Raw genomic sequence first — 56,676 nt, 5'->3', positions numbered from 1 at the left:
CTACCAGGAGTACGACGCGGCCGCCGCCGTGCACCGGCTGACCGGCGCGCAGGCCCGGGTGCTCGCCCTGCTGGCGCCGGGGCCGATGCCGATGCGGCAGATCGCCCAGCGGCTCAAGTGCGAGCCGTCGAACGTCACCGGGATCGTGGACCGGCTGGAGGCTCACGGCCTCGCCGAGCGCCGCGCCGACCCCGCCGACCGCCGGGTGAAGCTCGCCGCGGCCACCGACGCCGGGCGGGACACCGCCGCCAGGCTCCGCGAGTCCCTGGACTTCGCCCGCGAGCCGCTGGCCGCGCTCTCGGAGGCCGAGCGCACCTCGCTGCGCGACCTGCTCAAGCGGATGCTGGGCGACGACCCGGCCCTGTGAGCCCGTGCGGCCGCACCCCGCGCCGCCCCGGTCCGGCGTCGCCTGCGCCAGGCCCTCGCCGTGCGCCAGGCCCTAGCCGCACCACCACAGCACCGGCTTGCAGGTGGTCTGGGTGGGCGTCGGCTGCTGGGTGGGCGGCCTGGTGTGGGTCGGGGTGGGCGTGGCCGTCGTCGGCGGCGCGGAGGTCGTCGGGCGGGTGGTCGCGACCGGGTGCGTGGTGGGCGGCGGCGTGGTCGGCCTGGCCGTCGACGCGGACGGCGACACCGAGCCCGGCGCCGAGGGCGTGCCCGACGTGCGGTGACCGCCGGGCCTGGACGGGAAGAGGCCGGCGTCGTCCGGCGACGCCGGACCCGAGGTGGCGCCCGGCACCGGAAGCGTGGCGCCCGGCCCCGGGCTGCCGGCTCCGCCGCCGGAACCGCCGATCAGCGCCGCCATGGAGAACATCGTGAGCGCGCCCGCCACGGCGACGGCGCCGACCCCGTAGACCGCGGCGCGCTGGCGTCCGCGGCGCGCCCGCCGGGCGCCGCTGCGGCGGCTCTCGGCGCGGCGGGCGGCGCGGCCGCCGCCGAGCGCGTCGCCGCCCCCGCGGTCGGGCCCGTCCTCGCCGGTGACCAGCGGCAGCCCCGCGGTCTCGCCGACGCCGGGCAGCACGAGCCGGTCCGCGGGGGTGCCACATCCGGGGCAGGAGTACGCGCCGTTGAGGTGGCGCCGGCACGCGTAGCAGTAATCCATGGCGGGATGGACCTTAGGGGAAGGCTCGCCCCCTGCGTAACCCTCGCCTTCCGCTTGTCACGGCTTTGCCGGGAAACTCCCGCGGCTCGGGCGCGCCGGACCCGCCGGCCGGTCGCGGCGATCACGCAAGCCAGGTAAAGGGAGAGTCAAATCACACGCCCTCAACGCGGCACTCCATCACCTTCGTCCCCTTTGCGCCCCCGCGCGGCTTGACGTACCCCCGAAGCCGTCCCTTCTAATAAGGGTTACCTAACCAAGGTGAGGCTCAGTTGAGTTCGCCGCCCCGTCGACCGGACACCGAAGGACCCCCATGCTGCCCACGTTCGTGATCGGACTCCGAGAGGGACTGGAAGCCGCGCTCATCGTCGGCATCATCGCCTCCTTCCTCGGCCAGCAGGGTCGCCGGGACGCGCTGCGCAAGGTGTGGCTGGGCGTCGGCATCGCGGTGGCCATCTGCGTCGCGGTCGCCGTGGCCCTGCAGGCCTACTCCAGCGACCTGCCGCAGCGCCAGCAGGAGCAGCTGGAGACGGTCGTCGGCGCCATCGCGGTCCTGATGGTCAGCTACATGGTGGTGTGGATGAAGCGCCACTCCCGCGACCTGCGCAAGGACCTGGAGGGCGCGGCCGGGCAGGCGCTCGCCACCGGCTCCGCCTCGGCGCTCATCACGATGGCCTTCCTCGCGGTGCTCCGCGAGGGCTTCGAGACCTCGGTCTTCCTGCTCGCCACCTTCAACGAGAGCAGCAACCCCTGGTACGGCGGCACCGGCGCCGCGCTGGGCATCCTCGTCGCCGCCGCGATCGGCTACGGCATCTACCGCGGCGGCATCAGGATCAACCTCTCCCGCTTCTTCCGGCTGACCGGCCTGGTGCTGGTGCTGGTCGCCGCCGGCCTGGTCGCCACCGCCCTGATGACCGCGTACGAGGGCGGCTGGCTGGACCAGGGCTCGCAGGCGCTCGACCTGTCCTGGCTGGTCAGGCCCGGCACCCCGGTCTCCTCCGTGGTGACCGGCGTGCTCGGCATCCAGCCCTACCCGAACTGGGCCATGGTGACCGGCTGGCTGGTCTACGCCGTCCCGATGACCGCGATCGTGCTGTGGCCGGCCCGCCGCAAGGCGCCGGCCGCGCAACCGCGGACCGCGCAGGCGGTGCACTGACCCCGCCGGGCCGTCCCGCACCACCGCACCGGGAGCCGCACCGCGTCGGCGCGCCCCCCGACCGCACCACGACGCCGCCTGCCGCAACCCCGCTCACTCCTCGCTGAACGCTGCCCTCCCGCACCGTCCGCACCGATCCCGCCGTGTCCGTACGGCCACAAGGAGCCCGCCGTGAACGCCCCCTCCACCCACCGCCGTGCCGTGGCCTGCGCCGCCACCGCGCTCGCCGCCGGCCTGCTGCTGACCGCCTGCGGCGGCCACAAGGACGGCTCGGGAGGCTCCGGCGGCGCCGGCACCAAGGCCGGCGACGCGTCGGACAGGAAGTCGACGGTCGCGATCTCCATCACCGACAAGGACTGCGCGCCCAGCCCGGCCACCGTGCCGGCCGGCAGCGTGAAGTTCGACGTCACCAACAAGGACTCCGCCAAGGTCACCGAGGCCGAGCTGATGGACGGCGGCAAGATGCTCGGCGAGAAGGAGAACCTGACGCCGGGCCTGTCCGGCGACTTCACGCTCACCCTCGACGCGGGCACGTACGAGGTGTACTGCCCCGGCGCGGACACCAGCAAGACGAAGTTCACCGTCACCGGCGCCGCGAAGAAGACCTGGAAGGACGACCCGCAGCTGGTCGCCGCCACCCGGCAGTACGGCGCCTGGATCACCGGCGAGGTGAAGGAACTGGTCACCACCACCGACGCCTTCACCGCCGCGGTGAAGGCCGGCAAGACCGACGAGGCCAAGACCCTCTACGGCAAGGCGCGCATCCACTACGAGCGCATCGAGCCGACCGCCGAGATCTGGGGCGACCTGGACGGCCGGATCGACGGCCGGGCCGACGACGCGCCCACGCCCGCCGACTTCACCGGCTTCCACCGCATCGAGCAGGCGCTGTGGCAGCAGAAGTCCCTCACCGGCACGGCCCAGCTGGCCGACCGGCTCGACACGGACGTGAAGAGCCTGTACGCCAAGGTCAAGACCGTCGAGTACCAGCCCGCCGAGATCGCCAACGGCGCCACCGACCTGGTCAACGAGATCCAGACCTCGAAGATCACCGGCGAGGAGGAGCGCTACTCGCACATCGACCTGCTGGACTTCGACGGCAACCTCGCCGGCGCCGACGAGGCCGTGCGGGTGCTGCTGCCCGCCCTGAAGGCCAAGGACCCGGCGCTCGCCGCCACCGTCACCGAGCGCTACCGGCAGACCGCGGCCGCGCTGAAGAAGTACGTCGCCACCCCCGGCTACGAGAACACCGGGTACGTGGACTACAGCAAGGTCACCGCGGACCAGCGGCGTACCCTGTCCCAGACCGTGGACGCCTACGCCGAGGCCGTCTCCAAGATCGCCGGAAAGATCGCCTGACCGTGAACGACACCCCTGCCGCCGACTCCGGCCCCACGCCCGCAGAACCCTCCGCCGCCGCGCGGCCCGCCGTGAGCAGGCGGCGGCTGCTGGGCGCGGTCGGCGCCGGAGCGGCGGTGGCGGGTGCCGCCATCGGCGCGGGCGGCGTGCTGGCCGCCCGCGACCACGGCTCCTCGGACGACGCGGGCCACGGCGCGCCGGCCGGCTCCGCCTCGGACACCGCCGCCACGGTGGCCTTCCGCGGCGGCCACCAGGCCGGCATCGCCACCCCCGCCCAGGACCGGCTGTGCTTCGCGACCTTCGACGTGTCGCCGACCGCGAGCCGCGCCGACCTCGCCGAGCTGCTGACCAGCTGGACGGAGGCGGCGGAGGCGATGACCCTCGGCCGCCCGGTGCCCGGCGACGTGGGCGACCTCAACACCCCGCCGGACGACACCGGTGAGGCGGTCGGGCTGACCCCCGGCCGGCTGACCGTGACCGTCGGATACGGCCCCGGGCTCTTCGACGACCGCTTCGGGCTCGCCGCCCGCCGGCCGTCCGCGCTCAAGCCGCTGCCGCAACTGCCGGGCGAGAACCTGGACCCGGCGAACACCGGCGGCGACCTGTGCGTGCAGGCGTGCGCGGACGACCCGCAGGTCGCCTTCCACGCGGTGCGCAACCTGCGCCGGCTCGGCTTCGGCACCGTCGTGCCGCGCTGGATGGAGCTCGGCTTCGGCCGCACCTCCTCCACCTCCCCGCAACAGGCCACCCCCCGCAACCTGATGGGCTTCAAGGACGGCACCCGCAACATCGACGCCACCGACGCGAGCCTGATGGGCGCGCACGTGTGGATCGGCGAGGAGGAGCCGCAGCGCTGGGCGCGCGGCGGGTCCTACCTGGTCAGCCGCAAGATCAGGATGCGGCTCGAACAGTGGGACCGGGACCGGCTCGGCGACCAGCAGGACGTCTTCGGCCGCTTCAAGTCCACCGGCGCCCCGCTGACCGGCAAGGCCGAGACCGACACCCCGGACTTCGCGGCGAAGGACGGCTCCTCGTACGTCATCCCCGCCGACTCGCACATCCGGCTGGCCGCCCACGAGAACAACAACGGCCTGCGCATCCTGCGCCGGGGGTACTCGTACACCGACGGCATCGACCCGCAGACCGGCGACCTGCTCGGCGGCCTGTTCTTCGTCGCCTTCATGAAGAGCCCGGACCGGTTCGTCACCCTCCAGCGGGTGCTGGGCGCGCACGACGCGCTCAACGAGTACATCCAGCACATCGGCAGCGGCGTCTTCGCCGTCCCACCGGGCCTGGCGGCCGGGCAGGACTGGGGCCGGCAGCTCTTCGGCTGATCCAGGCCGCCGGTCCCCGGACCGGGATCGGCCGTCCCAGGACGCGAGGGGCCGGGCGCGGGAGCCCGGCGCGGGACCCCAGGACGCGCGGGGCCAGGACGCGCGGGTCCTTCATCCGCGGGCGCGCAGGCACGAAGCTGGTGCGGCGGGCGGCAGCAGCCGCCCACCGCACCCCGCAGGAGGACCGCGATGGCACGTACCCGGCTCGACACGACCGTCCCCGACCTCGGCGGCCGGCTGGCCGTCGTCACCGGCGGCAGCGACGGCCTGGGCCTCGGGCTCGCCCGCCGGCTCGCCGCGGCCGGCGCGGAGGTGGTGCTGCCGGTGCGGAACGAGGCGAAGGGCGCCGCCGCGCTGGAGCGGATCAGGGCGGCCGTGCCCGCCGCCGAGGTGTCGCTGCGCACCCTCGACCTGGCCTCGCTCGACTCGGTCGCCGCGCTCGCCGGCGGCCTGCTGGCGGAAGGGCGCCCGGTGGACCTGCTGGTCCTCAACGCGGGGGTGATGGCGCCGCCGGTGCGGCACGTCACCTCCGACGGCTTCGAGCTGCAGTTCGGCACCAACCACCTCGGCCACTTCGCCCTGGCGGCGCGGCTGCTGCCGCTGCTCACGGCGGGCGCCGGCCGCGGCGGCGCCCGGGTGGTCAGCCACACCAGCATCGCCGCCCGGCAGGGCGCCCTCGCCTGGGACGACCTCGACCACGAGCGGAACTACACGCCGTGGAAGACGTACAACCAGTCCAAGCTGGCCGTCGCCCTCTTCGGCCTGGAGCTCCAGCGGCGCAGCGCCGCCGCGGGCTGGGGGATCACCAGCGAGATCGCCCACCCCGGCCTGACCTCCACCAACCTGCAGGCGTCCGGGCCCGGCATGGGCCGCTCCCGGCCCGCCAGGATCGACGCCGTCTTCTCCGGGCTCGCCCGGCTCGGCCTGTTCGTGCAGGGCGTCGACGACGGGCTGCGGCCGGCGCTGTACGCGGCGACCGCGCCGGGCGCGCCCGGCGGCGGCTTCTACGGGCCCGGCGGCGTCGGGCAGTTCAGCGGCCGGCCGGTCCCGCTGCGGTACTACCGCTCGATGCGCGACGAGGCGGCCGCCGCCCGGCTCTGGGAGGTCTCCGAGCGGCTGACCGGGGTGGACTTCGGCTGACGCAGGAGGAAGCCCCGGGCGGCGGGGGCGGACCCGGCCGCCCGGGGCGTGGGCGTGGTGGCGCGGGTCAGGCGCCCGGGGCCAGCTGCACCCACTTGGCGACGCTGGGCACGCCCTTGGCGTCGAGCAGGAAGAGCATGTAGAAGCCGGGCGGGGCGGCGTTCGCCGACGGCGGTGTCCTCAGCACCAGGTTGCCGCCCGAGCGGCCGGTGATCCGCAGGTCGAGGTGGCGCTGGCTGGTGTCCACCGCGTGCGTGGAGGTGATCGGCGCGACCAGCACCGCGCGGCTGACCTGCGACGGCGTGCTGGTCCTGACCGTGATGCCGGCGTCGTAGCCGACCGGTCCCGCGGGCACCCGGGTGAGCACCGGACGCGGGCCCTGGTGCAGGTACGGGGGCTCGTAGATCTCGATCGTGCCGTTCAGGCCGGACTTGATGTCCGGGTTGTTGGCGATCTGCTGCAGCTCGTCGCCGGTGACCATGATCCGGCCGTCGGGGAGGATGACGGCGTTGGAGTGGTAGCCGCGCGGCAGCCGCTGGACCGGGCCGAGCCTCCAGTGCCCGTCGGCGTCGCGCAGTTCGGTCTGCCGGTACTTCAGGTCGGCGTTGGGGTTGTACGGGCCGTTGCCGTAGTCCCGGATGTCGTAGGAGCCGTTGACGGTGAAGAGGTTCCCGTTCGGCAGGATGAGCGTGTCGTCCTGGGTGCGGCCGAAGGCGCGCGGCGTGCTGGTCGTCCACTTGCCGCCGGAGAACAGGTACGTGTTGCGGTCGTTGCGGTTGCCGCCGAGCACCAGCACGGAGTCGGGACCGGCCGTGCCGTTCGGCAGCTCCACCGCCGAGCCGTAGTTGCGCAGGCCCCCGTCGGGCCGGTCGGGCAGCTGCTTGCGGGACTCGTCGGCCGGGTCGAAGACCCACTGCTGGTCGGCGTCGCGCCCGAAGCCGTAGATCTTCCCGTCGTTGAGCGAGAACAGGTGCGGGTAGTCCATCCGGTACGGGGCGTCCGTCTTCCACCGGTCGACCGCGACGCCGTCGGGCGCCCGCCGCGGGTCGTACGAGACGGGCGTGCCGGCGGCCGGGAAGCGCTCGACCACCGGGGTGGGGGTGCCCCAGCCCAGCTCGGACTGGCCGGACATGATCACCTGGCGGCCGTCGGCGCCGGTGACCACGGTCGGGTACCACCGGCCGACCGACATGTCCTGCTGCCGGTGCCAGGTCTCGGTCCAGGGGTCGAAGATCAGCGCGAGCTTGGCGCCGGTGCCGCCGTTGCCCCCGAGGTTGCCGCCGAACACCCCGACCATGCCGTTGGGCAGGTAGGAGTGGCCGGCGCAGAAGAACGGCGCGGGTCGCGGCTCGTTCGTCCCGTCGGGCATGTCGACGACCGGCGGCGGGACCGCCTTGAACGCGTCGAGTCCGGTGCCTGCCGCCGGGTCCCACAGATACGCGCGGCCGGCGTTCTGCCGGCCGATGACGTCGGTGGGCGCGGGCTCCTTCTGCGGGTTCTCCTCGACGCTCTCGAAGGAGAACAGCAGCACCTTGCCGGTGGGCAGCAGCGCGATGTGCGCGGCGAAGTCCGGGCTGGAGAAGTAGTCGGTGAACCGGCCGAACTCAGCCGGGTCGAAACCGGCGTTGGCCGTCGCCTGGGACTCCGTCAGCGCCTTGAGCCGCGCGGTGCGGGTGGTCTGCGGGTAGTCGGTCTGGACCGCCCGCAGGCCGATCCGGTCCCTGGCCATGGACTGCGCGGCGGCCGGCCCGAAGGCCCGGACCTCGTCCGGCCGCGTCTCGGACCGCAGCTGGGCCTCGGTGATGCGCAGCCCGTGGCCGCCGGACTGCTCCGCACCGGGCGCGGCGGGGGACGCGGTGGCGGAGACCAGCGGCGCGGTGAGGACGGCGGAGGTGGCCAGGGCGAGCACGGCGGCGCAGGCCGCCAGCTTTCCCGTCGGTCTCCTGCGTGACATGGGACTCCTCGTCTTCGGACGTCTTCGGACCTGGGGAGGTCTTCTCGGTTCTGGGGTTCGCCCGGTCCCGCGGTCCGGCCGGGCGCCCGGCCGGAGAGCCGCCGGCGGACGTCGTGGACGGGACGCGCATGGACACGTACGGTGAGCACTCCATCACGATCGTTATGGTTTCGAGTGCGGACACACCTGCGAATCCCGGACATCGGAAGCATTCGGAACATTCTGCGTGTCACCGGGAGTCACCGATACCCGTCATGCTGCAATGACCGGGCTCTGATGTGACCGGTATCGGAAGGAGATCGCCCAGTGATCAGCAGGACCCGCAACCACATGGCCGTCGCGGCCGGCGTGGCCGTGCTCGCGTTCCTGGCCGGGGGCAGCGCGACAGCCGCTCCGCAGAACACCGTCCAGCCGCAGGCGGTGCCGGGCGGCGTGATCGCCGGGGGCGCCGACGGCGCCCCGCGGACGCTGCTGTGCCCGCCCGAGGAGAACGCGATGGGCGGCGGCTTCGCCGTATCAGCCCCCCATGGCGGCCAGTTGGACGCCACTCCCACCGACGTCCTGGAGAACCACCCGAACGCCGACTCCACCGGCTGGGTCGTCAGCGTCCGCAAGAACGCCACCGTCGGCCAGGGCCACCAGCGGCTCCAGGCCGCCGACCTCACCGTCTACGTGGTCTGCACGCAGGGCGAGAACACCCCCTCGGGCTGAGCGCCCGCTCGCGGCCGGCTCCCGACGCGCGGCCGGCCGGTCAGACCCGGCCGTCCCGCTCGCCCCCCGGGTGCCGCCGCTGCACCGAGCGCGGATCGTAGAAGATCCTCCGGCTGTGCCGGTCGTCCGGCGAGAGAGCGCCGGGGCCGTGCAGCCCGACCTCGTAGACCACCGTGCCGTCGGGCCGGTCCTCGCGCTCGCGCAGCACCGCCTCCCGCCAGGCGCCTTCGGCGTGCACCCACAGCTCGGGCAGGCTCTCGCCGTCGGCCCAGCGCCGCCGCCGCACCTCGCCGCCGCCCTCCCACGGGTGCGCCTCCCGCGCGTCGACCCCGGCCGGCAGCCAGCCCCAGCGCATCGCCGCGTCGTCCCACCAGACGCGGATGGTGTGCCGGTCGGAATCCCGGGTCGCGGCGCGTATCCGGTACGCGACCCGGTCCGGGTACACGTACCGCTCGACGGCGAGCGCGGGCTGCTCCACCCCGCCCAGCCGCACCGTCAGCGCCCGCTCCTCGCGCCCCGGGTACCAGGTCACCGCGGGCAGCGGCTCACGCGGCAGCCGCCCGTGGATCACCTCGGCGTCCCGTGTCAGCGCGCTCATGCGTTCGAGGCTAGGCCGCCGCCGCGCGGCCCGCCAGGCGATGACGGCCCCGGATCACGCGCGGGCGTGGCACTGGCCGGGGAGTGGGCGCGGGGCAGGCCCGGAGTCGACGCTCGGGGTGGGGCGGGTGGGACTCGAACCCACGACCGACGGATTATGAGTCCGCTGCTCTAACCGGCTGAGCTACCGCCCCGTACGGCGCGTCGTGCGCGCCGTCTGCCGCAGCATAGCCGCTCATACGATCTGTCGCCCTCGCGGGTCACAGAGACGTCACCGGGTGGACTCCCGCCCTGCGGCGGGCCGTTCCGCGTGCATGAAAAAGGACCCCGGAGGGGTCCTGATCCTGCGCTCCCCCGACTGGACTCGAACCAGTAACCTGCCGGTTAACAGCCGGCTGCTCTGCCAATTGAGCTACGGAGGACCGAGCTCCCCCGACTGGACTCGAACCAGTAACCTGCCGGTTAACAGCCGGCTGCTCTGCCAATTGAGCTACAGGGGATCGCTCTGTGTGCACCGAATGCACCCGCCGGAATCCTCCCGGAGGGCGCGCTCTCGGTGCGACACATACATTAGCGCAAGTGAGGGGGTGCTCCGCCAACCAGTAGTGCCGGGGTTGCCCTCCGGCCGCGCAGGGTAGGCGCGCAACAGCCCGACACCGCGAAGAAGGGTGGAGCCATGCACCGGCTGACGTTCATCACAGGGGCCCTGATCGGATACGTGCTCGGCGCCCGCGCCGGACGGGAGCGGTACGAGCAGCTGCGGCAGGCCGCGCAGAAGCTCGCGCAGAACCCGGCCGTGCGCAACACCGCGGAGACCGCCGTCCACCAGGGGCGCAGCGCCGCCTCCAAGACCGCGGACAAGGTCTCGGCGAAGGTGGGCGACCGGATGCCCGACAGCCTCGCGCACAAGGTGCGCTCGCTGCGCAACGGCAGCGCGCCCGAGGACGACTGGGGCACCAGCAACACCTGACCGGCGGGGCGGCGGCTCGGCCCCGCGCCGCCGCCCCTCCGCGAAGCCCCGACGGATTGCGGTGCCATCCGGTGTCTTCCGGTGTCGTCCGGCGGACCTGACACCGAGATCGTTCTGTGAGGCGCGCGGCCGTCCCGGTGGGGCATCATCTCGGACATGGGGAAAGTCGCCGGCATAGACAGCTCGACCGCAGGCACCACCATCGTCGTGTGCGACAGCGACACCGGCGCGGTGCTCAGGCAGGGGCACGCCCCGCATCCGCTGGGCGACGGGGAGAAGCCGACCGAGATCGATCCGCAGGCGTGGCTGCTGTCGCTGGGCGAGGCGGCCGGCGGCGGGGTGCTCGAAGGCGTCCAGGCGATCGGCGTCTCCGGCCAGCAGCAGGGGCTGCTGGCGCTGGACGCCGGCGGTGTGACCGTACGGCCGGCGCTGCTGCGCGGCGACAAGCGCGCACAGGTGCAGGCCGCCGACCTGATCGACGAGCTGGGCGGCGACTCCGCATGGGCCGAGGCGGTCGGCACGCTGCCGACCGCGTCGCACCCGGTGGCGAAACTGCGCTGGCTGGCCCGGCACGAACCGGCCACGGTCAAGCGCGTGGCGCAGGTGATGCTGCCGCACGACTGGCTGGTCTGGCAGCTGCTGGGCCGCCCGGCCCGTCGCACCACCGACCGCGGCGACGCCTCGGGCACCGGCTACTGGTCGGCGGCGACCGGCGAGTACCGCACCGACCTGGTGGACCTGGCGCTCGGTCACCAGGTGCAGCTGCCGGAGGTGCTGGCCGCTGCCGAGCCGGCCGGCCAGACCCCGGAGGGGCTGCTGATCTCCGCGGGCACCGGCGACACCATGGCCGCCGCGCTCGGGCTGGGCCTGGGCCAGGGCGACGCGGTGGTCTCGCTGGGCGCCGGCGGCACCGTCTTCGCGGTGCACCACGAGGCGGTGAAGGACCTCACCGGCACGGTCACCGGGTACGCCGACGCGACCGGCCGCCATCTGCCGCTGGTCCAGGTGCGCAACGCGGTGCGCACCCTGCGCGGCACCGCCGACCTGCTCGGCACCGATCTCGCCGGGCTCTCGGAGCTGGCGCTGCGGTCCACGCCCGGGGCGTACGGGCTGGTGCTGCTGCCGTACCTGGAGGGCGAGCGGACGCCGGACCTGCCGCACACCGCCGGCACGCTGACCGGCCTGCGGCGCGAGTCGATGAAGCCGGAGCACCTGGCGCGGGCGGCCTTCGAGGGCATGCTGTGCGCGCTGACCGACGCGCTGGACGTGCTGCGCACCAAGGGCGTGGACGTGCACCGGGTGTTCCTGCTGGGCGCGGCGGCCGAGCTGCCCGCGGTGCAGGCGATCGCGCCGGCCCTGTTCGGCACGCTGGTGGTGGTGCCGCCGGCGGCGGAGTACGCGGCGCTGGGCGCGGCGCGGCAGGCGGCGTGGTCGCTGGGCGCGGTGCTGGGCCAGCAGGCGCAGCACGAGCCGCCGCACTGGCCGCAGCCCGCGGCCCGGCTGCTGGACCCGGGTGACGAGGCGGCGGTGGGCTCCGCGGTCCGCCAGCAGTTCCGCGCGGTGCGCGACAGCGTCCACCCGGGAGCGTTCGACGCCCTCTGACGGACCCCGGCGCCGCGCCGGCCCCTCACGTCACCGGGCCATCGCGCGAGCACGCCACCGCGCCGCCGCGCCATCTGGCCGCCCGCGCCATCCGGCGGTGCGAGACGCTGGCCAACACCACCCATTCCGATATATCGTCGAGCGGTCGCGAACGCTCACGCCTGCGGCTGAATTTCACCTGCGCCCCACCCGCGCCGGGGGATAAGGTTTTCCGCCGGTCCTCGAAGACCGGCGCAGGCCCCGGCACACGGCCGGGCCACCCGGCTCAACCCCGCAGGGGACCCCCGCGTCCCTTCCCGGCGAGGCGTCCACGCCACACCCAGCTTTCCCGCCAGAGCAGACAGAGCAGACCCGAGGAACTCAGTGTGCTGATCCGACTCCTGCGGTCCCATCTGCGACCGTACAAGCGACCCATCGGCCTGCTGGTGCTGCTGCAACTCGTGCAGACCATCGCCGCACTGTTCCTGCCCACCCTCAACGCCGACATCATCGACAACGGTGTGGTCAAGGGCGACACCGGCTACATCATGGGCCTCGGCGGCGCGATGATCGCGGTGACCGTCGTCCAGGTGTGCTGCGCCGTCGGCGCGGTCTACTTCGGCGCGCACACCGCGATGTCCGTCGGCCGCGACCTCCGCGCGTCGGTCTTCGACCGGGTGCAGAGCTTCTCCGCCCGCGAGGTCGGCCAGTTCGGCGCCCCCTCGCTGATCACCCGCACCACCAACGACGTCCAGCAGGTGCAGATGCTGGTGCTGATGACCTTCACGATGATGGTCTCGGCGCCGATCATGTGCGTCGGCGGCATCATCATGGCGCTCGGCCAGGACGTGCCGCTGTCCTCGCTGCTGCTGGCCGTGGTTCCGGTGCTCGGCGTCTCGGTGAGCCTGATCGTGCGCCGGATGCGGCCGCTCTTCCGCACCATGCAGAAGCGGATCGACACGGTGAACCGGGTGCTGCGCGAGCAGATCACCGGCATCCGGGTGATCCGCGCGTTCGTCAAGGACGACTACGAGCAGAAGCGGTTCGGCGTCGCCAACGACGAGGTCACCGCGGTGTCGCTGGCCACCGGCCGGCTGATGGCGCTGATGTTCCCGGTCGTGATGGGCATCGTGAACGCCTCCAGCGTGGCCGTGCTGTGGTTCGGCGCGCACCGCATCGACAGCGGCGGGATGCAGGTCGGCGCGCTGACCGCCTTCCTCAGCTATCTGATGCAGATCCTGATGTCGGTGATGATGGCCACCTTCATGTTCATGATGGTGCCGCGCGCCGAGGTGTCCGCCGAGCGCATCCAGGAGGTGCTGGGCACCGAGTCCAGCGTCGTCCCGCCGTCCGCGCCCGTCACCGTGCTGCCGCGGCACGGCGAACTGGAGCTGTTCGACGTGGACTTCGCCTACCCGGGCGCCGAGGCCGCGGTGCTGCGCGGCGTGGACATGGTGGCGCACCCCGGCGAGACCACCGCGGTGATCGGCTCCACCGGCAGCGGCAAGTCCACCCTGCTCGGCCTGATCCCGCGGCTGTACGACGCCACCGGCGGCCAGGTGCTGGTGGACGGCGAGGACGTGGCCAAGCTCGACCCCGCGCTGCTGGCGCAGACCGTCGGCCTGGTCCCGCAGAAGCCGTACCTCTTCTCCGGCACGGTCGCCTCCAACCTGCGCTACGGCAATCCGGACGCCACCGACGAGGAGCTGTGGCACGCGCTGGAGGTCGCCCAGGCCAAGGAGTTCGTGTCCGCGCTCGACGGCGGGCTCGACGCCCCGATAGCGCAGGGCGGCTCCAACGTCTCCGGCGGGCAGCGCCAGCGGCTGGCGATCGCCAGGGCGCTGGTGCGGCGCCCCGAGATCTACCTGTTCGACGACTCCTTCTCGGCGCTGGACTACGCCACCGACGCCGCGCTGCGCCGCGCGCTGGCGCTGGAGACCTCGCAGGCGACCGTGGTGATCGTCGCCCAGCGGGTGTCCACCATCCGCGACGCCGACCGGATCATCGTGCTGGACGAGGGCCGGGTGGTCGGCACCGGCACGCACGCCGCACTCATGCAGGACAACGAGACCTACCGGGAGATCGTGCTCTCGCAGCTGACCGAGCAGGAGGCCGCCGCGTGAGCAGCGACGACGCGTTCAAGAAAGCCCCCGTCCGGCGCGGCCCCGCGCCGATGGGCGGACCCGCGCGGTTCATGAGCGGCGGTCCGATCGAGCGGTCGATGGACTTCAAGGGCTCGCTGAAGCGGCTCGTCGGACTGATGCGCCCCGACCGCTTCTGGCTCTCCACGGTGCTCGCGCTCGGCACCGCGAGCGTGGCGCTGGCGGTGACGGGACCGCGCATCCTCGGCCACGCCACCGACCTGATCTTCGCCGGGGTGATCGGCCGGCAGATCCACGGCACGTCCAAGGGCCAGGCGCTGGACTACCTGCGCGCGCACGGCAAGGGCGGCGTCGCCGACATGCTCTCGGGCATCGACTTCACCCCCGGTCAGGGCATGGACTTCGGCGCGATCCGCAACGTGCTGCTGCTGGCGCTCGGCGTCTACGTGGTCGCCGCGCTGCTGAGCGTGCTGCAGATGCGCACCGCCACCAAGGTCATCAACCGCTCGGTGTACCGGCTGCGCGAGCAGGTCGAGGCGAAGCTGTCCCGGCTGCCGCTGTCGTACTTCGACCAGCAGCCGCGCGGCGAGGTGCTCAGCCGCGCGACCAACGACATCGACAACATCGGCCAGACCATGCAGCAGACCATGGGCCAGCTGGTGAACTCGGTGCTGACCATCGTCGGCGTGCTCGCCATGATGTTCTGGATCTCCTGGCTGCTGGCGCTGGTGGCGCTGGTCACCGTGCCGGTGACCATGCTGGTGGCGACGAAGGTCGGCAAGCGCGCGCAGCCGCAGTTCGTGCAGCAGTGGAAGACCACCGGCTCGCTCAACGCGCACATCGAGGAGATGTACACCGGGCACTCGCTGGTGAAGGTCTTCGGCCGGGCGCAGGAGTCCGCGCAGACCTTCCAGGAGGAGAACGAGGCGCTGTTCAGGTCCGGTTTCCGGGCCCAGTTCATCTCCGGCACCATCCAGCCGCTGATGATGTTCATCGGCAACCTCAACTACGTGCTGGTCGCGGTCGTCGGCGGCCTGCGGGTCGCCTCCGGCTCGCTGTCCATCGGCGACGTGCAGGCGTTCGTGCAGTACTCGCGGCAGTTCAGCCAGCCGCTGACGCAGGTCGCCAGCATGTCCAACCTGATCCAGTCAGGCGTCGCCTCGGCCGAGCGGGTCTTCGAACTCCTCGACGCCGCCGAGCAGTCCGGCGAGCCGGCCGCGCCGGCCCGCCCGGTGAAACTCACCGGCAAGGTCGCGCTGGAGGACGTCAGCTTCCGCTACGACCCGGAGAAGCCGCTCATTGACGGCCTGTCGCTGAGCGTCGAGCCGGGCAGCACCGTCGCCATCGTCGGCCCGACCGGCGCCGGCAAGACCACGCTGGTGAACCTGCTGATGCGGTTCTACGAGGTCGGCGGCGGCCGGATCACCCTGGACGGCGTGGACGTCGCGTCGATGTCCCGCGAGGAGCTGCGCTCGGCGATCGGCATGGTGCTCCAGGACACCTGGCTGTTCGGCGGCACCATCGCGGACAACATCGGCTACGGCACCGAGGACGCCACCCGCGAGGACATCGAGGCGGCGGCCAGGGCCGCGCACGCGGACCGGTTCATCCGCACCCTGCCCGACGGCTACGACACCGTCATCGACGACGAGGGCAGCGGCGTCAGCGCGGGCGAGAAGCAGCTGATCACCATCGCCAGGGCGTTCCTGTCCGACCCGGTGATCCTGGTGCTCGACGAGGCGACCAGCTCGGTGGACACCCGCACCGAGGTGCTGATCCAGCGCGCCATGGCCCAGCTCAGCCACGGCCGCACCAGCTTCGTCATCGCGCACCGGCTGTCCACCATCAGGGACGCCGACGTGATCCTGGTGATGGAGTCGGGCTCGATCGTCGAGCAGGGCACGCACAGCGAGCTGCTGGCCGCCCAGGGCGCCTACGCCCGGCTGTACGCCGCGCAGTTCGCGCAGGCGGTCGCCGAGGTCGACTGACGCCGGCCCCGGCGCCCGCACCGGCGCGGGGGTTCGCAGGGCCCCCGGGGCACCGGCCGGACGCGGCCGGTGCCCCCTCGTCCGTCCGGGCGGCGACCACCGGAGTCGACTTCCGGCTGATTCCGGCCGCATCCGACCGGTTCTGCGCGGTTGGGCCGGGCCGGGGCGGCAATATCTCTCGTCGGAGGGATGTGGTGGCCATGCGCAGTCGGAGGTCGGTCGGGGCGGGCGCGGCGGGGGCGCTGCTGCTCGGCCTCGCGGTGGGCTGCACCCCCGCCGATGACCACTCCACCACCCCGACCGGCGGGCCGACTTCGGCGTACTCGGTGCTCACCGGAAAACCCGGCGCCGCCGGCCGGGTGCTCGCGGTGAAGATCGACAACGTGGCCGCGGCGCGGCCGCAGACCGGCCTGAACAGCGCGGACCTGGTGTACGCCATCGAGGTCGAGGGCGGCCTCTCCCGGCTGATGGCCGTCTTCGACAGCGGCCACCTGCCGCCGGTCGTCGGCCCGGTGCGCAGCGCCCGGGAGACCGACCTGCAGCTGCTCGCCCAGTACGACCACCCGGCGCTGGCCTTCTCCGGCGCGCAGAGCAAGCTGCTGCCGGTGCTGAGGAAGAGCCGGGAGCTGATCGCCAGGACCGGCACGGCCGCCTTCTTCCGCGACTCCGGGCGGCCCGCCCCGCACAACGAGTACCTGCACCCCGGGGGCCTGGCCGACGGCGCGGGCCGGGCGCAGGACATCGGCCTAAGGTTCGCCGCCGCGCCCCCGGCCGGCGGCGCCCCCGCGACCACCGGCGCCGCCTCGATGCCCGCCGCCCGCTTCTCCTTCGCCTGGAACGGCGCGCAGTACCGGGTCTCGATGGACGGCGCCCGCTCCCCGTGGACCGCGGACAACGTGATCATCCAGCACGTCACCGTCAAGGAGTCGCAGTACCACAGCCGCACCGGGTTCGTGCCGTACAGCCTGACCGTCGGCCACGGCTCCGCGACGCTGCTGCGCGACGGCCGCTCCTACCCGCTGAGCTGGGACCGGCCGGGCGCCACGGACGGCACGGCGTTCACCGCGCACGGCCGCGACGTGCCGCTGCACCCGGGCAGGACCTGGATCGTCCTGGCGCCCGCGCGCTGAGCCGACGTCACTCCAGGTAGCCGCGCAGCTGGTCGGCGAAGGCGTGGTCGCGGAGCTTGCCGAGGGTCTTGGACTCGATCTGGCGGATCCGCTCGCGGGTCACGCCGAAGATCCGGCCGATCTCCTCCAGGGTGCGCGCGCGGCCGTCGACCAGCCCGTAGCGCAACTGCACGACCTTGCGTTCGCGCTCGCCGAGGGTGGAGAGCACCGCGTCGAGGTGCTCGCGCAGCAGCAGGAACGCCGCGGACTCCACCGGGGAGGCCGCGTCGCCGTCCTCGATGAGGTCGCCGAGCGACACGTCGTCCTCCTCGCCGACCGGCGCGTGCAGCGACACCGGCTCCTGGGCCAGCCGCAGCACCTCGCACACCCGCTCCTCGGTCAGCTCCAGATGCGCGGCGACCTCCTCGGTGGTCGGCTCGCAGCCGCGCTCCTGCAGCAGGCTGCGCTGCACCCGCACCACCCGGTTGATCAGCTCGACCACGTGCACCGGCACCCGGATGGTCCTGGCCTGGTCGGCCAGCGCCCGGGACATCGCCTGCCGGATCCACCAGGTCGCGTAGGTGGAGAACTTGTAGCCGCGCGCGTAGTCGAACTTCTCCACCGCGCGGATCAGCCCGAGGTTGCCCTCCTGGACCAGGTCCAGCATGGTCAGGCCGCGCCCGACGTATCGTTTCGCCACCGAGACGACCAGCCGCAGGTTGGCCTCGATCAGCCGGCGCTTGGCCATCCGGCCCCGCACCACCAGGCGGTCCAGGTCGACCGCGAGCTGCGAGTCCAGGTCGGGGAACGCGGCGAGCTTCTCCTCGGCGAACAGCCCGGCCTCGACCCGGCGGGCCAGTTCGACCTCCTCCACGGCGGTCAGCAGCGGAATCCGGCCGATCTCGCGCAGGTACTGCCGGAAGAGGTCGGCGGAGGGGCCCGCCGTCTCCTCGCGCAGCCGGCGGGCGGGCGGCGGCTCGTCAAGAGCGTCGGGCTCCGCCGGCCCCTCGGGCGGCTCCGAAGCGTCCACTGACTCCGCCGTCTCCCGCACACCGGGTGCGCTCTGCGGTCCGTCCCCGCGCTGCTCCGGCACCCGGGGCGGCACGAGCCGCCCGTCCGGGTCGGCCGGCTCCCCCGGCGCCGCCCGCGCGGCGGGCGGGAAGGCCGGGACCCCTGCCGGTACATGACTCTGGGTTGGCGTCTGCACGGAAGCGACCTCCGCGGTGAGCGCGACATGTGGCTCGCAGAGGGCTCGAAGAGGGCTCTGGGCCGTCACCCAGTGTGGCCCACCGACGCCTCAGCCACGAGGGTCGTGCGCCCCTTTTTTCACACCACGTCACCACGCGCGTCCGTCCGGTGACGCCGCCAGCCCTTTCTGCACGGCATTCCGCCGCCGCGCGCCGGCCGCCCCGCGGCCGGACCCGCCAGCTCACAGCGCCGCGGCGCCCTGCACCCGCAACCGCTGCCCGTACTGCTGCAACGCCCACAACTCGCCCTGCACCGCGGTCATCTCCGGCGCGTCCGCGGGCATCCCCTGCGCGGCCAGCCGCGCGTGCGCGGCGTGCACCTGGCCGACCCGGCGCTCCACGGCGTTCATCCGGACCCGGACCAGCACCTCGCCCGCGTAGATCTCCGGGACCTTGTGCATCACCGGCTCCACGGCCAGTTCGGTGACCATCATCCGCACGGTGTCGTCCGGCGCGGCCTCCCGCACCCGCACCAGGTACTCCGCGTCGGCGCGCTCCACCCCGCCCGCCGCCTCGATCACCCGGCGCACCTCGGCGTACGGCGGGCCGGTGAACTCGTCCTCGCCGTAGGCGTCGAAGGCCGGCGAGACCAGCTGCGGATACTGCAGCGCCAGCTTCAGCAGCTCGCGCTCCACCCGGTGCGCGGGACTGCGCAGATCCAGCCGCGGACCCCGCGGTCCCGCCGGGGCCTGCTGCGCGCCGCCCTGGCCCTGCGGCGGCCCGTACGACCCGCCGCGCTGCGGCCGCACCGGGTCGGGGCGGCCGCCGCCGCCGGCCCTGGCCCGGGCCATCGCCCGCACCCGGCGGATCATCGACTGCTCCTCGGCCTGGCTGGCGATGCCGGCCATGCCGACCAGCCGGATCGCGTAACGGTCGCGCAGCGCCTGGTTCTTGATCGCGGCGACCACCGGCACCGCCGCGTCCACCGCCGCGACCCGGCCCTCGTCGGTGTCGAGGTTGTACCGCGAGACGATCGAGCGCAGCGCGAACGCGAACAGCGGGCTGCGCCCGTCGATCAGCCGCTGCACCGCCGCGTCGCCCTCCGCCAGCCGCAGCTCGCACGGGTCCATGCCGCCCGGGGTGATCGCGATGGACGTCTCGGCGGCGAACTTCTGGTCGTCCTCGAACGCGCGCAGCGCCGCCTTCTGCCCCGCCTCGTCGCCGTCGAAGGTGAAGACCACCTCGGCGGTGGCGTCGTCCATCAGCAGCCGGCGCAGGATCTTGATGTGGTCGCCGCCGAAGGACGTGCCGCAGGTCGCGATCGCCGTGGTGACGCCGGCGAGATGGCAGGCCATCACATCGGTGTACCCCTCGACGACGACCGCGCGGCCGGTCCTGGCGATCTCCTTCTTGGCCAGGTCGATCCCGTACAGCACCTGGGACTTGTGGTAGAGCGGGGTCTCCGCCGTGTTCAGGTACTTCGGGCCCTGGTCGTCCTCGCGCAGCTTGCGCGCGCCGAACCCGATCACCTCGCCGGTGATGTCCCGGATCGGCCAGATCAGCCGCCCGCGGAACCGGTCGATCGCGCCGCCTCTGCGGCTCTCCGAGGCCAGCCCCGCGACGATCAGCTCCTTGTCGGTGAAGCCCTTGCCGCGCAGGAACCGCACCAGGTGGTCCCAGCCGGCCGGCGCGTACCCCACCCCGAAGTGCTCGGCGGCCGCCTGGTCGAACCCCCGGGCGGCCAGGAACTGCCGCCCGATCTCGGCCTCCGCCGACCCCAGCTGCTCCTGGTAGAACGCCGCGGCCGCCCGGTGCGCCTCGACCAGCCGGATCCGCTCCCCCTGCTGCCGCCCGGGGACATGGCTGCCCTCCTCGTACCGCAGCGTGATCCCGGCCTGCGCGGCGAGCCGCTCCACCGCCTCGGTGAAGGACAGGTGGTCCAGCTTCATCACGAAGGCGAGGGTGTCGCCGCCCTCGCCGCAGCCGAAGCAGTGGTAGAGGCCCTTGCTCGGGCTGACCTGGAAGGAGGGGGACTTCTCGTCGTGGAAGGGGCAGAGGCCCTTGAGGTTGCCGCCGCCGGCGTTCCTGAGCTGGAGGTACTCGGCGACCACGGCGTCGATCGGGACGGCGTCGCGAACCGCCTTCACGTCTTCGTCCCTGATCCGCCCGGCCACGGGGGAAGTCTACGGCGCGGGACGGACAGCGCCGGACGGAGTCCGGCCGGCGCGGACGCGGGCGGGGGACGCCGGGGGGCGCGGACCCGCACGCGGCGGGCCCGGGCCCGCCGGACCGGTCAGACCGGGTCCCCGCCGGCCGGCTCCCCGGTGACGAGCTTCTCGGTGACGAGCTTCTCGGTGACGAAGACGTAGTGCGGGCCGCTGGGTTCGATCACGAACTCCTCGCCCACGGCGGTGAAGCCATGGTGCTCGTAGAAGCCGGCGGCCGACGTGCGGCCGTTGCACCAGGCGAGTCGCGCGCCGCGCCGCGCGCACTCGGCCAGCCCGGCCTTCAGCGCGGCCGCGCCGAAGCCCTGCCCGCGGACCTCGGGCGCGCTGCCCATGCCGCGGAAGCGGTACGCGGCCGCGGCCTCACCCTGGGAGTACCCCCGGCCGAGGGCCGGCGCGGGGTCCGGGAAGAAGGTCACGCAGCCGCGGACGGCGCCGTGCTCGTCGTACGCGGCTATGTGGAAGACGTCGGGGCGCGCGTCCTCCGGGTAGACCGCGGTGCGCCGCGGCATGCCGGTGCGCAGCACCGCCCACCGCAGGGCGAAGATCTCCTCGACGGGTACGACGGCGCTGCGTGCGGGGCCGGGCATCGGGTGTCCTTCCTGATCAGCGGACCAGGAGGGGGTTCCCGGTCAGTCCAGGAACGAGGCTAGCGGCACCGACGGATCGGACAGCGCCTCGGGGTCGAGGGGCCGCTTGGAGCGGATCAGCTGCTGGATCTGCTCGGTGACGTCCCACACGTTGACGTTCATCCCGGCGAGCACCCGGCCCTCGTGCAGCCAGAAGGCGATGAACTGCCGCTTGCCGACGTCCCCGCGGCACACCACCTGGTCGTAGCTGCCCGGCGCGGCGTGCCCGGAGAACTCCATGCCCAGGTCGTACTGGTCGGAGAAGAAGTACGGGACGCGGTCGTACGTCACCTGCCGGCCGAGCATCGCGCGGGCCGCGGCGGGGCCGCCGTTCAGCGCGTTCGCCCAGTGCTCGACCCGCAGCCGGATGCCGAGCAGCGGGTTCTCGGCGTTGGCGACGTCGCCCGCGGCGAAGATGTCGGGGTCCGAGGTACGCAGCGAGGCGTCCACCGCGATGCCGCCGCCCTGCTCGCGCCCGGCCAGCGTCAGCCCGGCGATCTCGGCGAGCGCGGTGCGCGGCGCGGCGCCGATGGCGGCGAGCACGTCGTGCGCCGGGTGCTCCTCGCCGTCGTCGGTGAGCGCGGCGAGCACCATGCCGTCCTGGCCGGTGATCTCGGTGAGGCTGGCGCCGAAGTGGAAGCGCACCCCGTGCTCGGTGTGCAGGTCGGTGAAGACCGAGCCCAGTTCGGGGCCGAGCACGTTGTGCAGCGGGGTCGGCGCGGGCTCCACGACGGTCACCTCGGCGCCGTAGCCGCGGGCCGCGGCGGCGACCTCCAGGCCGATCCAGCCGGCGCCGGAGATCACCAGCCGGCCGTTCTCCCGGCCGAGGCTGGCGAGCACGTGCTTGAGCCGCTCGGAGTGGGCGAGCCTGCGCAGGTGGTGCACGCCGGCCAGGTCGGTGCCGGGGATGTCGAGCCGGCGCGGCTCGGAGCCGGTGGCCAGCAGCAGCTTGTCGTACTGCAACGCGGTGCCGTCGCCCAGCCGCACGGTCTTGGCGACCCGGTCCAGGTGCACCACCGGCTGGCCGAGGTGGAGTTCGATGTCGTGCTCGGCGTACCAGCCGTTCTGCTGCACGAAGACGGACTCGCGCTCCTCGCTGCCGACGAGGAAGCCCTTGGAGAGCGCCGGGCGTTCGTACGGGTGCTCGCGCTCGTCGCCGATCACTATCACCCGGCCGGTGAACCCCTCGGAGCGCAGCGTCTCCGCGGCCTTCGCCCCGGCGAGCCCTGCTCCGACGATCACGAAGGTCTGGTGCGCGTCCACCACAGTGTGCCTCCTCGGCGGTCGTTCAGTTCCTTGAGCGTCCCGCACCGGAAGCGCCACCGGAAGAGCGCCGCGCCGATTTCGCCACACGCCGCATGCTGGGAGTTCACCCGGCGGCCGCACGTGGCGGCCGCACCCGGCGCCCCCGCGGGCGCGGCGGGCGGGTCAGGTCAGGCGGGCGTGCAGCGCCGTCGCGGCGGCGTCGGTGAGGGAGGCGATCTGGTCGACCACGGCCCGGCGGCGGCCCGCGTCGTCCGCCGCGGCCTCGAAGATCGCCCGGAACTGCGGGTCGAGGCCGAAGGGCGCGCGCGCCAGCAGGGTGTGCGCCAGCTCCTCGATCACCACCCGCTGCTCCGCACGCCGCCTGGCCTGCGCGGCGCGCTGCATGACATAGCGGTCGGCGACCGCCTTGAGCACCGCGCACTCCAGCCGCTGCTCGACCGGCACCACCAGCTCCGCCGCGTACCGGGTGAGCCGCGCGGTCCCGTACCGGGCCCGCGTGGCGCTCTCCGCGGCCAGGCAGAAACGGCCGATGAGCTGCGACGCGGCGTCCTTCAGGCCGGCCTGGGCGCGCGCCGAGCCGTCGTGGTGCCGCGGCCACCACGGCTGGGCGAGCAGCCGGTCGAGCGCCTCGGCCAGCTCGTCGCCGGTGGTGCCCGGCGGGGCGTAGCGGGCGGCCGCGCAGTCGAAGACCTCGGCCCGCTCGGCCGGGGCGCGCAGCGCCCGCGCGTCGATGTGGCCGGCCTGCAGGCCGTCCTCGACGTCGTGCACGGAGTACGCCACGTCGTCGGACCAGTCCATCACCTGCGCCTCGAAGCAGCGGCGGCCCTCGGGCGCGCCCTCGCGCAGCCAGCGGAAGACCGGCAGGTCGTCCTCGTACGCCCCGAACTTGGGGCTGTCCGGTGTGACGGGGTGGCCGCCGCGCGGCCACGGGTACTTGGTGGCCGCGTCCAGGGCGGCCCGGGTGAGGTTGAGCCCGACGCTCACCTCGGAGGCGCTGAAACGCTTCGGCTCGATCCTGGTGAGCAGCCGCAGGCTCTGCGCGTTGCCCTCGAAGCCGCCGCAGTCCGCGGCGAACCCGGCCAGGACCAGCTCGCCGTTGTGGCCGAACGGCGGGTGGCCGAGGTCGTGCGCGAGGCAGGCGGTCTCCACCAGGTCGGGGTCGCAGCCGAGCGCGGCGCCCAGCTCGCGGCCGACCTGCGCGCACTCCAGCGAGTGCGTCAGGCGGGTGCGCGGGCTGGTGTCGCCGGAGGCCGCGCCGGACGTGCCCGGGTCCACCACCTGCGTCTTGCCGGCGAGCCTGCGCAACGCGGCCGAGTGCAGCACGCGCGCCCGGTCGCGCTGGAAGGCGGTACGCCCGGGGCGCTTGTCCGGCTCGGGCACGTAGCGCGCGGTGTCCGCCTCGCCGTACGGCCCGTCGCTCTCGTACAGGCCGGTGCGTACGGCGGCGTCAGTGGCTTCCATGCCCCCGACGGTAACCGGCCCCGCCCACAGGAGTCGCCCGGCGCGGATCGGCGGGCGCGGGTCAGACGGCGACGGTGGCGCGTACCAGCGCAGGCAGCGGGCGGCGGGCGGTGGCGGCGAGCGCCGCCGCGCCGGCGGCGTGCCGGGCCAGCACAAGCCGGGCCATGGCGGGGTGCGCGCCCAGCGGGGCGGACGCGATCCAGGGGGCCGCGGCCGCGCTCTGCGCGGCGAACCGGCCGGGCGCGGTGAAGCAGGACGCCACCGCGATCCGGCGCAGCCCGCGGGAGCGCAGCGCGGCGAGGGCGGCCGGCACCGTGGGCGCGGCGGCGGAGGCGTAGGCGGGGACCACCGGCACCCCGCCGAGCCGGGCGGAGAGCAGCGCCGCCGTCCGCGCGGTGTCCGCGGCCGAGTCCGGGTCGCGCGAGCCCGCGGCGGCCAGCACCACCGCCTCACCGCCGGCTCCTTCGGCCCAGCCGGCCTCGGCCAGCCGTGCGTGCAGCACCTCGGCCAGCAGCGGATCGGCGCCCAGCGGCGCCGCGACCACCGCCCGCAGCCGGGGCTCGGCCGCCAGCGCGGCGGGCAGGTCGACCTTGACGTGGTGGCCGCGCCCGAGCAGCAGCGGCACCAGCACGGCCTCGCGGCCGCCCTGCGCCGCGAGGCGGTCGAGGGTGTCGCCGAGCAGCGGCTCGTTCAGCTCGATATGGCCGAGCTGCACGTCCAGGCCGGGACGCGAGCGCCGGACGCGGTCCAGCAGGGCGCTCACGGTGCGCAGCGCCCGGGGGTCGCGGCTGCCGTGCGCGACGGCGACCAGCGCCGGCCCGCGGGGGGCGGGCGGGCCGCCGGTGGACGGGCGATCGGCGTGCGGGTGGTCGGCGTGCGGGCGTGCCGTCCGGGGTGTCATGGCGACGATCCTGCGCGGTCGGCGTTGCACGGCGGTGTGCCGCACGGTAAAGGCGCGTGTCGCGGCCTTCACACCGGGCGGCGCGCCGCGGTGAGGCCCGGGGGGCGGCGGGGGGCGGCGGGGGGCGGCGGGGTGCGGCGCCACTCATCGACTGGCCGGCCAGTCGCCGCCGTCGATCCGGCGCCCGTGCGCCAGCAGCTGCGCGGCGAGCGGCTCGTTCGCCAGGTACACCCACGCCTCCTGCGCGCCGCGCTCCCCCGTCACCGCGCGCCGCACCCGCTCGTAGAGGTTGCCCGGGGCGCCGGGCACGTACGTCTCCAGCCGGTCGAGATCCGCCAGCACCAGGTCGTACGACTCCTCGGCGATCCCCACCAGCTCGCCGCGGACCCTTCCCCGGCCGGCCGGGTCGGCCACCGCGAACGGGTAGCCGGGGCCGTCGAAGAGCAGCGCGCCCGGCAGCACGGCGGCGGTCCAGGAGCGGACGCGGCCCGCCAGCAGGGCGTGGTTGCGCTGGCCGCGCAGCAGCGTGCCGTAGACGAAGAACGGCAACCGGGGTGCGGTCACGGCGGGCCTTTCCTAGCGGCGGGAGGGGTCGCGTCTGCTTCCCGTCCCGTTCCCGGGGCCCGCGGGCGGCAACCGCCGGGGCGCGCGGCGCGTCGATCACGGTGGCGGCGCGCGCACCGGCGGGCCACCGGGCGGAGGGGGAGGCGGCATGCGGCTGTCGCGGCCAGCAGGGGCGTTGCGGGGAATCCGGCTGCCGCGGAGGGTCCTGCCGCGGACCGTCCGCGGCCGGCGGCGGATGGTGCGCTGGGCGGTCGCGGCGTGCGTGCTGGCGCTGCTGCCCGCCACCTGGCTGCGGCTGGCCGACAGCGGGCGGGTCCGCACCGAGGCGGACGTGCCAGCGGAGCCGGTGGCCGTGGTGTTCGGCGCGGGGCTCTACGACGGGCGGCCCTCGCCGTACCTCGCGCACCGGCTGGACGCGGCGGTCCGGCTCTACCGTGCGGGCAAGGTCAAGGTGGTGCTGGTCTCCGGCGACAACAGCCGCGCCTCCTACGACGAGCCGGACGCCATGCGCGGCTACCTGACGCGGCACGGGGTGCCGCGGGCCAAGGTGGTCGTGGACTACGCCGGCTTCGACACGTGGGACTCCTGCAGCCGTGCGAAGCGGATCTTCGGCGTCGATCGCGCGGTGCTCGTCAGTCAGGGGTTCCACATCCGGCGGGCGCTCGCGCTGTGCGCTGCCGCGGGCATCGACGCGTACGGGGTCGGCGTGGACGAGGTCCACGACGCGACCTGGTACGCCGGGGGCGCGCGCGAGGTCCTCGCGGCCGGCAAGGCCCTCGTCGACGTGGCGGTCCGCCCCGACCCCCGCTTTCTCGGGCGTCGCGAGCCGGGCGTCACCCGAGCCCTGCGCTGAGCGCGCCGCCCCTCCCCCCTCCCTGCGCCCCGCCGGCGCCGGGCGCCGCGCCCTGCCAGGGGCGCGGGGAACTGCGCGAGCAACCCGCCACCGGCCGGTGGTCCGGTCTGCGACCGCAATTGCCCCGTCGGGCCGGTGACGACGTCCAGCCCTCGTCACGGCTGGCCGCGCCCGGAACACGCCGGGCGCTGCGCCCCACCAGGGGCGCGGGGAACGGCGCGAGCAACCCGCCACCGGCCGGTGGTCCCGTCTGCGACCGCAACAGCCCCACCGGGCCGGTGACGACGCACAACTCTCGCGGCGGCTGGCCGCGCCCCCCAAAACCCCGGGCTACGCCCGGCCCGCGCCGGGCGCCGCGCCCCACCAGGGGCGCGGGGAACGGCGCGAACAACCCACCACCGGCCGGTGGTCCGGTCTGCGACCGCAACAGCCCCACCGAGCCGGTGACGACGTCCAGCCCTCGCGGCGGCTGGCCGCGCAGTTCCCCGCGCCCCGCAAAAACCCCGGGCTACGCCCGGCCCGCGCCGGGCGTAGCGCCCCACCAGGGGCGGTGCGCGAGCAACCCACCACCGGCCGGTGGCCCGAAGGCGACAGCAACAGCCCCATCGGGCCGGTGGCGAACCGCGGGCGGGCGCGCGTTGGGCGCGGAGGGGGGACGTAGGGTGAGTGGATGGGGTCAGCGCGAGCGCACACGTATGGGACCGAGGTCGTGTGGACCGGGAACCAGGGGACGGGCACGGACTCGTACCGGGCGTACCGGCGCACGCATGAGGTGAGGGCGGCCGGCGTGCCGGCCATCGCCGGGTCCGCCGACCCGCACTTCCGCGGGGACGCGGACCGCTGGAACCCCGAGCAGTTGCAGCTGGCGGCGCTGTCGCAGTGCCACATGCTCTCCTACCTGCACGTGTGCGCGATGAACGGCGTCGTGGTGACCGCCTACACCGACCGCGCGACCGGCACGATGGAGGAGACGCCGGACGGCGGCGGCCACTTCACCCGGGCGCTGCTGCGGCCCGCGGTCGAGGTGGCCTCGCCGGAGATGGCGCAGCGGGCGCAGTCGCTGCACGCCGACGCGCACCGGCTGTGCTTCATCGCGAACTCGGTCAACTTCCCGGTGGAACACGAGGCGACGGTGTCGGTCGCGGGGAGCTGAGCGGCTGCTCCTCCTCGTCGTGCTCGTCGTCGCCGCCGACGACGAACGTCGAGACGGTGGTCTCCGGGCCGCCGTCGAGGAACTCCTCGTCGGGCCACAGCGGCAGCGCCCCGCCGGGCACGGACTCCGGCATCACGCTGTCGGGCTGGTGCCGGCCGCGCCTGCGCTGCCTGCGCACCTCGGCCGGCGCCGGCGTCTCGAACTCCTCGAAGGATCCCGCCCGGCCAACCTGGCAGCCCGGCCTCCGGGGCACCGGTGCCGAACCGGCCATACCGCACCGCCCGGCGGCCGGCCGCCGATCCGGCCGGGCCTCACACCGCGGACGCGGTCCTCGCGCGCAGCCTGCGCAGCATCCTCGCGTCCTGGAAGCCGACCGCGCGGGCCGCGGACTCCAGCGTGGTGCCGTGGGCGATGAGGTGCTCGGCCCGCTCGACGCGCAGTTCCTGCTGGTAGCGCAGCGGGGTGCGGCCGGTGGACGCGGTGAAACGGCGGGTGAGGGTGCGCTCGCTGAGCCCGGTGGACGCGGCGAGTTCGGCGAGCGCGAGCCGGTCGGAGAAGCGGGCGTCGATCAGGTCCTGGGCGCGGTGCACCGCGTCGCTGAGGTGCCCGCGGTGCCGGAGCATCGCGCTGGCCTGGTGCTCGTCGCCGTTGCGCCGCGCGTACACGACCATCTGCCGGGCGGCGCGCGCCGCGGCGCCCGGACCGTGCCGGACCGCGACCAGGTGCAGCGCCAGGTCGATGCCGCTGGCGATGCCCGCGGAGGTGACGACGCGTCCGTCGACGACGTACAGCACGTCCCGCACCACGGTGGCCCGCGGGTAGCGGCGGGCCAGTTCGTCCTGCACGTCGTGGTGGGTGGTGCAGCGGCGGCCGTCCAGCAGCCCGGCGCGGCCGAGCGCGTCGGCGCCCGCGCACACGCTGGCGACGGTGCCGCCCGCCGCGTGGTGCGCGGCGAGCCGCCGCAGCGTCGCCTCGTGCAGCGCGCCGTTGTCGCGCAGCGCGCCCGAGCGCCAGCCCGGTACGACGATCAGGTCGTCGGCGGTGAGCCGCGGCCACTCGGCCTCGGCGCGCAGCGGCACTCCCTGCGCGGTGGGCACGTCCTGCTGCTCGGCCACGTACGACAGCTCGTAGCCGAGGCTCTGGTCGGCCGCGGTGGAGAAGACCTGCGCGGGCCCCGCCAGGTCCAGCAGATGCAGCTGCGGCACCAGCAGGAAGACCACCCGGGTCACGATCCGGTCAGCTCCTTGAGGGTGGTGACGGTGGCGAAGCGGCCGGCCAGCGCGTAGCGGGTGCGGGCGATGATCTCGGCCGGCATGAGGGTACCGGGGTCGGCCAGCACCTCGGCGAGCGGCCGCCCGGCGGGCGCGTCGGGGTGCGCGATCGGCTCGGTGGCGGTCGCGTCGGTCACGAGGGTGACCTGGTAGCCGAGGTCGGAGGCCAGCCGCGTGGTGGTCTCCACGCACTGCTCGGTGCGGACGCCGCAGGTGATCAGCGCGCGGATGCCGCGTTCGGTGAGGATCTGCTGCAGGTTGGTCGTGGTGAAGGCGTTGTGCGAGGTCTTGGTGAGCTGCGGCTCGCCGTCGGCCGGGGCGAGGCCGTCCATGTACCGCACGTGGCCGAGCGCGGGGTCGAAGACGGTGCCGGAGCCCGGCTCCGCGTGCAGCACCCACACCACGAGGTGCCCGCGGGAGCGGGCGTGCTCGACGAGGCGGGCGACCTTGACGGCCACCTCGGGGTCGGAGGCGGCCTGCCAGCTCTCCCGCTGCCGGAAGGACTCCTGCACGTCGATGACGATCAGGGCGGTGGCCGCGTCCTGCGCGGTGCTGCCCGACTGCGGGGCGTTGTCCGACTGCGGGGCGTCGTCCGACTGCGCGGCGCTGCCCGACTGCTCGGTGTGTGAGGTCATGCTCCGATCCTGGCCCACCCGCGCCACCCCGGGGTAGGCATGATCGTGCCGGGGTGCGGAACGATCCGGTCACGCCCGGACCCCGCGCGCCGCGGCGCGCAGCGCACAGGCTCACACCCGCCGCCGTGCGGCGATGAGCGCACCGTTGCCCTGGGGTAATGGCGGGGTTGCGGCCGGGAAACAGCCGCCGCCCACGCTGTGAGCACGGACGCCGCAGGGCGCTCCCACCGCGACGGCATCACCCGCACCACCCGCCCCCCGCCCCCGGCACCGACGGAGGTCCCGAGCATGGCCGCGACCACGCCCACCACCGCCCCCGGCTCCCTCCCCTCCCGCCCCACGATCGTGCTGGTCGGCCACGGCATGGTCGGCCAGCGCTTCCTTGAGGCGCTGGCCGACCGCGGGGTGACCCGGCGCGCCCGGGTCGTGGTGCTCTGCGAGGAGCCGCGGCCGGCGTACGACCGGGTCCACCTGACCTCGTACTTCTCCCAGGGCGCGAGCCCGGAGGACCTGTCGCTGACCGACCACGCCTTCCTCGCCGAGCACGGCGTGGAGCTGCGCGTCGGCGACCCCGCGGTGGCCGTGGACCGCGACCGCCGTACGGTGACGGCCCGTTCGGGGCTGACGGTCGGCTACGACACGCTGGTGCTGGCCACCGGCTCCTCCCCGTTCGTGCCGCCGGTGCCCGGCCGGGACGCCGAGGGCTGCTTCGTCTACCGCACCATCGAGGACGTGCTCGCCATCGAGGCGTACGCCCGCGGCGCCGCGTCCGGCACGGTGGTCGGCGGCGGGCTGCTCGGCCTGGAGGCGGCCGGCGCGCTGAAGGGGCTCGGACTGTCCACGCACGTCGTGGAGTTCGCGCCGCGGCTGATGCCGGTGCAGGTCGACGAGGGCGGCGGCGAGGCGCTGCGGCGGATCGTCGAGGGCCTCGCGGTCTCCGTGCACACCGGCGTCGGCACCCAGGAGGTGGTCGCCGGCGCCGACGGCAGGGTCAGCGGCGTGATCCTCTCCGACGGTTCCCCGCTGCCCACCGACATGGTGGTGTTCTCCGCCGGCGTGCGGCCGCGCGACCAACTGGCCCGCGACTGCGGGCTGCCGGTCGGCGAGCGCGGCGGCGTCGTGGTCGACGCGGCGTGCCGTACCGCGGACCCCGCGGTCTTCGCGATCGGCGAGTGCGCGCTGGCCGCGGACGGCCGGGTCTACGGGCTGGTGGCGCCCGGCTACGAGATGGCCGAGACGGCCGCCCGCACCATCGCGGGCGACGCCGCGGCCTTCACCGGCGCGGACCTGTCCACCCAGCTGAAGCTGCTCGGCGTGGACGTGGCGTCCTTCGGTGACGCGCACGGCGCCGCCGAGGGCGCCCTCGACGTGGTCTACTCCGACGCGCGCGGCGGCGTCTACCGCAAGCTGGTGGTGGCGGCCGACGGCACGCTGCTCGGCGGAGTGCTGGTCGGCGACTGCACGTCGTACGGGGTGCTGCGGCCGCTGACCGGCTCGGTGCCGCCGATCGCCGCCGCGCACCTGGTGCTGCCGGCCGGCGCCGGCGGCCCGGTAGCGCTCGGTCCGTCGGCGCTGCCCGACGAGGCGGTGATCTGCAGCTGCCACCACGTGACCAAGGGCGTGATCCGCGGCGCGGTGGCCGACCACGGCTGCACGGGCGTCGCCGAGGTGAAGAGGTGCACCAAGGCCGGTACCGGCTGCGGCAGTTGCGTGAAGGTGCTGGGGCAGCTGGTGGACGCCGAGCTGGAGGCGAACGGCGTCGCGGTGGACAAGGGACTGTGCGGCTGCTTCGCGCAGACCCGCGCCGAGCTGTACGAGACGGTGCTCGCGCTGCGCCTGACCTCCTACCGCGAACTGCTGCGCCGGCACGGCCGGGAGGACGCCCGCGACGGCGAGGGCTGCGAGATCTGCAAGCCCGCGGTCGCCTCGATCCTCGCCTCGCTCGCCCCGGCCGTCGGCGCCGGCCCGCACATCCTGGACGGCGAGCAGGCCGCGCTGCAGGACACCAACGACCACTTCCTGGCCAACATGCAGCGCAACGGCTCCTATTCGGTGGTGCCGCGCATCCCCGGCGGCGAGATCACCCCGGAGAAGCTGATCGTGATCGGCGAGGTGGCCAGGGACTTCGGCCTCTACACCAAGATCACCGGTGGCCAGCGGATCGACCTGCTGGGCGCGCGCGTCGAGCAACTGCCCTTGATCTGGGGCCGCTTGGTGGACGCCGGCTTCGAGTCCGGCCATGCCTACGGCAAGTCGCTGCGCACCGTGAAGTCCTGTGTGGGATCGACCTGGTGCCGGTACGGCGTGCAGGACAGCGTGCGGATGGCGATCGCCCTGGAGCTGCGCTACCGCGGGCTGCGCTCGCCGCACAAGCTGAAGTCCGCGGTGTCGGGCTGCGCCCGCGAGTGCGCGGAGGCGCAGTCCAAGGACTTCGGGGTGATCGCCACCGCCAGCGGCTGGAACCTCTACGTCGGCGGCAACGGCGGTGCCACCCCGCGCCACGCCGACCTGCTCGCGCAGGACCTCTCGGACGCCGAACTCGTCCGGCTCATCGACCGGTTCCTGATGTTCTACATCCGCACCGCCGACCGGCTGGAGCGCACCAGCGTGTGGCTGGAGCGCCTGCCCGGCGGCCTGGAGCACGTACGCGACGTGGTCGTGCACGACTCGCTGGGCATCTGCGAGGAGCTGGAGGCCCTGATGGCCGGGCACGTGGCCGGCTACCGCGACGAGTGGGCGGACACCGTGGCGGACCCGGACCGGCTGCGCCGCTTCGTGTCCTTCGTCAACTCCCCCGAAACCCCCGACCCGACGGTCCGCTTCGTGGCGGAGCGCGGCCAGATCAAGCCGGAGCCGGTACTGCTCGCCCTGGCGGAAACGGTGACCGCATGACCCTCACCACGGCATCCCCCGCCCAACCCGCCCAACCCGCCGCGGTGGCCCGCGCGGTGGACCAGGGGACCGTCCAACTGCTGACCGCCGACGGCTGGTTCGAGGTGTGTCCGGCCTCGGCGCTGGAGCCGGGCCGCGGCGTCGCCGCGCTGCTGCCCTGCGGCGGGCAGGCGGCGGTCTTCCGCGACAGCGGGGACCGGCTGCACGCGATCGGCAACGTCGACCCGTTCACCGGCGCGGGCGTCCTCGCGCACGGCCTGCTCGGCGGCCCGGCGGGCCGCCCGTACGTCGCCTCCCCGCTGCTCAAGCAGCGGTTCGACCTCGCCGACGGCCGCTGCCTCGACGACGACACGGTGAGCGTGCCGGCGTACCCGGTCCGGGTGGTCTGACGCCGGCAGCCCGCCGGAGCCCCGGGCAGGGGCTCCGGCGGGCCGGCGGTCAGCCCGGGGGGAGGTCAGCCGATCGTGCAGGCGGCCCCGTTGAGCGTGAAGCCGGTCGGCGCGGGGTTGGAACCCGACCAGTTGGCGTTGAAGCCGAAGCTGGTCGTGCCGCCGGGGGGCAGCGACGCGTTGTAGGACAGGTTCGTGGCGGTGTAGCCGGTGCCGCTCCTGGTCACCGTGGCGCTCCACGCCTGGGTGACGGTCTGGGTGCCGCCGGACTGGCTCCACTTCAGCGTCCAGCCGTTGATCGCGGACGAACCGCCGTTCTTCACCGTGATGTTGGCGGTGAAGCCGGTGTTCCACTGGTTGACGCCGTAGGTCACCGCGCAGGCGCCGCCGCCGGGCGGCGTGGTCGGGGGCGTGGTGGGCGGGGTCGTCGGGGGCGTGGTCGGCGGCGTGGTGGTCGTACCGCCCAGCGCGGTCTGGATCGCGGTGTACGCCGGCTTCGGGTTGAGGTTCTCGTCGTACGGCGTGGCCGCGCCCTGGCCCGGGAAGGTGCTCGGCACCCACGAGGTGGCGTCGTTGAAGCCCCACACGGTGACGCCGACGCAACGGGACACGCCCAGGCAGTCGTTGACCACCGCGGTGTAGTCGTTGGCCTGCTGCTGGAGCTTGCCGGCGTCCGACGGGGTCTGCATCCGCACGTCCAGCTCGGTGACGGCCACGTCCACGCCGAGGTCGGCGAAGCGCTGCATGTTCGCCTTGAAGTCGGACGGCACCTGTCCCAGGATGAAGTGCGCCTGGAAGCCCACGCCGTCGATCGGCACGCCCTGCTGCTTCAGCGACTTCACCAGGTTGTACAGGCCGTTGCTCTTCGCGTTCTGGCCCTCGACGTTGTAGTCGTTGACGTACAGCTTGGCGTTCGGGTCCGCGGCGTGCGCGGCGGTGAACGCGTCGGCGATGTAGGAGACGCCGAGCTGGTTGTACCAGAGGTCCGCGCGGTAGGTGCCGTCCTCGTTGAACGGCTCGTTGACCACGTCCCAGTGCGCGACCTTGCCCTTGAAGTGGGTGACCTCGTCGGTGACGTGCTTGATCATGAGGTCGTGCAGCTGGGTGTTGGTGAAGCTGCCGGAGGTCAGCCAGTTGGGGAGCTGGCTGTGCCAGACCAGGTTGTGGGCGCGCACCCGCATGTCGTTCTGCTGCGCGAAGCTGACGATCTGGTCGGCCGGGCCCCAGTTGTAGGTGCCGCGGGTGGGCTCGACCGACGCCCACTTCATCTCGTTGCCGGGCGTGACGGAGTCGAACTGGGCGCCCGCGATCGAACCCGAGGTGCCGGACAGTTCGTTGGCCTGCAGGGCGGTGCCGATGTAGACGCCCTTGGCCTCGGCCAGGGTGCGCAGCGGGGTGCCCGCGGCGTGCGCGGCGGGCATGGCGACCGCGATGAGCGCGGCCGCGGCGGCCAGGAGGGCGACGCCCGAACCGCCGACGGCGGATCTGGTGGAGCGCTTCGAGAACATCGTGGTGGGACCTCTCTCCAAGTGGGGTTGGATAAGGCGGTTGCGCACGGATCGGGGCGTGGGGGAGCGAAAATTTCGCCACTGATTCCGACTCGCGCGCAGACCCTACGACCGGGCCACTCGGCCGTCAACACCTCGCGGAGTTCTCGCAGGCCACAGCGCGGGAGCGCTCCCATATACGGGACGACGGGCCTCGCGGAGCGCCCGCGCGTACCCGGTGCCGGCCGGCCGTCTGCGTACCGGCTACTCCCCCGCGGGCGGCGCGCTGCTGGCCCGCTCGACCAGGCGGGTCGCCAGGTCGACGCGGAGCGTGCCGGGCTGGTTGCCGCGGCCGAGGTCGAGCACCAGGCGGGCGGCGGCCTCGGCCATCTCGGTCAGCGGCTGCCGCACGGTGGTCAGCGGCGGGCTGATCCAGCGGGCCAGCGGCAGGTCGTCGAAGCCGACCACGCTCAGGTCGTGCGGGATGCGCAGGCCCGACTCGCGCGCCGCCTCGTAGAGTCCGAGCGCCTGGAGGTCGTTGCCGGTGAAGACGGCGGTGGGGCGGTCGGCGGACCGCAGCAGCGCGAGGCCCTCGGTGTAGCCCGCCTCGTGGTGGAAGGTGCCGTTCCTGACCAGCGCCGGATCGTACGCGACGCCCGCGGTCTCCAGCGCGGCCCGGTAGCCGTCGATACGCGCCCGGCTGCACATGATGCCGGGCGGCCCGGCGATGACGCCGATCCTGCGGTGGCCCAGCTCCAGCAGGTGCCGGGTGGCCGCGACGCCGCCCTGCCAGTTGGTCGCGCCGATCGCGGGCACGTCCTCGCCCGGGTCGCCGGCCGGGTCCAGGACCACGAACGGGATGTCGCGGCTGGTGAGTTGGGCGCGCTGCGCCGGGTCGAGCCCGGAGAGCACGAGGATCACCCCGGTGGGCCTGCGGGCCAGCACGCCGTCCACCCAGGTCTGCCCGGGGGTCAGCCGGCCCGCCGACTCGGAGAGCACCACGCTGAGGCCCTCCTTGCGCGCCACGTTCTCCACGCCGCGGATGACCTCCATCGCCCAGGAGCTCTCCAGTTCGTGGAAGACCAGGTCGAGCATCGGGGCCGGCTGCACGCTGCCGCGGCGCCGCTGGTAGCCGTGCCGGCGCAGCAGCTCCTCGACCCGGCTGCGGGTGGCGGGCGCGACGTCGCCGCGCCCGTTGAGGACCTTCGAAACAGTCGGAGCCGACACGCCGGCCGCACGGGCGATCTCGGCGAGCGTCGCCGCCCCGTCGGCGGGGTTTCGCGGCTGCTCGTCGCGTGGCTGCTGAACGCTGCTGGCACTCATGGCAGCGATCGTAGTCGTGCCGCGCGATTCCGTCCGGATCCCGCGGTCGGCGGATAGGCTGCGACACCCGTCGTCGAATCTTTCGACCGGCGTGACGCAAATTATCGGCGCGGGAGCGGGTCCGCGGAGGCCGGTCGCGAACCGGTGAACTCTTCCGGTCGGAGCACTAGCGTGGGCGGTCGTGACGGACGAGCCGAAGACACTCCAGGACCGGCAGAAGCTCGGCCGGCTGTTCAACGAGATACCGGAGCTGTACGACCTGGTCCGGCCGGGGTACCCCGACGCGTTGTTCACCGACCTGTCCGCCCTCACCGGCGTCGACGCAGGCTCCTCGGTGCTGGAGGTGGGCTGCGGCACCGGCCAGGCGACGCGCTCGCTGGCGGCGCTCGGATGCGCGGTGACCGCCGTGGAGCCGGGCGCCGGGATGGCGGCGCTCGCCCGCGAGCGGACCGCCGGGTTCAGCCGCGTGCAGGTCGAGACGTCGGCGTTCGAGACGTGGGACGACCGCGGCCGGCGCTTCGACGCGCTGGTGGCCGCGTCGTCGTGGCACTGGGTCGACCCGTCGGCCGGCTGGCCCCGTGCGCACGCCGTGCTCCGCCCCGGCGGCTGGCTGGCGCTGCTCGGCAACGTCGTGGTCCGCAGGCCCGGAGAGCCGGAGGTCTACGCCGAGACCGCCGACCTGCACGAGCGGTTCAGCCCCGGCAACCCCGGCTGGGGCCATCCGCCGCTGGAGGAGGAGGTGCGCGCCAGCGCCGGCGGCTGGGGCGAGGCCGAGGACCCCGGCGGCCTGTTCGGCCCGGCGCTCGCACGCTGGTACCCGAGCGTCCAGTGGCTCGACGGGACCGGCTTCGCCGACCTGCTGCGCTCGACGTCCCTCTACCGCAGGCTCGCCCCCGAGGTCCGCGAGCCCCTCCTCGACGCCGTCGCCGAGCGCGTCCGCACCCGCATGGACGACCGCGCGCCGCGCCGCTACCTGAGCGTCCTGCGAGCCGGACAGCGCGCCGGCTGAGGCGAAGGTCCGGGGGCGGCGCTTCCGCACGAAGCGCCGCCCCCGGGGGGAGGGCCGGGCCCGGGAGGCCGGGCGGTGAGGGTTGGGGCCCCAGGGCAAGGGCCGCCGCCGGCGTTCCGGGCCCGGCCCGGTCTAGGTGGTCATCGGGTGTCGCCGCCCTCCGGAGCGGCCGCGGCGCGCCCGGCCTCCAGGCGGGCGACCGGGATCCTGAAGGGCGAGCAGGACACGTAGTCCAGCCCGACCTGGTGGAAGAAGTGGACGGACTCCGGGTCACCGCCGTGCTCGCCGCAGACGCCGAGCTTGAGGTCGGGGCGGGTCGCCCGGCCGTCCGCGGCGGCAGAACGGACCAGGGAGCCCACGCCGTCCCTGTCGATGGTCTCGAAGGGCGAGACCCCGAAGATCCCCTTCTCCAGGTAGGCGGTGAAGAAGCTCGCCTCCACGTCGTCGCGGGAGAAGCCCCACACCGTCTGGGTCAGGTCGTTGGTGCCGAAGGAGAAGAACTCCGCGGCCTCGGCGATCTGACCGGCCGTCAGGGCGGCGCGGGGCAGCTCGATCATGGTGCCGATGGCCAGCCTCAGCCGCGTCCCGGTGGCCGCCTCGACCTCGGCGACCACCGTGGCGGCCTCGTCCCGTACGATCTCCAGCTCCTGCACGGTGCCGACCAGCGGGATCATGATCTCCGGCCGCGGGTCGCCCTTGGCCGCCAGCCGCTGCGCGGCGGCCTCGGCGATGGCCCGCACCTGCATCGCGAACAGGCCGGGGATGACCAGCCCGAGGCGCACCCCGCGCAGGCCCAGCATCGGGTTCTGCTCGTGCAGCTTGTGGACCGCCTGGAGCAGCCGCAGGTCGTTCTCGTTGGGGTCCTTGCGGGACTCCGCGAGCGCCACCCGTACCGACAACTCGGTGATGTCCGGCAGGAACTCGTGCAGCGGCGGGTCCAGCAGCCGTACGGTGACCGGCAGTCCGTCCATCGCCTCGAACAGCTCGATGAAGTCGGCCTTCTGCAGCGGCAGAAGCGCCCCGAGCGCCTCCTCGCGCTCGGACTCGGTGTCGGCGAGGATCAGCCGCTCCACCAACTCCCGCCGCTCGCCGAGGAACATGTGCTCGGTGCGGCACAGCCCGATACCCTGCGCGCCGAACCGCCGTGCCCGCAGGGCGTCTTCGGCGTTGTCGGCGTTGGCCCGCACCCGCAGCCTGCGCACCCGGTCCGCGTAGGCCATGATCCGGTGCACGGCCTGGACCAGCTCGTCGGCCTCCTCCGCGCCGGCGTGCATCCGGCCCTCGAAGTACTCGACGACCGGCGAGGGGACCACCGGGACCTCGCCGACGTACACCTTGCCGGTGGAGCCGTCGATGGAGACGAGGTCGCCCTCCTCTATCACCACGGTTCCCCTGCCGTCGGGGGCGGTCGCGGTGAGCCGGCGCCGCTTGGTGTCGACCTCCAGCTCCTCGGCGCCGCACACGCAGGTCTTGCCCATGCCGCGGGCGACCACCGCCGCGTGCGAGGTCTTGCCGCCGCGCGAGGTGAGGATGCCCTCAGCGGCGATCATGCCGTTGAGGTCGTCGGGGTTGGTCTCGCGGCGGATCAGGATGACCTTCTCGCCGGACCGGGACCACTTGACCGCGGTGTACGAGTCGAAGACCGCCTTGCCGACGGCCGCACCGGGCGAGGCGGCGATGCCCCAGCCGATCCGGCGCGCGCCCGCCTCGTCGGCGGCGCCGTCGTCGAACCGCGGGAACATCAGCTGGGCCAGCTGGGCCCCGCTGACCCGCTGCAGCGCCTCCGCCTCGCCGATCAGCCCCTGGTCGACCAGCTGGGTGGCGATCCGGAAGGCGGCCGCGGCGGTCCGCTTGCCGACCCGGGTCTGCAGCATCCACAGCTGCCCGCGCTCGATGGTGAACTCGATGTCGCACAGGTCCTTGTAGTGCGTCTCCAGCGTCCCCATGATCGACATCAGCCGGTCGTACGACGGCTTGTCGAGGGTCTCCAGGTCGGCGAGCGGCACGGTGTTGCGGATGCCGGCCACCACGTCCTCGCCCTGCGCGTTCTGCAGGTAGTCGCCGTAGACGCCCTGGTGGCCGGAGGCGGGGTCGCGGGTGAAGGCGACGCCGGTGCCGGAGTCGGGGCCGAGGTTGCCGAAGACCATCGAGCAGACGGTGACGGCGGTGCCGAGGTCGTGCGGGATGCGCTCCTGGCGGCGGTAGAGCTTGGCGCGCTCGGTGTTCCAGGAGTCGAAGACCGCGCGCACCGCGAGGTCCATCTGCTCGCGCGGCTCCTGCGGGAACTCGCGGCCGGCCTGCTCGGCGACGATGGCCTTGAAGCCGTCGACGAGCTGCTGGAGGTCGGCGGCGTCCAGGTCGAGGTCGCTGTCGGCGCCCTTCGCGCGCTTGGCCTTCTCCAGAGCCTCCTCGAAGAGCTCGCCGTCCACGTCGAGGACCGTCTTGCCGAACATCTGGATCAGCCGGCGGTAGGAGTCCCAGGCGAACCGCTCGTTCCCCGACTGCTGGGCGAGGCCGGCCACCGAGGCGTCGGACAGGCCGATGTTCAGGACCGTGTCCATCATGCCGGGCATGGAGAACTTCGCGCCCGAACGCACCGACACCAGAAGGGGGTTGTCGGGCTGGCCGAGCTTCTTGCCCATCTTCTGCTCCAGCGCGTCGAGGTGCGCACCCACCTCGTCGCCCAGCGCGGACGGCTCCTTGCCCGACTCCAGGTAGACCTTGCACGCCTCGGTGGTGATGGTGAAGCCGGGGGGTACCGGCAGCCCGAGGTTGGTCATCTCGGCGAGGTTCGCACCCTTCCCGCCGAGCAGGTCCTTGAGGTCCTTGTTGCCCTCAGTGAAGTCGTAGACGAACTTCTGTTTCTTCTGACGTCCCGACACGGTCTTCGACTCCCTCGCCGTCCTCGCGTACTGCGATGCCCTGACGGCGGGGAGCGTACCCATCTCGAAGGCCCGCCAGTACGTCCGCCACCACGACACACGGTCGCAACCGCCCGTCTGCCGACAGATCGAAAGTCGGAGGCCGGACAGGCCGGTGCGGGAGTGGGTTCACGAGTCGAACGGAAGACGGCGCAGAGCGAAGGCGTCCGGCCCATTCCGCCACGCTGCGTGACGGTGGGGGTCGTCGGGTGGACGCAAGCAGGTGGCACTGCGTGCCGTGCATTCGAGAGGTGCGACGCTCTTCTGTGCGCTCATCTGAGTGCAACCCCTATCAAGCGTGGCGTGAATCACGCCCCGTCCAGCGCGACCGTGGACACCTGGTCTCACCGCTCGGACGCCGCCCGGACGCCGGACCGCCGCCGGACCGCCGCCGGGCGGCCACCGGGCGGATGCTGACGGGACCGTCAGCCGCCGGAGGTGTCGGACTCCGCGTCCTCCGTCAGCGCCGCGCAGGCGTACGGGTCGTCGAGCCAGCCGTCCGGAAGCACCACGCGCTTGCCGGGGGCGGTGCGCCCGCGCGGGCCGTCGGCGTGCGCGGGCCAGGGCTGGTCGGCGTCCAGCGCGCCGAGGTGCTCGTCCAGCTCGGCCAGCGAGGACGCGGTGGCCAGCGCGCGGCGCAGGTCGGAGCCGACCGCGAAGCCCTTGGTGTACCAGGGCACGTGCTTGCGGAAGTCGACCACGCCGCGGGTCTCGTCGCCGAGCCACTGCCCGAGCAGTTCGGCGTGCCGCCGCATGACGACGGCGACCTGCCCGAAGTGCGGCCGGGCGGGACTCGCCTCGGAAGGACCGCCGCCCTCGAAGGCGGCGACGAGGTCGCCGAAGAGCCACGGCCGGCCGAGGCACCCGCGGCCGACGACCACGCCGTCGCACCCGGTCTCGCGCATCATCCGCATCGCGTCCTCGGCGCACCAGATGTCGCCGTTGCCGAGCACCGGGATCTCCGGCACGTGCTCCTTCAGCCGGGCGATGGCGTCCCAGTCGGCGGTGCCGCCGTAGTGCTGGGCGGCGGTGCGGCCGTGCAGCGCGACGGCGGTGACGCCCTCGTCGACGGCGATCCGTCCCGCGTCGAGGTACGTCAGGTGGTCGTCGTCGATGCCCTTGCGCATCTTGATGGTGACCGGCAGGGGGCCGGCGTTGCCGACCGCCTCGCGGAGGATCTCGCGCAGCAGGTTCCGCTTGTACGGCAGCGCGCTGCCGCCGCCCTTGCGGGTGACCTTGGGCACCGGGCAGCCGAAATTGAGGTCGATGTGGTCGGCGAGGTCCTCGTCGACGATCATCCGCACCGCCCTGCCGACGGTCGCCGGGTCCACCCCGTACAGCTGGATCGAGCGCGGCGTCTCAGTCGCGTCGAAGTGGATCAGCTGCATGGTCTTCTCGTTGCGTTCGACCAGCGCGCGGGTGGTGATCATCTCGCTGACGAACAGGCCCTTGCCGCCAGAGAACTCCCGGCACAGCGTGCGGAAGGGGGCGTTGGTGATCCCCGCCATCGGGGCGAGCACCACCGGCGGCTGCACGGTGTGCGGGCCGATCCGGAGGGTGCCCGTGAGCGGGCGGTCCAGGGTGGCTTCAGCGGTCATGCGGACCATTGTCCCGTACCCGGTCGGACTCCGTGCGTATTACTTGTACGATAGCAATGATTCCACTCGTACAATCATTGGAGCCACCACTCATGTCGGAGCTGTCGTATCGGCGGCGCATGCTCGTCCTGGCGATCTGCTGTATGAGCCTGCTGATCGTCAGCCTCGACAACACGATCCTCAACGTGGCCCTGCCCTCGATGCAGCGCGACTTCCACACCAGCGTCTCCGGGCTGCAGTGGACCATCGACGCGTACCTGCTGGTGATCGCGTCGCTGCTGCTGCTCTCCGGGTCCACCGCCGACCGGGTCGGGCGCAAGCGGATCTTCCAGGCCGGGCTGGTGCTCTTCACCGTCGGCTCGCTGCTGTGCAGCCTGGCGCCCGGCCTCGGCTGGCTGATCGTGTTCCGGATGGTGCAGGCGGTCGGCGGCTCGATGCTCAACCCGGTGGCGATGTCGATCATCACCAACACCTTCTCCGACGCCCGCGAGCGGGCCCGCGCGATCGGCGTGTGGGGCGGCGTGGTCGGGATCAGCATGGCGGCCGGGCCGATCGTCGGCGGCGCGCTGGTCGAGTCCGTCGGCTGGCGCTCCATCTTCTGGATCAACCTGCCGGTGGGCCTGGCCGCGCTCGTGCTGACCGCCCGCTTCGTCCCCGAGTCGCGCGCCCCGCGGGCCCGCCGGGTGGACCCGGTCGGGCAGCTGCTGGTGATCGTGCTGCTGGGCACGCTGACGTACGGCATCATCCAGGGCTCCGAGGCCGGCTGGACGTCGCCGCTGATCGTCGGCTGCTTCGTGCTCGCCGTGCTGGCCGTCGCCGGGCTCGCCGGCTACGAGAGGCGCCGCGTCGATCCGCTGATCGACATCCGGTTCTTCCGCAGCGTCCCCTTCGCGGGCGCGACCGTCATCGCGGTGTGCGCCTTCGCCGCGCTCGGCGGCTTCCTCTTCCTCAACACCCTCTACCTGCAGAACGACCGCGGGCTCTCGGCGCTGGACGCCGGCCTGTACATGGTGCCGATGGCGCTGATGTGCCTGGTCTTCGCGCCGCTGTCGGGCCGGCTCGTCGGCACCCGCGGGCCGCGCCTGTCGCTGGTGCTGGCCGGCGTGACGATGACCGCGAGCGGCGTGCTGCTGGCCGCGCTGGACGCGCAGTCCTCGAACACGCTGCTCTTCACCTCCTACGTGCTGTTCGGCATCGGCTTCGGCCTCGTCAACGCGCCGATCACGAACACCGCGGTCTCCGGCATGCCGCGCACCCAGGCCGGTGTGGCCGCCGCGGTGGCCTCCACCAGCCGGCAGGTCGGGCAGTCCCTCGGCGTCGCCGTGCTCGGCGCCGCACTGGCCGCGGGCCTGCACGCCGGGGCGTGGTGGATCATTACCGGATGCGGCGTCGCCGTGCTCGTGCTCGGCGTGCTGACCACCGGCCGCTGGGCGCGCGGCACGGCGGAGCGCACGGCGTCCCAACTGATGGCGCCGGAGTCGGACGGGGTACGGGTGACGGTGAGCGCATCATGACGACGAGAACGCAGGCGGCGGCCGGTCCGGCGCCGGAGGCGCAGGGCGAGGCCGCGGCCGCGGCCGCCGCGGAGCGGGTGTGGCGCAACCTGCGCGCCCTGGTGCTGGAGCAGAACGAGGGGCGCAAGGCCATCGCGGAGGCGCTCGGCATGAGCTTCTTCCGCGCCAAGGCGCTGCGCCGGATCGCGGCGCGGCCCTCCCGGATGAGCGAGCTGGCCACCGAACTCGGCACCGACCGCCCCTACCTCACGCTGATCGTGGACGACCTCGCCCGGCGGGGCCTGGTGGAACGCCACCAGCACCCCGCCGACCGCCGCTGCAAGATCGTGACGGCCACCGCCGAGGGCCGGGCCACCGCCGCCCGCGCCGACGCCATCCTCGGCACCCCGCCCCCCTCCCTGCGCACCCTCACCCCCGACGACCTCGCCGCCCTCGACCGCATCACCTCAGCGCTTGCGGCGGGCGGCGGCTGAGGCGGTGGGGCAGGTCGGGGGCGGGGAGGGCGGGGCGGGGGTGCGGGCGGCGCGGACGGCCACGGTGGCGCACAGCGCCGCGAGGGGGAGTTCGGCGACGACGGCGAGGACGACCGCGAAGGCGAGGTCGGAGCCGGTGGAGGTGGTGGTGTCGAACCAGGCGTCGACCAGCAGCAGGGTGGCGGTCATGGCCGCGGCCGCGGTGCGCAGCGGGTGGCGGCGCAGCACCAGCAGGCCGGTGGCGATCAGGCCGACCGACTCCATCGCGTCCAGCCCGACCCAGGCGAGCGTCTGCGAGGACAGCGTCAGGGCGAGCAGCACCAGCCAGGGCAGCAGTAGGACTCCGCCGCCCAGCAGGACGTAGGCGGGCCAGCGGCGCGGGGCCCGGGTCGGGGCCACCGGGGCGCGGCGGGGCAGCGGGAGGGCGATGACCTCGGCGGGGCCGACTTGCTCGGGCAGGCGTCGGGCGGCGGTGGTACGCCGGGAGGAGGCCGGCCGCCTCGCGCCGGCGGGGCCGGAGCGGGGCAGTTCACTCACGGACATGACCGTCTCCTTCCCGCTGCTGCCGCAGGGAACAACGCCGGCAGGCCCCGGACTCTTCCGGGGGCCCGCTGTGACCCGCACAACGCCGCGGGCGGCCGGCCCGGTGCGGGGCGCGAACCCGCCGCCTGCCGCTTCCGGCCGCCGCCGGCGCCTCCCCCGCCGCTACCGCACCGCGCGCGGCAGACGCAGGCTCAGCGCCGCGGTGACCGCGGCCGCGACGAGCTGCGCCAGCAGCGCCCAGACCAGCGCGTCCCGCACGCCCACCGAGCCGGACAGGGTCAGGAAGAGGGTGCCGAGGGTGGCCACGCCCAGCGCGAGGCTGGCCTGCTGGGTGGTGGCCATCGCGCCGCCGCCGACCCCGGCCTGCGCGGGCGGCACCTCGCTGAGCACGATCCGGATCACCACCGGCAGCACGAAGCCCTGCCCGAAGCCGGCCACCGCCATGCCCGGCGCCAGCGCCCACACGCCCAGGTGCGGCCAGCCCCAGTAGAACGTGCCGGCCAGCACCAGCAGGCCGGCGCCCTGGACGAGGGAGCCCGCGGTCACCGTCGAGCGGCCGAAGCGGGCGACGGTGCGCGGGCCGAGCAGCGAGGCGACGAAGAACGCCGCGCACAGCGGGACCAGCGCCGCACCCGCGGCCAGCGCCCCGAAGTGCAGGCCGTCCTGCATGGCCACCGCGAGCACGAACATGAACCCGCCGAAGCCGAGGCAGAACGGCAGGATCAGCAGCAGTCCGCTGCGCACGCTGTGCAGCCGGACCAGCGACGGCGGCAGCAGCGGGCTGCCGCCGGTCCGCTCGCCGCGCATCTCGACGGCGACGAACGCGGCCGCGGCGAACGGCGACAGCGCCAGCAGCACCCACGACCACAGCGGCCAGCCCGCCGCCCGGCCCTCGGTGAGCGGCAGCAGCAGCGCGACCAGCGTGACGGCGAGCAGGACGGTGCCGGAGCGGTCGATCCTGGCCGGGTTCTGCGAGCGGGTCTCCGGCACCGACTTCAGCGCCAGGCCGAGAGCGACCGCCGCCACCGGCACGTTGACCAGGAAGATCGCCCGCCAGCCGCTGCCCGCGATGTCCGCGGAGACCAGGACGCCGCCGAGCACCTGCCCCACCACGCTGGCCACGCCCGCGGTCGCGCCGTAGTAACTGAGCGCCTTGCCGCGGCTGCTGCCGGAGGTCGCGGCCTGGATGGTGGCCAGCACCTGCGGGAGCAGCAGCGCGGAGGCCGCGCCCTGCGCCACGCGGGCGGCCACCAGGGTCCAGGCGGTGGGCGCGAGGCCGCACGCCAGGGAGGTCACCGCGAAGGCGGCGAGGCCGGTCAGGAAGAGGTTGCGGCGGCCGAACATGTCACCGAGGCGGCCGCCGAGCACCAGCAGGACCGCGTACGCGACCCCGTAGCCCGCCACGACCATCTCCAGCACGGCGGGCCCGGCGTGGAGGTCGCGGTCGATGGTGGGCAGGGCGACGTTGACGATGAAGAAGTCGACCATCGGCAGGGCCGCGCCGAGCAGCACGGTCAGCAGGCCGAGCGCGCTGAGCGCGGGCGCCGTCCCGGTGCCCGCCGGTGAGGCGGGCCGCGCGGAGCCGGTAGAAGTGTTCCGGGTGGGTGCGCCGATGCGGGTCACGCGGGGCAGCACCTGGGCCCGGGATGTCGGGATGTGTTGCGTCGGGTCGGTCACCCGCTCCACGATGGACCTCTTCTCAAGGGGGTACCAGAGAGCGTTTATCCAGGTATACCGACCACCTGGCAACCGGCTGGCCGATAGGGCACCCTGGGAGAATGAGCGCCCCCAGCGAGCAGGCCGCCGACCCGCAGGAGTCCCCCGTGGCCGCGGGCGTCGCGGCCGCCAGCCGCCGCCGCGAGCTGGCGTCCTTCCTGCGCAGCCGGCGCGAGCGGATCCCGCCCGAGCAGGTCGGGCTGCCGCCGGGCCGCAGGCGGCGCACTCCCGGGCTGCGCCGCGAGGAGGTCGCGCAGCTCGCCGCGGTCGGTGTGACCTGGTACACGTGGCTGGAGCAGGCGCGCGAGATCCAGGTGTCCGGCCAGGTCGCGGACGCCATCGCGCGGGCGCTGCTGCTCGACGCGACCGAGCGGCGGCACCTGTTCACCCTCGCCGGGACCCCCGACCCGCACCCGCATCTGAACTGCCCGGGGATGTCCCCCGCGGTCCAGTCGATGCTGGACCAGCTGGAACCGCTGCCGGCCGCGGTGATCAACAGCCGCTACGACATCGTCGCGTACAACCGGACCTACGGGCGGCTGGTCACCGACCTCGACGCGATGCCGCTGGACGACCGCAACCTGATGTGGCTGGCCTTCACCCACCCCGAGTGGCGCGAGCGGATGCTGGACCGCGACGAGAACGTGCGGCTGATGGCCGCGAAGTTCCGCGTCTCGATGGCGCAGCACCTCGCGGAGCCGCCGTGGAAGGAGCTGCTCAAGCGGCTGCGGCAGGAGTCGTCCGAGTTCCGCGAGGCGTGGGACCGGCACGAGGTGCTCCAGCCGGACAGCCACGTCAAGCGCTACCTCAACCGCGAGGTCGGCCTGCTGGCCTTCGACTTCACCCATCTGTGGCTCGGCCCGCAGTCCGGCCCCCGGTTCACCACGTACACCCCGGCGGACGCGGCGACACGGGACCGCCTCGACCGGCTCTACGCGGTGATCCTCGCCGAGGCCGAGGCCGAGGCGTCCGCGGCTCCGCGTCCCCGGGCCGCCGTCGCGGTCTGAGCGGCGCCAGGCCGCCGCGCGGGGCGCGGCCCGCTCAGCCCTTCGCCGGGATCAGCTCGGCCAGCAGCAGCGTCCGGTCGTCCGCCGGGCCGTCCGGCGCGGCGCCGGGCAGCAGCCGGCCGCACAGCGCGTCCAGTTCCCGCTGGTCGTCCTCCGCGCCGGGGACGAGGCCGGAGGCGCCCTCGTCCAGCGCCAGGGCCAGGCGGGCGATCCCGACGTCGATGTCGGTGCCGCGGGACTCCACCAGGCCGTCGCTGTACATCAGCAGCAGCGTGGGCCGCTCGATCCGCAGCACGGTCGGCTCGGCGTGCCAGTCGCCCAGGCCCAGCGGCAGCCCCGCGGCGACCGCCGCCGGCCGCGCCGCCCGGCCGGGCTCGCGGACCAGCGGCGGCGGGTGGCCGGCGGCGACCAGCGTGCAGGTGTGCCGCTCGGCGTCCCACTCGGCGTAGACGCAGGTCGCGAAGGAGGCGCCGGGGGTGTCCTCGGCGAGCGCGTCCAGCCGGCGCAGCAACTCGGCGGGCTCGGTGTCGAGCCCGGCCAGGGTGCGGGCCGCGGTGCGCAGCTGGATCATCGCCACCGCCGCCTCCGGGCCGTGGCCCATCGCGTCGCCGACGATCAGGCCGACCCGGCCGCCCGGCCGCGGCAGCACGTCGAACCAGTCGCCGCCGATCACGTCGTGCCGGCCGGCCGGGCGGTAGCCGTGCGCGACCCGGCAGCCGTCGAGGGTCCGGCCGGTGGCCGGCAGCAGGCTGGTGCGGATGGCCAGCGCGGTGCGCCGCTCGTACTCGTAGCGCCTGGCGTTGTCCAGGGCGACCGCGGCGCGCGCCGCCAGCGACTCGACGGCCGCGGTGTCCGCCGGCGTGAAGGGCGGCAGTTGCGGGCCGCGGGTGCAGGCGACGAAGCCGACCGCGACGCCCTGCAGCCGTAACGGGACGACCAGGAAGGACGCGGTGTGCAGGAGGCTGCGTATCCGGCTGTCCCCCGGGCCTGCGGAGGCGGCCAGCCGGTCGGAGGTGTGGCGGTCGACGGCGTCCAGCAGCTGGGTGCGGCCGGTGGCCAGCGCCCGCGCGTAGGGGGTGTGCCGGGGGAAGACCAGCACCTCGCCGACCGGCAGCGCGCCGTCCGCGCCGGGCGCCTCCGCGCCCAGCCGCAGCGCCAGCCGGCGCGCCTCGACCTGCGGCGGGTCGGCCGGCCCGTGCGCTCCCGCGTCGACCAGCCAGCGCTCCACCAGGTACACCGAGGCCGCGTCGCAGAAGCCGGGCGCGAGCGCCTGGACGACGTGGTCGCCGGTCAACCGGACGTCGAGCGCCGAGCCGATGGCGTCGGCCGCGGGCGAGGCGGCGGGCAGCCGCGCCGAGCGGCCGTCCCCGGCCGGTGCCGGTGACAGGGCCGGGGCCAGGGCCGGGGCTGGGACCGGGACCGGGGCTGGGGCCAGGACCGGGGCCGCGGCCTGCTCACGGAGTTCCCAGGGGTGGGGTCGGTGCGGTTCCCGAGATGCGTGCGCATCCTCGGGCGCCTGCGGTTCGTACGGCAGGGTCGTGCCCTTTCAGGAGAGCCGGCGCGGGCAGCGGGTGCCGCCGCGCCCGGCACGGACGCCCCCGCGCGTGCCCGGACTCCCGAATTCTATGATGATCCCTCAAGTTGCCTTCAAGGGAAGGGGATTGAGGTGGCAGACCGCCAGGCCGTCCCGGACGGCGTGGACCCGTACAAGGCGAGCGTGGCCCGCATCTACGACGCCATGCTGGGAGGTGAGCACAACTACGCCATCGACCGGGAGGCCCTCGCGGCCTTCACCGCGATCGACCCGCAGGTGCGCGCGCTCGCCCGCGCCAACCGCGCCTTCCTGGGCCGGGCGGTGCGCTTCCTGGCCGCCGCCGGGGTCCGCCAGTTCCTGGACCTGGGCTCCGGCATCCCCACCCAGGGGAACGTGCACGAGGTCGCGCAGGCCGTCGCCCCCGGCTCGCGGGTGGTCTACGTGGACAACGACCCGGTGGCGGTCGCGCACAGCACGGCGCTGCTGGAGGGGAACCCGGACGCGGCGGTGGTCAGCGCCGACATCAGGAAGCCGGCCGACGTCCTGTCATCGCCGCGGGTGCGCAAGCTGATCGACTTCGACCGGCCGGTCGGCGTGCTGATGATCACCATCCTGCACTTCGTCACGCCCGACGAGGACCCGGCCGGGCTGGTGGCGGCCTACCGGGACGGCCTGCCGACCGGCAGCTGGCTGGCGATGAGCCACGCGACCGACCAGGACCGGCCGGACACCGCCGCCGCGGTCGGGCAGCTCTACCGGTCCCGCGCGACCTCCCCGGTCACCGCCCGCTCCCACGAGGAGATCGCCGGGTTCTTCACCGGCTTCGAGCTGGCCGACCCGGGCCTGGTGTACGTGCCGCTGTGGCGCCCCGACCCGGGCGAGGAGCTGCCCGCGAAGCCCTCGGAGTTCTGGGTGTACGCGGGCGTGGGCCGCAAGGCGCGCTGAACGCGGCGGGTGCGGACCCCGGAACAGGGCCCGCACCCGCCGATCGTGCGGGGGCCGGGGTCAGCAGCCCAGCAGCCGCGAGCCGAGGTAGCCCTCGACCTGGTCGAGCGAGACCCGCTCCTGCTTCATGGTGTCGCGCTCGCGGACGGTGACCGCGTTGTCCTCGAGGGTGTCGAAGTCGACGGTCACGCAGAACGGCGTGCCGATCTCGTCCTGGCGGCGGTAGCGGCGGCCGATCGCGCCGGCGTCGTCGAACTCGATGTTCCAGTGCGACCGCAGCGCGGTGGCCAGGCCCTTGGCCTTCGGGGACAGCTCCGGGTTGCGGGACAGCGGCAGCACGGCCACCTTGACCGGGGCGAGGCGCGGGTCGAGCCGCATGACCGTGCGCTTCTCCATGACGCCCTTGGCGTTGGGCGCCTCGTCCTCGTTGTACGCGTCGAGCATGAACGCCAGCATGGCGCGGTTGACGCCCGCGGCCGGCTCGATCACGTACGGGAACCAGCGCTCGCCGGCCTCCTGGTCGAAGTACGACAGGTCCTGGCCGGACGCCTTGGAGTGCGCGGACAGGTCGAAGTCCGTGCGGTTGGCGAGGCCCTCCAGCTCGCTGAACTCCTGGCCGCCGAAGTTGAAGCGGTACTCGATGTCCACGGTGCGCTTGGAGTAGTGGCTGCGCTTCTCCGCCGGGTGCTCGAACCAGCGGATGTTCTCCTCGCGCAGGCCCAGGCCGGTGTACCAGTTCCAGCGCTCCTGCATCCAGTACTCGTGCCACTTCTCGTCCTCGCCCGGCTTGACGAAGAACTCCATCTCCATCTGCTCGAACTCGCGGGTCCGGAAGATGAAGTTGCCGGGCGTGATCTCGTTGCGGAACGACTTGCCCATCTGGGCGATGCCGAACGGCGGCTTCTTGCGCGAGGTGGTCTGCACCTGGCCGAAGTTCACGAAGATGCCCTGCGCGGTCTCGGGCCGCAGGTAGGCGGCGGAGCCGGCGTCCTGGGTCGGGCCGAGGTGGGTCTGGAGCATGCCGGAGAACTGCTTGGGCTCGGTGAAGGCGCCCTTGGTGCCGCAGTGCGGGCAGTTGATGTCGGCGAGGCCGTTGGCCGGGAGCTTGCCGTGCTTGGCCTCGTACGCCTCCTCCAGGTGGTCGGCGCGGAAGCGCTTGTGGCAGGAGGTGCACTCGGTCAGCGGGTCGGAGAAGGTCGCGACGTGACCGGAGGCGACCCACACCTCCGGGGCGAGGATCACCGACGAGTCGAGTCCCACCACGTCCTCGCGGGAGGTCACCATCGCACGCCACCACTGGCGCTTGATGTTCTCCTTGAGCTCCACGCCCAGCGGTCCGTAGTCCCAGGCGGCCTTGGAGCCGCCGTAGATCTCGCTGCTCGGGAATACGAAGCCACGGCGCTTGCTCAGGCTGACGATGGTGTCGATCTTGTCGGCGGCCACGGTGCTCTCTTCAGTACGACGAAGCGGTCAGTTGTCCCAGATTACCGGCGGGTGCGGGGCGCATATCAAATCCGTTCCGCGGCCTGCAAGGATTCCGGGGGGCGCCGGGCCCCCGGGCGGGCCGGGAAAGCAGTAGGGTCTTTATTGACAATCGTTTCCATATGACACAATGACGGCCGCGCGGCAGTCCGACCCGCCGACCGACCCCGACCGAGGAGGAACCCGGTGAGCACCGCCAAGCATCCCGTGCAGGGCCGCTCGACCCGGCAGCGCGCCGCCGTCGCGGCCGCCCTCGCGGAGGTCGAGGAGTTCCGCAGCGCCCAGGACCTGCACGACATCCTCAAGCACCGCGGCGACTCCGTGGGGCTGACCACCGTCTACCGGACCCTCCAGTCGCTGGCCGACGCCGGCGAGGTCGACGTGCTGCGCACCGGCGAGGGCGAGGCGGTGTACCGCCGCTGCTCGGGCGGCGGCCACCACCACCACCTGGTCTGCCGGGCCTGCGGCAAGGCCGTCGAGGTCGAGGGGCCGGCCGTGGAGAGCTGGGCGGACGCGGTCGCCGCCGAGCACGGCTTCGCGGACGTCTCGCACACCCTGGAGATCTTCGGCACCTGCGCCGACTGCGCGGCCGCGGCGGGCCGGGCCGGCAGCGCCTAGGACAGGCCCTCGTCGGAGTCGTCCTGGTGGGCGAGCGCGCCGCCGAAGCGGCGGTCGCGCTGCGCGTACTCCAGGCAGGCCCGCCACAGGTCGCGCCGGTCGAAGTCGGGCCAGAGCACGTCCTGGAACACCATCTCGGCGTAGCTGCTCTGCCAGATCAGGTAGTTCGAGGTGCGCTGCTCACCGCTCGGCCGCAGGAAGAGGTCCACGTCCGGCATGTCCGGGTAGTACAGGTACTTCGCGAAGGTCTTCTCGTTCACCTTCGACGGGTCGAGCCGGCCGGACGCGACGTCCCGGGCGAGCGCCTGCGCGGCGTCGGCGATCTCCGCCCGGCCGCCGTAGTTCACGCAGAAGTACAGCGTCATGGCGTCGTTGCCGACGGTCTGCTCCTGGGCCACCTGCAGCTCCTGGACCACCGACTTCCACATCTTCGGCATCCGCCCCACCCAGCGGATCCTGATGCCCAGCTCGTCCATCTCGTCGCGGCGGCGGCGGATCACGTCCCGGTTGAAGTTCATCAGGAAGCGCACCTCGTCGGGCGAGCGCTTCCAGTTCTCGGTGGAGAAGGCGTAGAGCGACAGGTTCTTGACGCCGATCTCCAGGCAGCCCTTGAGCACGTCGAGGACCACGCCCTCGCCGACCTTGTGGCCCTCGGTGCGCGGCAGCCCGCGCTCGGTCGCCCACCGGCCGTTGCCGTCCATCACGACGGCGACGTGCTTGGGCACCAGCTCGCCGGGGATCTTCGGCGGCCGCGCACCCGAGGGATGCGGGTCGGGCGCCCGGTAGGAGCTTCGGGTACGGGCCAGGATCCCGCGACGTGCCATGGTGGTGCTTCTCCTCCGCCGGCTGCTTGTCTTGCCACGTGTGCGCCGCCTGCGCGCACGCCTCCTGCGCGCCTGCTACTTGTCGACGAAACGCAGGCTGCGCAGTCCGCGTTCCAGATGCCACTGGAGGTAGGCCGCGACCAGGCCGCTGCCCTCCCGGCAGTGCCGCGGCTCGCAGGCGTCCGCGGTCTGCCAGTCGCCGCCCAGCAGCGCGCCGAGCAGTTCCAGTGACTCCCTGGAGGGTACGACGCTTCCCGGCACCCGGCAGTCGCCGCAGACGACTCCTCCCGCACCGACCGAAAAGAACCGGTTGGGACCGGCCATGCCGCATTTCGCACAGTCGCCGAAGCTCGGCGCGTAGCCGTTGACGGCCAGCGAGCGCAGCAGGAAGGCGTCCAGCACCAGCCGCGGCTGGTGCTCGCCCGCGGCGAGCGTGCGCAGCGCGCCGACCAGCAGGAGGTACTGCTGGACCGCCGGCTCGCCCTCGTGGTCGGTGAAGCGCTCGGCGGTCTCCAGCATCGCGGTGCCCGCGGTGTAGCGCTCGTAGTCGGTGACGATGGCGCCGCCGTACGGGGCGATGGTCTCGCCCTGGGTGCACAGCGGCAGGCCGCGGCCGATCAGCTCCCCGCCGCGGGCGAAGAACTGCACGTCGACATGGCTGAACGGCTCGAAGCGTGCGCCGAACTTGGACTTGGTGCGGCGCACCCCCCTGGCCACCGCGCGCACCCGGCCGTTGCGCCGGGTCAGCAGGGTGATGATCCGGTCCGCCTCACCCAGCTTCTGGGTGCGCAGCACGATGCCGTCGTCGCGGAACAGACTCATGGGCCCATTCTCGCGTACCGCGCGGCCGGAATGGGCAGTCTCCCGGGATCGGCCCGGACCGGACCGGCCCGGCTCAGTACGCGGTGGCCGCCGCGGCGGTCAGCAGCCGCTCGATGTCGTCGGTGTGCAGCGACAGGCAGCGCCCGACGGCCTCCAGCACCTCGCGCTCGGCGGGCAGGTACGGCCCGTCGGCCAGCGCGATGTGGGCGCCCTCCAGCAGCACCCGCTCGCGCCCCTGCACCAGCAGGTGGTCGGCGAGCGGCTCCAGCGCCTCGTGCAGCTCGATGGAGAGCCAGCTGCCGCAGCCGTCCACCGCCTCGGCGAAGGAGTCGGGGCCGAGCTCCTCGGAGCGGCGGAAGCGGCCCTCGTCGGCGACGATCGCGGCGAGCAGCCCGAGCAGCTGGTCCTCGGTGCAGTCGGTGAAGCCGGCCGCGCGCACCGCGCCGACCGCGGCCTCACGGGCGGGCCGCCCGGCCGAGCCGCCCGCGGTGAGCACCGCGAGCGCGACGGTGTGCACGGCGTCGCGCAGCATCGCGGAGAAGCGGGTGGTGGTGGGCCGCAGCAGCACCTCGCAGGGGTACTGCCGGTGGCAGGCGGTGCACTCCACCACGGTGCCGGCCGGGCCGCGGGCGAGCAGCGGCACGTTGAGCACGGTCAGCCTGCGGGTGCCCGTTCTGCGGTGGTAGGCGCGGTCACCGCCGCAGTCGGGGCAGAAGAACTCACCGTCGTCCTCGGTGTGCCACGCGGTGCGCACACCCCAGATACACAGCCCCAGCTTCATCACGCTGCACCCTCCGGCCGTCTTCGTCCCGGTACGTGCCCGTACCGGGCCTGCCCGGAGGCGGCGGCTCGGCGACGATGCCGTACTGCTCGTGATGTTAGCCACACCGGAGAGCCCCAGTCAGTACCGCGTACGGGGGCAAATTTCGGCCGGCGGCCCCGTCACGGGGCCGCCGGCCGGTTGTCGCGGGGTGCGGGAGGGGTCAGCGGGCCGCGCGGTTGACGGCCGAGACGACCGCCTGCAGCGAGGCGCGGGTGGTGTTCGGGTCGACGCCGATGCCCCACAGCACCCGGCCGTCGATGGCGCACTCGATGTACGAGGCGGCCCGCGCGGAGGCGCCCTCGCTCAGCGTGTGCTCGGAGTAGTCCAGCAGCCTGGCGTCGATGCCGATCGAGGCCAGCGCGTCGAAGAAGGCCGAGATCGGGCCGTTGCCGGTGCCGGTCAGGGTGGTCTCCTCGCCGTCCACGACGGCCTCGACGGTCAGCGCGTCGGTGCCGTCGGAGGAAGTCGAGGAGGAGGCGGAGCGCAGCGCGATCCGGCCCCACGGGTTGTCGGTGGTCGGCAGGTACTCGTCCTGGAAGGCCGACCAGATCTGCGCGGGGGTGACCTCGCCGCCCTCGGTGTCGGTCTTGGACTGGATGATCCTGGAGAACTCGATCTGCATCCGGCGCGGCAGGTCCAGCTTGTGGCCGTTCTTCAGCACGTAGGCGACGCCGCCCTTGCCGGACTGCGAGTTGACCCGGATCACGGCCTCGTAGGAGCGGCCCACGTCCTTGGGGTCGATCGGCAGGTAGGGCACCGCCCACTCGATGTCGTCGACCGTGCCGCCCTGCGCGGCCGCGGTGGCCTCCATCGCCTCGAAGCCCTTCTTGATGGCGTCCTGGTGGGAGCCGGAGAAGGACGTGTAGACCAGGTCGCCCGCGTAGGGGTGGCGCGGGTGGACCTCCATCTGGTTGCAGTACTCGGCGGTGCGGCGGATCTCGTCGATCTGGCTGAAGTCGATCTGCGGGTCGACGCCCTGCGAGAACAGGTTCATGCCCAGCGTGACCAGGTCGACGTTGCCGGTGCGCTCGCCCTGGCCGAACAGGCAGCCCTCGACGCGGTCGGCGCCGGCCATCAGGGCCAGCTCGGCGGCGGCGACCGCGGTGCCGCGGTCGTTGTGCGGGTGCACGGACAGGCACACGTGCTCGCGCCGCGACAGGTTCCGGGACATCCACTCGAACCGGTCGGCGTGCGTGGAGGGGGTGGAGCGCTCCACGGTGGCGGGCAGGTTGAGGATGATCTCGCGGCCCTCCTCGGGCTGCCAGACGTCCATCACGCCCTCGCAGACCTCCAGCGCGAAGTCCAGCTCGGTGTCGGTGAAGATCTCCGGGCTGTACTGGTAGCCGAAGACGGTGTCGTCGCCCAGCAGCTTGTCCGCGTACTCCATGACCAGCCGGGTGCCGTCGACCGCGATCGCCTTGACCTGGTCGCGGCTGCCGCGGAAGACCACCCGGCGGAAGACCGGCGCGGTCGCGTTGTACAGGTGGACGGTGGCGCGCCGCGCACCGCGCAGCGACTCCACGGTCCGCTCGATCAGCTCCTCGCGGGCCTGCGTCAGGACGGAGATCGTCACGTCCTCGGGGATCGCGTCCTGCTCGATGACGGAGCGCACGAAGTCGAAGTCGGTCTGGCCGGAGGCCGGGAAGCCGATCTCGATCTCCTTGTAGCCCATCCGCACCAGCAGGTCGAACATCTCGCGCTTGCGGGCCGGCGACATGGGGTCGATCAGCGCCTGGTTGCCGTCGCGCAGGTCGGTGGACAGCCAGCGGGGGGCCTTGCTGATGCGCGCCTCGGGCCAGGTGCGGTCGGGCAGGTCCACCTGCTCGTAGCGGCCGTACTTGTGGATCGGCATCGCGGTGGGACGCTGGGTGACGGTCGCGGCGGTGATGGGCGTGGCGCGGCCGACACGGTTCTGGCTGGTGCTCATGGGGGCTGGTGCTCCTCGGGGGTCCGCTCGGGACGGCCGACGGCTGGAAACGCCGAAACTCCGCGGGGAGGGGGTCGGCCTACGACTACAGGCCCTCGCCGCGGCAGCTAAGGAGAAGCAGCCCGAAACGCATGATGGGGACGACCATAGCCGTTCCCGTCGCGATCACGCAGCCGATGGGACCTTCCTCTCAGTATGCAAGACGCCGGGGCGTCCGCGGCGCACGGCGTCCCGCGTCCACCTCGCGCCCGCCCGTTCCCTCCTTCTCGTGGATCACGGCGACAGGCAGTGACAGCGAGTGCGGGTCGTGCCACATTGCGCTGCATGGGAGTTTTCTGCACGATCGTGCCGCCGCACGTCCTCGACACCCTCGCCAGGTCCGGCGACTCAGCGCTGTCCGACCCCGCCCGCAGGACGCTGGCGCACGACGCCCGCGAGCGCACGCAGCGCCGGCTGACCACGGTGATCGGGGTGACCGGCACCACCGGCGCCGCCGCCGCCGACCAGCCCCGGCGCACGGTCTACGACGCGAAGCACACCGACACGCTGCCGGGCCGCAGGCTGCGCGCGGAGGGCGCCAGGCCGTCGAAGGACGCGAGCGCGAACCGCGCGTACGACGCGCTCGGCGCGACCTTCGAGACGTACCTGAAGGCGTACGGCCGGCACTCGATCGACGGGGAGGGGCTGCCGCTGCACGCGAGCGTCCACTACCTGAAGGACTACAACAACGCGTTCTGGAACGGCGAGCAGATGGTCTTCGGGGACGGCGACGGCACGATCTTCCTCGACTTCACCATCCCGCTGGACGTGATCGGCCACGAACTGACCCACGGCGTCACCCAGTACAGCGCCAACCTCGACTACTTCGGCCAGTCCGGCGCGCTCAACGAGTCCGTCTCGGACGTCTTCGGCAGCCTGATCAAGCAGTACGCGCTCGGGCAGAGCGCCGAGGAGGCGGACTGGCTGATCGGCGCGGGCCTGCTCGCGCCGGGCGTGCAGGGGCACGCGCTGCGCTCGATGAAGGAGCCGGGCACCGCGTACGACGACCCGCGGCTGGGCAAGGACCCGCAGCCGGCGGACATGTCCGGCTACGTCTCCACCGCGCGGGACAACGGCGGCGTGCACATCAACTCCGGCATCCCCAACCGGGCGTTCTACCTGGCCGCGGCGGCGCTCGGCGGCAACGCCTGGGAGCGGGCGGGACAGGTCTGGTACGACACGCTGACCGGCGGCTCGCTCTCCTCGCACGCCGACTTCGCGGCGTTCGCGGAGGCGACGGCGGCCGCCGCGACGGCCCGCTACGGCGAGGGCGCGGAGGCGGCGGCGGTCAGGTCCGCCTGGTCCGAGGTCGGCGTGGAGCCGGCCGCGGCCGGCTCCGCGGTGCCGCGCCAGCAGCCGGGGGAGCAGCCGCAGCAGGTGTGAGCGCGTGCGGGGCGGCGGCGCGGGAAGGCTCGGGGCAGGACGCGGTGCCGGACCGGGCCGGGAGCGGGCGGGCGGCTGCGGCGTGAGGAGTCGGTGATGCACATCGAGGTGTACCGCACGGGCGGGTTCGCCGGGATCACGCAGCGGCACGCCGTCGACACCGCG

48 protein-coding genes and 3 tRNA genes (2 of these 51 only partly in view) are annotated in these 56,676 nt (G+C 73.7%); 23 read left to right on the top strand and 28 right to left on the bottom strand.

All coding sequences use genetic code 11. The features are described from left to right. A protein-coding gene (locus V2S66_RS20940; protein WP_330797428.1) for a MarR family winged helix-turn-helix transcriptional regulator crosses the window boundary here: on the top strand, positions 1-367 show its 3' portion. It extends 71 nt beyond the left edge of the window; only the last 367 of its 438 coding nucleotides appear in the window; its start codon lies off the left edge, out of view; it ends in the stop codon at positions 365-367. A 72-nt stretch (positions 368-439) separates the two neighbouring features. On the opposite strand, the gene V2S66_RS20935 is transcribed toward V2S66_RS20940, so the two are convergent. Beyond that, positions 440-1,099 (bottom strand): SCO2400 family protein, encoded by a 660-nt coding sequence (locus V2S66_RS20935; protein WP_330797427.1) that lies wholly within the window; start codon positions 1,097-1,099, stop codon positions 440-442. A gap of 310 nt (positions 1,100-1,409) precedes the next feature. Here V2S66_RS20935 and efeU point away from each other — a divergent pair, with 310 nt between their 5' ends. The 4 genes from efeU (at position 1,410) to V2S66_RS20915 (ending at position 6,085) form a co-directional block, all read left to right on the top strand. After that, complete coding sequence (gene efeU, locus V2S66_RS20930; RefSeq protein WP_330797426.1) at positions 1,410-2,252, top strand: iron uptake transporter permease EfeU; 843 nt, start codon at positions 1,410-1,412, stop codon at positions 2,250-2,252. A 171-nt stretch (positions 2,253-2,423) separates the two neighbouring features. Next, complete coding sequence (gene efeO, locus V2S66_RS20925) at positions 2,424-3,611, top strand: iron uptake system protein EfeO (protein ID WP_330797425.1); 1,188 nt, start codon at positions 2,424-2,426, stop codon at positions 3,609-3,611. A gap of 2 nt (positions 3,612-3,613) precedes the next feature. After that, positions 3,614-4,945 (top strand): iron uptake transporter deferrochelatase/peroxidase subunit, encoded by a 1,332-nt coding sequence (efeB, locus tag V2S66_RS20920; protein WP_330797424.1) that lies wholly within the window; start codon positions 3,614-3,616, stop codon positions 4,943-4,945. A 189-nt stretch (positions 4,946-5,134) separates the two neighbouring features. Beyond that, positions 5,135-6,085 carry an SDR family oxidoreductase gene (locus V2S66_RS20915; RefSeq protein ID WP_330797423.1) on the top strand — a complete coding sequence of 317 codons (951 nt, stop codon included), beginning with the start codon at positions 5,135-5,137 and terminating at the stop codon, positions 6,083-6,085. Positions 6,086-6,152: 67 nt separating this feature from the next. On the opposite strand, the gene V2S66_RS20910 is transcribed toward V2S66_RS20915, so the two are convergent. After that, positions 6,153-8,039 (bottom strand): galactose oxidase early set domain-containing protein, encoded by a 1,887-nt coding sequence (locus tag V2S66_RS20910; RefSeq protein ID WP_330797422.1) that lies wholly within the window; start codon positions 8,037-8,039, stop codon positions 6,153-6,155. A gap of 306 nt (positions 8,040-8,345) precedes the next feature. On the opposite strand from V2S66_RS20910, the gene V2S66_RS20905 reads away from it, so the two are divergent. Further along, positions 8,346-8,750, top strand: coding sequence for a hypothetical protein (locus V2S66_RS20905; RefSeq protein WP_330797421.1), 405 nt, complete (start codon positions 8,346-8,348; stop codon positions 8,748-8,750). 40 nt (positions 8,751-8,790) lie between these two features. Here V2S66_RS20905 and V2S66_RS20900 read toward each other — a convergent pair whose 3' ends face one another. From V2S66_RS20900 to V2S66_RS20885, 4 genes are all read right to left on the bottom strand, one after another. After that, positions 8,791-9,348: a hypothetical protein gene (locus tag V2S66_RS20900; RefSeq protein WP_330797420.1), complete on the bottom strand. Its 558-nt coding sequence runs from the start codon at positions 9,346-9,348 to the stop codon at positions 8,791-8,793. A gap of 119 nt (positions 9,349-9,467) precedes the next feature. After that, positions 9,468-9,541: transfer RNA gene (locus V2S66_RS20895), tRNA-Ile, on the bottom strand. Between the two features lie 155 nt (positions 9,542-9,696). After that, positions 9,697-9,769: transfer RNA gene (locus V2S66_RS20890), tRNA-Asn, on the bottom strand. Between the two features lie 5 nt (positions 9,770-9,774). Further along, a tRNA-Asn gene (locus tag V2S66_RS20885) sits at positions 9,775-9,847 on the bottom strand. A 176-nt stretch (positions 9,848-10,023) separates the two neighbouring features. On the opposite strand from V2S66_RS20885, the gene V2S66_RS20880 reads away from it, so the two are divergent. From V2S66_RS20880 to V2S66_RS20860, 5 genes are all read left to right on the top strand, one after another. After that, positions 10,024-10,317: a YtxH domain-containing protein gene (locus tag V2S66_RS20880; protein ID WP_330797419.1), complete on the top strand. Its 294-nt coding sequence runs from the start codon at positions 10,024-10,026 to the stop codon at positions 10,315-10,317. Positions 10,318-10,473: 156 nt separating this feature from the next. Further along, positions 10,474-11,919 carry an FGGY family carbohydrate kinase gene (locus tag V2S66_RS20875; protein ID WP_330797418.1) on the top strand — a complete coding sequence of 482 codons (1,446 nt, stop codon included), beginning with the start codon at positions 10,474-10,476 and terminating at the stop codon, positions 11,917-11,919. 365 nt (positions 11,920-12,284) lie between these two features. Next, positions 12,285-14,021, top strand: coding sequence for an ABC transporter ATP-binding protein (locus tag V2S66_RS20870; protein ID WP_330797417.1), 1,737 nt, complete (start codon positions 12,285-12,287; stop codon positions 14,019-14,021). A 50-nt stretch (positions 14,022-14,071) separates the two neighbouring features. After that, entirely contained in the window at positions 14,072-15,988 is a 1,917-nt protein-coding gene (locus V2S66_RS20865) for an ABC transporter ATP-binding protein (protein ID WP_330797446.1), read from the top strand. Between the two features lie 200 nt (positions 15,989-16,188). Then, entirely contained in the window at positions 16,189-17,118 is a 930-nt protein-coding gene (locus tag V2S66_RS20860) for a DUF3048 domain-containing protein (RefSeq protein ID WP_330797416.1), read from the top strand. Positions 17,119-17,125: 7 nt separating this feature from the next. On the opposite strand, the gene V2S66_RS20855 is transcribed toward V2S66_RS20860, so the two are convergent. From V2S66_RS20855 to V2S66_RS20825, 7 genes are all read right to left on the bottom strand, one after another. Further along, positions 17,126-18,304 (bottom strand): RNA polymerase sigma factor, encoded by a 1,179-nt coding sequence (locus V2S66_RS20855; protein ID WP_413966444.1) that lies wholly within the window; start codon positions 18,302-18,304, stop codon positions 17,126-17,128. 222 nt (positions 18,305-18,526) lie between these two features. Beyond that, the gene (gene dnaG, locus V2S66_RS20850; RefSeq protein ID WP_330797414.1) at positions 18,527-20,458 is read right to left on the bottom strand and encodes a DNA primase; all 1,932 of its coding nucleotides are present in this window, start codon (positions 20,456-20,458) and stop codon (positions 18,527-18,529) included. Between the two features lie 119 nt (positions 20,459-20,577). Continuing rightward, positions 20,578-21,099, bottom strand: coding sequence for a GNAT family N-acetyltransferase (locus tag V2S66_RS20845; protein WP_330797413.1), 522 nt, complete (start codon positions 21,097-21,099; stop codon positions 20,578-20,580). 42 nt (positions 21,100-21,141) lie between these two features. Further along, a complete protein-coding gene (locus tag V2S66_RS20840; protein WP_330797412.1) occupies positions 21,142-22,404 on the bottom strand; it encodes an NAD(P)/FAD-dependent oxidoreductase in 1,263 nt (420 codons plus the stop codon). A 162-nt stretch (positions 22,405-22,566) separates the two neighbouring features. Then, positions 22,567-23,865, bottom strand: coding sequence for a deoxyguanosinetriphosphate triphosphohydrolase (locus V2S66_RS20835; RefSeq protein WP_330797411.1), 1,299 nt, complete (start codon positions 23,863-23,865; stop codon positions 22,567-22,569). Between the two features lie 61 nt (positions 23,866-23,926). Continuing rightward, the gene (locus V2S66_RS20830; RefSeq protein WP_330797410.1) at positions 23,927-24,766 is read right to left on the bottom strand and encodes a sirohydrochlorin chelatase; all 840 of its coding nucleotides are present in this window, start codon (positions 24,764-24,766) and stop codon (positions 23,927-23,929) included. Between the two features lie 144 nt (positions 24,767-24,910). Then, a complete protein-coding gene (locus tag V2S66_RS20825) occupies positions 24,911-25,330 on the bottom strand; it encodes a gamma-glutamylcyclotransferase family protein (RefSeq protein WP_330797409.1) in 420 nt (139 codons plus the stop codon). Positions 25,331-25,478: 148 nt separating this feature from the next. On the opposite strand from V2S66_RS20825, the gene V2S66_RS20820 reads away from it, so the two are divergent. Further along, on the top strand, positions 25,479-26,183 hold the full coding sequence (locus tag V2S66_RS20820; protein ID WP_330797408.1) for a SanA/YdcF family protein: 705 nt from the start codon (positions 25,479-25,481) through the stop codon (positions 26,181-26,183). A 670-nt stretch (positions 26,184-26,853) separates the two neighbouring features. After that, positions 26,854-27,336 (top strand): OsmC family protein, encoded by a 483-nt coding sequence (locus V2S66_RS20815; RefSeq protein ID WP_330797407.1) that lies wholly within the window; start codon positions 26,854-26,856, stop codon positions 27,334-27,336. On the opposite strand, the gene V2S66_RS20810 is transcribed toward V2S66_RS20815, so the two are convergent. The 3 genes from V2S66_RS20810 to V2S66_RS20800 are packed head-to-tail and all read right to left on the bottom strand — an operon-like array spanning position 27,287 to position 29,242. After that, the gene (locus tag V2S66_RS20810; RefSeq protein WP_330797406.1) at positions 27,287-27,589 is read right to left on the bottom strand and encodes a hypothetical protein; all 303 of its coding nucleotides are present in this window, start codon (positions 27,587-27,589) and stop codon (positions 27,287-27,289) included. The genes V2S66_RS20815 and V2S66_RS20810 overlap by 50 nt on opposite strands. 58 nt (positions 27,590-27,647) lie before the next feature. After that, entirely contained in the window at positions 27,648-28,565 is a 918-nt protein-coding gene (locus tag V2S66_RS20805; protein WP_330797405.1) for a GlxA family transcriptional regulator, read from the bottom strand. Beyond that, positions 28,562-29,242: a cysteine hydrolase family protein gene (locus V2S66_RS20800; RefSeq protein ID WP_330797404.1), complete on the bottom strand. Its 681-nt coding sequence runs from the start codon at positions 29,240-29,242 to the stop codon at positions 28,562-28,564. Before V2S66_RS20800 ends, V2S66_RS20805 begins: the two co-directional genes overlap by 4 nt. 288 nt (positions 29,243-29,530) lie before the next feature. Between V2S66_RS20800 and nirB the strand changes: the two genes are divergently transcribed. Both nirB and nirD read left to right on the top strand, forming a co-directional pair. After that, the gene (gene nirB, locus V2S66_RS20795; protein ID WP_330797403.1) at positions 29,531-32,134 is read left to right on the top strand and encodes a nitrite reductase large subunit NirB; all 2,604 of its coding nucleotides are present in this window, start codon (positions 29,531-29,533) and stop codon (positions 32,132-32,134) included. Continuing rightward, a complete protein-coding gene (gene nirD, locus V2S66_RS20790) occupies positions 32,131-32,523 on the top strand; it encodes a nitrite reductase small subunit NirD (protein WP_330797402.1) in 393 nt (130 codons plus the stop codon). The genes nirB and nirD overlap by 4 nt, the downstream gene beginning before the upstream one ends. 65 nt (positions 32,524-32,588) lie before the next feature. On the opposite strand, the gene V2S66_RS20785 is transcribed toward nirD, so the two are convergent. Continuing rightward, a complete protein-coding gene (locus tag V2S66_RS20785) occupies positions 32,589-34,031 on the bottom strand; it encodes an endo-1,4-beta-xylanase (protein WP_330797445.1) in 1,443 nt (480 codons plus the stop codon). A 243-nt stretch (positions 34,032-34,274) separates the two neighbouring features. Further along, complete coding sequence (locus V2S66_RS20780; RefSeq protein ID WP_330797401.1) at positions 34,275-35,333, bottom strand: LacI family DNA-binding transcriptional regulator; 1,059 nt, start codon at positions 35,331-35,333, stop codon at positions 34,275-34,277. Positions 35,334-35,514: 181 nt separating this feature from the next. On the opposite strand from V2S66_RS20780, the gene V2S66_RS20775 reads away from it, so the two are divergent. Then, positions 35,515-36,342, top strand: a complete 828-nt coding sequence (locus tag V2S66_RS20775) for a class I SAM-dependent methyltransferase (RefSeq protein WP_330797400.1) — start codon at positions 35,515-35,517, stop codon at positions 36,340-36,342. A 140-nt stretch (positions 36,343-36,482) separates the two neighbouring features. Here V2S66_RS20775 and ppdK read toward each other — a convergent pair whose 3' ends face one another. Then, complete coding sequence (gene ppdK, locus V2S66_RS20770) at positions 36,483-39,287, bottom strand: pyruvate, phosphate dikinase (protein ID WP_330797399.1); 2,805 nt, start codon at positions 39,285-39,287, stop codon at positions 36,483-36,485. Between the two features lie 401 nt (positions 39,288-39,688). Further along, a complete protein-coding gene (gene dusB / locus V2S66_RS20765) occupies positions 39,689-40,861 on the bottom strand; it encodes a tRNA dihydrouridine synthase DusB (RefSeq protein ID WP_330797398.1) in 1,173 nt (390 codons plus the stop codon). Positions 40,862-40,953: 92 nt separating this feature from the next. Between dusB and V2S66_RS20760 the strand changes: the two genes are divergently transcribed. Then, positions 40,954-42,375: an MFS transporter gene (locus tag V2S66_RS20760; protein ID WP_330797397.1), complete on the top strand. Its 1,422-nt coding sequence runs from the start codon at positions 40,954-40,956 to the stop codon at positions 42,373-42,375. Then, positions 42,372-42,848 carry a MarR family winged helix-turn-helix transcriptional regulator gene (locus V2S66_RS20755; RefSeq protein WP_330797396.1) on the top strand — a complete coding sequence of 159 codons (477 nt, stop codon included), beginning with the start codon at positions 42,372-42,374 and terminating at the stop codon, positions 42,846-42,848. The genes V2S66_RS20760 and V2S66_RS20755 overlap by 4 nt, the downstream gene beginning before the upstream one ends. Here V2S66_RS20755 and V2S66_RS20750 read toward each other — a convergent pair. Further along, complete coding sequence (locus V2S66_RS20750; protein WP_330797395.1) at positions 42,822-43,391, bottom strand: hypothetical protein; 570 nt, start codon at positions 43,389-43,391, stop codon at positions 42,822-42,824. The genes V2S66_RS20755 and V2S66_RS20750 overlap by 27 nt on opposite strands. A gap of 162 nt (positions 43,392-43,553) precedes the next feature. Next, positions 43,554-45,014 carry an MFS transporter gene (locus tag V2S66_RS20745; protein ID WP_413966443.1) on the bottom strand — a complete coding sequence of 487 codons (1,461 nt, stop codon included), beginning with the start codon at positions 45,012-45,014 and terminating at the stop codon, positions 43,554-43,556. A gap of 155 nt (positions 45,015-45,169) precedes the next feature. On the opposite strand from V2S66_RS20745, the gene V2S66_RS20740 reads away from it, so the two are divergent. After that, positions 45,170-46,114, top strand: a complete 945-nt coding sequence (locus tag V2S66_RS20740) for a helix-turn-helix transcriptional regulator (RefSeq protein ID WP_330797394.1) — start codon at positions 45,170-45,172, stop codon at positions 46,112-46,114. A gap of 34 nt (positions 46,115-46,148) precedes the next feature. Here V2S66_RS20740 and V2S66_RS20735 read toward each other — a convergent pair whose 3' ends face one another. Beyond that, positions 46,149-47,408, bottom strand: coding sequence for a PP2C family protein-serine/threonine phosphatase (locus V2S66_RS20735; RefSeq protein WP_330797393.1), 1,260 nt, complete (start codon positions 47,406-47,408; stop codon positions 46,149-46,151). A 372-nt stretch (positions 47,409-47,780) separates the two neighbouring features. On the opposite strand from V2S66_RS20735, the gene V2S66_RS20730 reads away from it, so the two are divergent. Beyond that, positions 47,781-48,593, top strand: coding sequence for an SAM-dependent methyltransferase (locus tag V2S66_RS20730; protein ID WP_330797392.1), 813 nt, complete (start codon positions 47,781-47,783; stop codon positions 48,591-48,593). 60 nt (positions 48,594-48,653) lie between these two features. Here V2S66_RS20730 and V2S66_RS20725 read toward each other — a convergent pair whose 3' ends face one another. Then, the gene (locus tag V2S66_RS20725) at positions 48,654-50,036 is read right to left on the bottom strand and encodes a glycine--tRNA ligase (RefSeq protein WP_330797391.1); all 1,383 of its coding nucleotides are present in this window, start codon (positions 50,034-50,036) and stop codon (positions 48,654-48,656) included. A 225-nt stretch (positions 50,037-50,261) separates the two neighbouring features. On the opposite strand from V2S66_RS20725, the gene V2S66_RS20720 reads away from it, so the two are divergent. After that, positions 50,262-50,693: a Fur family transcriptional regulator gene (locus tag V2S66_RS20720; RefSeq protein WP_330797390.1), complete on the top strand. Its 432-nt coding sequence runs from the start codon at positions 50,262-50,264 to the stop codon at positions 50,691-50,693. On the opposite strand, the gene V2S66_RS20715 is transcribed toward V2S66_RS20720, so the two are convergent. The 4 genes from V2S66_RS20715 to leuA form a co-directional block, all read right to left on the bottom strand. Beyond that, positions 50,690-51,517 carry an isoprenyl transferase gene (locus tag V2S66_RS20715; RefSeq protein ID WP_330797389.1) on the bottom strand — a complete coding sequence of 276 codons (828 nt, stop codon included), beginning with the start codon at positions 51,515-51,517 and terminating at the stop codon, positions 50,690-50,692. The two genes, V2S66_RS20720 and V2S66_RS20715, sit on opposite strands and share 4 nt — an antisense overlap. 75 nt (positions 51,518-51,592) lie before the next feature. After that, the gene (gene recO / locus V2S66_RS20710) at positions 51,593-52,339 is read right to left on the bottom strand and encodes a DNA repair protein RecO (RefSeq protein WP_330797388.1); all 747 of its coding nucleotides are present in this window, start codon (positions 52,337-52,339) and stop codon (positions 51,593-51,595) included. Between the two features lie 73 nt (positions 52,340-52,412). Beyond that, on the bottom strand, positions 52,413-53,120 hold the full coding sequence (locus tag V2S66_RS20705) for a TerB family tellurite resistance protein (protein ID WP_330797387.1): 708 nt from the start codon (positions 53,118-53,120) through the stop codon (positions 52,413-52,415). 202 nt (positions 53,121-53,322) lie between these two features. Beyond that, positions 53,323-55,089, bottom strand: a complete 1,767-nt coding sequence (gene leuA / locus V2S66_RS20700) for a 2-isopropylmalate synthase (protein ID WP_330797386.1) — start codon at positions 55,087-55,089, stop codon at positions 53,323-53,325. Between the two features lie 324 nt (positions 55,090-55,413). Between leuA and V2S66_RS20695 the strand changes: the two genes are divergently transcribed. Together V2S66_RS20695 and V2S66_RS20690 are read left to right on the top strand one after the other, a co-directional pair. Then, positions 55,414-56,511, top strand: coding sequence for a M4 family metallopeptidase (locus V2S66_RS20695; RefSeq protein WP_330797385.1), 1,098 nt, complete (start codon positions 55,414-55,416; stop codon positions 56,509-56,511). 96 nt (positions 56,512-56,607) lie between these two features. Beyond that, positions 56,608-56,676, top strand: the 5' end (the start) of a protein-coding gene (locus tag V2S66_RS20690) for a protealysin inhibitor emfourin (RefSeq protein WP_330797384.1). It continues 195 nt past the right edge of the window; only the first 69 of its 264 coding nucleotides appear in the window; the start codon lies at positions 56,608-56,610; its stop codon lies off the right edge, out of view.

This window comes from Actinacidiphila polyblastidii, assembly GCF_036353415.1.
GTDB lineage: Bacteria > Actinomycetota > Actinomycetes > Streptomycetales > Streptomycetaceae > Actinacidiphila > Actinacidiphila polyblastidii.
This window is presented reverse-complemented; position numbering and strand designations above follow the sequence as displayed.

Coding starts and splice junctions, on each gene's coding strand:
- V2S66_RS20935 (WP_330797427.1), bottom strand. CDS start 1,099: ATGGATTACTGCTACGCGTGCCGGCGCCACCTCAACGGCGCGTACTCC.
- efeU (WP_330797426.1), top strand. CDS start 1,410: ATGCTGCCCACGTTCGTGATCGGACTCCGAGAGGGACTGGAAGCCGCG.
- V2S66_RS20915 (WP_330797423.1), top strand. CDS start 5,135: ATGGCACGTACCCGGCTCGACACGACCGTCCCCGACCTCGGCGGCCGG.
- V2S66_RS20910 (WP_330797422.1), bottom strand. CDS start 8,039: ATGTCACGCAGGAGACCGACGGGAAAGCTGGCGGCCTGCGCCGCCGTG.
- V2S66_RS20900 (WP_330797420.1), bottom strand. CDS start 9,348: ATGAGCGCGCTGACACGGGACGCCGAGGTGATCCACGGGCGGCTGCCG.
- V2S66_RS20880 (WP_330797419.1), top strand. CDS start 10,024: ATGCACCGGCTGACGTTCATCACAGGGGCCCTGATCGGATACGTGCTC.
- V2S66_RS20875 (WP_330797418.1), top strand. CDS start 10,474: ATGGGGAAAGTCGCCGGCATAGACAGCTCGACCGCAGGCACCACCATC.
- V2S66_RS20865 (WP_330797446.1), top strand. CDS start 14,072: ATGGGCGGACCCGCGCGGTTCATGAGCGGCGGTCCGATCGAGCGGTCG.
- V2S66_RS20860 (WP_330797416.1), top strand. CDS start 16,189: ATGCGCAGTCGGAGGTCGGTCGGGGCGGGCGCGGCGGGGGCGCTGCTG.
- V2S66_RS20845 (WP_330797413.1), bottom strand. CDS start 21,099: ATGCCCGGCCCCGCACGCAGCGCCGTCGTACCCGTCGAGGAGATCTTC.
- V2S66_RS20835 (WP_330797411.1), bottom strand. CDS start 23,865: ATGGAAGCCACTGACGCCGCCGTACGCACCGGCCTGTACGAGAGCGAC.
- V2S66_RS20830 (WP_330797410.1), bottom strand. CDS start 24,766: ATGACACCCCGGACGGCACGCCCGCACGCCGACCACCCGCACGCCGAT.
- V2S66_RS20820 (WP_330797408.1), top strand. CDS start 25,479: ATGCGGCTGTCGCGGCCAGCAGGGGCGTTGCGGGGAATCCGGCTGCCG.
- V2S66_RS20815 (WP_330797407.1), top strand. CDS start 26,854: ATGGGGTCAGCGCGAGCGCACACGTATGGGACCGAGGTCGTGTGGACC.
- V2S66_RS20800 (WP_330797404.1), bottom strand. CDS start 29,242: ATGACCTCACACACCGAGCAGTCGGGCAGCGCCGCGCAGTCGGACGAC.
- nirB (WP_330797403.1), top strand. CDS start 29,531: ATGGCCGCGACCACGCCCACCACCGCCCCCGGCTCCCTCCCCTCCCGC.
- nirD (WP_330797402.1), top strand. CDS start 32,131: ATGACCCTCACCACGGCATCCCCCGCCCAACCCGCCCAACCCGCCGCG.
- V2S66_RS20785 (WP_330797445.1), bottom strand. CDS start 34,031: ATGTTCTCGAAGCGCTCCACCAGATCCGCCGTCGGCGGTTCGGGCGTC.
- V2S66_RS20780 (WP_330797401.1), bottom strand. CDS start 35,333: ATGAGTGCCAGCAGCGTTCAGCAGCCACGCGACGAGCAGCCGCGAAAC.
- ppdK (WP_330797399.1), bottom strand. CDS start 39,287: ATGGGTACGCTCCCCGCCGTCAGGGCATCGCAGTACGCGAGGACGGCG.
- dusB (WP_330797398.1), bottom strand. CDS start 40,861: ATGACCGCTGAAGCCACCCTGGACCGCCCGCTCACGGGCACCCTCCGG.
- V2S66_RS20760 (WP_330797397.1), top strand. CDS start 40,954: ATGTCGGAGCTGTCGTATCGGCGGCGCATGCTCGTCCTGGCGATCTGC.
- V2S66_RS20755 (WP_330797396.1), top strand. CDS start 42,372: ATGACGACGAGAACGCAGGCGGCGGCCGGTCCGGCGCCGGAGGCGCAG.
- V2S66_RS20750 (WP_330797395.1), bottom strand. CDS start 43,391: ATGTCCGTGAGTGAACTGCCCCGCTCCGGCCCCGCCGGCGCGAGGCGG.
- V2S66_RS20740 (WP_330797394.1), top strand. CDS start 45,170: ATGAGCGCCCCCAGCGAGCAGGCCGCCGACCCGCAGGAGTCCCCCGTG.
- V2S66_RS20715 (WP_330797389.1), bottom strand. CDS start 51,517: ATGGCACGTCGCGGGATCCTGGCCCGTACCCGAAGCTCCTACCGGGCG.
- recO (WP_330797388.1), bottom strand. CDS start 52,339: ATGAGTCTGTTCCGCGACGACGGCATCGTGCTGCGCACCCAGAAGCTG.
- V2S66_RS20705 (WP_330797387.1), bottom strand. CDS start 53,120: ATGAAGCTGGGGCTGTGTATCTGGGGTGTGCGCACCGCGTGGCACACC.
- leuA (WP_330797386.1), bottom strand. CDS start 55,089: ATGAGCACCAGCCAGAACCGTGTCGGCCGCGCCACGCCCATCACCGCC.
- V2S66_RS20695 (WP_330797385.1), top strand. CDS start 55,414: ATGGGAGTTTTCTGCACGATCGTGCCGCCGCACGTCCTCGACACCCTC.